Source organism: Agromyces sp. Y575, from assembly GCF_059445445.1.
In genome coordinates this window covers 1076541-1131613 of the sequence record NZ_JCAIUI010000002.1, presented here as the reverse complement: position 1 = coordinate 1131613, position 55073 = coordinate 1076541, and the positions used below count along the sequence as shown (strand labels likewise).

At 69.5% G+C, this 55073-nt stretch carries 54 protein-coding genes (1 of these 54 only partly in view); 24 read left to right on the top strand and 30 right to left on the bottom strand.

Annotated elements, in window-relative coordinates; all coding sequences use genetic code 11:
* Positions 1-178: 178 nt before the first annotated feature.
* Complete coding sequence (locus AC1C2U_RS11410; RefSeq protein ID WP_495361851.1) at positions 179-964, top strand: enoyl-CoA hydratase/isomerase family protein; 786 nt, start codon at positions 179-181, stop codon at positions 962-964.
* Between the two features lie 205 nt (positions 965-1169).
* Here AC1C2U_RS11410 and AC1C2U_RS11405 read toward each other — a convergent pair whose 3' ends face one another.
* The 9 genes from AC1C2U_RS11405 to AC1C2U_RS11365 all read right to left on the bottom strand — a co-directional run bounded on the left by AC1C2U_RS11405 (position 1170) and on the right by AC1C2U_RS11365 (position 11989).
* On the bottom strand, positions 1170-2663 hold the full coding sequence (locus tag AC1C2U_RS11405; protein ID WP_495361850.1) for a CoA-acylating methylmalonate-semialdehyde dehydrogenase: 1494 nt from the start codon (positions 2661-2663) through the stop codon (positions 1170-1172).
* 45 nt (positions 2664-2708) lie between these two features.
* Positions 2709-4052 carry an aspartate aminotransferase family protein gene (locus AC1C2U_RS11400; protein WP_495361849.1) on the bottom strand — a complete coding sequence of 448 codons (1344 nt, stop codon included), beginning with the start codon at positions 4050-4052 and terminating at the stop codon, positions 2709-2711.
* Positions 4053-4246: 194 nt separating this feature from the next.
* Positions 4247-5410, bottom strand: a complete 1164-nt coding sequence (locus AC1C2U_RS11395) for an ABC transporter substrate-binding protein (protein WP_495361848.1) — start codon at positions 5408-5410, stop codon at positions 4247-4249.
* Positions 5411-5514: 104 nt separating this feature from the next.
* Positions 5515-6330 (bottom strand): ABC transporter permease, encoded by an 816-nt coding sequence (locus AC1C2U_RS11390; protein ID WP_495361847.1) that lies wholly within the window; start codon positions 6328-6330, stop codon positions 5515-5517.
* Between the two features lie 112 nt (positions 6331-6442).
* Positions 6443-7447, bottom strand: a complete 1005-nt coding sequence (locus AC1C2U_RS11385) for an ABC transporter ATP-binding protein (RefSeq protein WP_495361846.1) — start codon at positions 7445-7447, stop codon at positions 6443-6445.
* Entirely contained in the window at positions 7444-8424 is a 981-nt protein-coding gene (locus AC1C2U_RS11380) for an ABC transporter permease (protein WP_495361845.1), read from the bottom strand. The genes AC1C2U_RS11385 and AC1C2U_RS11380 overlap by 4 nt, the downstream gene beginning before the upstream one ends.
* A gap of 2 nt (positions 8425-8426) precedes the next feature.
* The gene (locus tag AC1C2U_RS11375; protein WP_495361844.1) at positions 8427-9458 is read right to left on the bottom strand and encodes a TIGR03842 family LLM class F420-dependent oxidoreductase; all 1032 of its coding nucleotides are present in this window, start codon (positions 9456-9458) and stop codon (positions 8427-8429) included.
* A 44-nt stretch (positions 9459-9502) separates the two neighbouring features.
* Positions 9503-10966, bottom strand: coding sequence for a dihydropyrimidinase (gene hydA, locus AC1C2U_RS11370; protein WP_495361843.1), 1464 nt, complete (start codon positions 10964-10966; stop codon positions 9503-9505).
* Between the two features lie 174 nt (positions 10967-11140).
* Positions 11141-11989 carry a nitrilase-related carbon-nitrogen hydrolase gene (locus AC1C2U_RS11365; RefSeq protein WP_495361842.1) on the bottom strand — a complete coding sequence of 283 codons (849 nt, stop codon included), beginning with the start codon at positions 11987-11989 and terminating at the stop codon, positions 11141-11143.
* Positions 11990-12241: 252 nt separating this feature from the next.
* Between AC1C2U_RS11365 and AC1C2U_RS11360 the strand changes: the two genes are divergently transcribed.
* Entirely contained in the window at positions 12242-13708 is a 1467-nt protein-coding gene (locus AC1C2U_RS11360; RefSeq protein ID WP_495361841.1) for an aminotransferase-like domain-containing protein, read from the top strand.
* 49 nt (positions 13709-13757) lie between these two features.
* Here the strand turns inward: AC1C2U_RS11360 and AC1C2U_RS11355 are convergent, their stop codons facing one another.
* Positions 13758-15806 carry an elongation factor G gene (locus AC1C2U_RS11355; protein WP_495361840.1) on the bottom strand — a complete coding sequence of 683 codons (2049 nt, stop codon included), beginning with the start codon at positions 15804-15806 and terminating at the stop codon, positions 13758-13760.
* Between the two features lie 94 nt (positions 15807-15900).
* Between AC1C2U_RS11355 and cofD the strand changes: the two genes are divergently transcribed.
* Positions 15901-16926, top strand: a complete 1026-nt coding sequence (gene cofD / locus AC1C2U_RS11350) for a 2-phospho-L-lactate transferase (RefSeq protein ID WP_495361839.1) — start codon at positions 15901-15903, stop codon at positions 16924-16926.
* Between the two features lie 33 nt (positions 16927-16959).
* On the opposite strand, the gene AC1C2U_RS11345 is transcribed toward cofD, so the two are convergent.
* Together AC1C2U_RS11345 and AC1C2U_RS11340 are read right to left on the bottom strand one after the other, a co-directional pair.
* Entirely contained in the window at positions 16960-17697 is a 738-nt protein-coding gene (locus AC1C2U_RS11345; RefSeq protein ID WP_495361838.1) for an SDR family NAD(P)-dependent oxidoreductase, read from the bottom strand.
* 107 nt (positions 17698-17804) lie between these two features.
* On the bottom strand, positions 17805-18257 hold the full coding sequence (locus AC1C2U_RS11340; RefSeq protein ID WP_495361837.1) for a DUF805 domain-containing protein: 453 nt from the start codon (positions 18255-18257) through the stop codon (positions 17805-17807).
* A gap of 281 nt (positions 18258-18538) precedes the next feature.
* On the opposite strand from AC1C2U_RS11340, the gene AC1C2U_RS11335 reads away from it, so the two are divergent.
* From AC1C2U_RS11335 to AC1C2U_RS11325, 3 genes are read left to right on the top strand one after another with little or no spacing between them, the layout of a single operon-like run.
* Entirely contained in the window at positions 18539-19570 is a 1032-nt protein-coding gene (locus AC1C2U_RS11335; RefSeq protein WP_495361836.1) for a putative F420-0 ABC transporter substrate-binding protein, read from the top strand.
* A complete protein-coding gene (locus AC1C2U_RS11330) occupies positions 19570-20700 on the top strand; it encodes a putative F420-0 ABC transporter permease subunit (RefSeq protein ID WP_495361835.1) in 1131 nt (376 codons plus the stop codon). Before AC1C2U_RS11335 ends, AC1C2U_RS11330 begins: the two co-directional genes overlap by 1 nt.
* Positions 20697-21548, top strand: coding sequence for an ABC transporter ATP-binding protein (locus AC1C2U_RS11325; RefSeq protein WP_495361834.1), 852 nt, complete (start codon positions 20697-20699; stop codon positions 21546-21548). Before AC1C2U_RS11330 ends, AC1C2U_RS11325 begins: the two co-directional genes overlap by 4 nt.
* Here the strand turns inward: AC1C2U_RS11325 and AC1C2U_RS11320 are convergent.
* The 3 genes from AC1C2U_RS11320 to AC1C2U_RS11310 form a co-directional block, all read right to left on the bottom strand.
* A complete protein-coding gene (locus AC1C2U_RS11320) occupies positions 21526-22347 on the bottom strand; it encodes an ABC transporter permease (RefSeq protein WP_495361833.1) in 822 nt (273 codons plus the stop codon). The two genes, AC1C2U_RS11325 and AC1C2U_RS11320, sit on opposite strands and share 23 nt — an antisense overlap.
* A gap of 61 nt (positions 22348-22408) precedes the next feature.
* Positions 22409-23353: an ABC transporter ATP-binding protein gene (locus tag AC1C2U_RS11315; protein ID WP_495361832.1), complete on the bottom strand. Its 945-nt coding sequence runs from the start codon at positions 23351-23353 to the stop codon at positions 22409-22411.
* A gap of 14 nt (positions 23354-23367) precedes the next feature.
* Positions 23368-24618 carry a LolA family protein gene (locus AC1C2U_RS11310; RefSeq protein WP_495361831.1) on the bottom strand — a complete coding sequence of 417 codons (1251 nt, stop codon included), beginning with the start codon at positions 24616-24618 and terminating at the stop codon, positions 23368-23370.
* A 141-nt stretch (positions 24619-24759) separates the two neighbouring features.
* Between AC1C2U_RS11310 and AC1C2U_RS11305 the strand changes: the two genes are divergently transcribed.
* The 3 genes from AC1C2U_RS11305 to AC1C2U_RS11295 all read left to right on the top strand — a co-directional run bounded on the left by AC1C2U_RS11305 (position 24760) and on the right by AC1C2U_RS11295 (position 27819).
* A complete protein-coding gene (locus tag AC1C2U_RS11305) occupies positions 24760-25281 on the top strand; it encodes a VOC family protein (RefSeq protein WP_495361830.1) in 522 nt (173 codons plus the stop codon).
* 104 nt (positions 25282-25385) lie between these two features.
* Entirely contained in the window at positions 25386-27269 is a 1884-nt protein-coding gene (gene ggt, locus AC1C2U_RS11300; protein ID WP_495361829.1) for a gamma-glutamyltransferase, read from the top strand.
* A 25-nt stretch (positions 27270-27294) separates the two neighbouring features.
* The gene (locus AC1C2U_RS11295) at positions 27295-27819 is read left to right on the top strand and encodes a nucleoside/nucleotide kinase family protein (protein WP_495361828.1); all 525 of its coding nucleotides are present in this window, start codon (positions 27295-27297) and stop codon (positions 27817-27819) included.
* Positions 27820-27935: 116 nt separating this feature from the next.
* Here the strand turns inward: AC1C2U_RS11295 and fgd are convergent, their stop codons facing one another.
* The 4 genes from fgd to cofE form a co-directional block, all read right to left on the bottom strand.
* On the bottom strand, positions 27936-28955 hold the full coding sequence (gene fgd / locus AC1C2U_RS11290) for a glucose-6-phosphate dehydrogenase (coenzyme-F420) (RefSeq protein WP_495361827.1): 1020 nt from the start codon (positions 28953-28955) through the stop codon (positions 27936-27938).
* Complete coding sequence (locus tag AC1C2U_RS11285) at positions 28952-29716, bottom strand: CofC family guanylyltransferase (protein ID WP_495361826.1); 765 nt, start codon at positions 29714-29716, stop codon at positions 28952-28954. The genes fgd and AC1C2U_RS11285 overlap by 4 nt, the downstream gene beginning before the upstream one ends.
* Positions 29713-30711, bottom strand: coding sequence for a TIGR03557 family F420-dependent LLM class oxidoreductase (locus tag AC1C2U_RS11280; protein ID WP_495361825.1), 999 nt, complete (start codon positions 30709-30711; stop codon positions 29713-29715). The genes AC1C2U_RS11285 and AC1C2U_RS11280 overlap by 4 nt, the downstream gene beginning before the upstream one ends.
* Before the next feature lie 151 nt (positions 30712-30862).
* Positions 30863-31642: a coenzyme F420-0:L-glutamate ligase gene (gene cofE / locus AC1C2U_RS11275; RefSeq protein ID WP_495361824.1), complete on the bottom strand. Its 780-nt coding sequence runs from the start codon at positions 31640-31642 to the stop codon at positions 30863-30865.
* 90 nt (positions 31643-31732) lie between these two features.
* Between cofE and AC1C2U_RS11270 the strand changes: the two genes are divergently transcribed.
* The 5 genes from AC1C2U_RS11270 (at position 31733) to AC1C2U_RS11250 (ending at position 35846) form a co-directional block, all read left to right on the top strand.
* Entirely contained in the window at positions 31733-32230 is a 498-nt protein-coding gene (locus tag AC1C2U_RS11270) for a DUF6328 family protein (protein WP_495361823.1), read from the top strand.
* A gap of 80 nt (positions 32231-32310) precedes the next feature.
* Positions 32311-33147, top strand: a complete 837-nt coding sequence (locus AC1C2U_RS11265) for an exodeoxyribonuclease III (protein ID WP_495361822.1) — start codon at positions 32311-32313, stop codon at positions 33145-33147.
* A gap of 100 nt (positions 33148-33247) precedes the next feature.
* Positions 33248-34519 carry a serine/threonine-protein kinase gene (locus AC1C2U_RS11260; RefSeq protein WP_495361821.1) on the top strand — a complete coding sequence of 424 codons (1272 nt, stop codon included), beginning with the start codon at positions 33248-33250 and terminating at the stop codon, positions 34517-34519.
* Entirely contained in the window at positions 34516-34968 is a 453-nt protein-coding gene (locus AC1C2U_RS11255; RefSeq protein ID WP_495361820.1) for a hypothetical protein, read from the top strand. The genes AC1C2U_RS11260 and AC1C2U_RS11255 overlap by 4 nt, the downstream gene beginning before the upstream one ends.
* A 59-nt stretch (positions 34969-35027) precedes the next feature.
* Positions 35028-35846, top strand: a complete 819-nt coding sequence (locus tag AC1C2U_RS11250) for an alpha/beta fold hydrolase (RefSeq protein ID WP_495361819.1) — start codon at positions 35028-35030, stop codon at positions 35844-35846.
* 12 nt (positions 35847-35858) lie between these two features.
* Here AC1C2U_RS11250 and AC1C2U_RS11245 read toward each other — a convergent pair whose 3' ends face one another.
* The 4 genes from AC1C2U_RS11245 to AC1C2U_RS11230 all read right to left on the bottom strand — a co-directional run bounded on the left by AC1C2U_RS11245 (position 35859) and on the right by AC1C2U_RS11230 (position 38932).
* Positions 35859-36407 (bottom strand): pyridoxamine 5'-phosphate oxidase family protein, encoded by a 549-nt coding sequence (locus tag AC1C2U_RS11245; RefSeq protein WP_495361818.1) that lies wholly within the window; start codon positions 36405-36407, stop codon positions 35859-35861.
* A gap of 30 nt (positions 36408-36437) precedes the next feature.
* Positions 36438-37331, bottom strand: coding sequence for an alpha/beta fold hydrolase (locus AC1C2U_RS11240; RefSeq protein ID WP_495361985.1), 894 nt, complete (start codon positions 37329-37331; stop codon positions 36438-36440).
* Positions 37316-38017: a TetR/AcrR family transcriptional regulator gene (locus tag AC1C2U_RS11235; protein ID WP_495361817.1), complete on the bottom strand. Its 702-nt coding sequence runs from the start codon at positions 38015-38017 to the stop codon at positions 37316-37318. Before AC1C2U_RS11235 ends, AC1C2U_RS11240 begins: the two co-directional genes overlap by 16 nt.
* A gap of 75 nt (positions 38018-38092) precedes the next feature.
* On the bottom strand, positions 38093-38932 hold the full coding sequence (locus AC1C2U_RS11230; protein WP_495361816.1) for an SDR family oxidoreductase: 840 nt from the start codon (positions 38930-38932) through the stop codon (positions 38093-38095).
* A gap of 169 nt (positions 38933-39101) precedes the next feature.
* On the opposite strand from AC1C2U_RS11230, the gene AC1C2U_RS11225 reads away from it, so the two are divergent.
* The 4 genes from AC1C2U_RS11225 to AC1C2U_RS11210 all read left to right on the top strand — a co-directional run bounded on the left by AC1C2U_RS11225 (position 39102) and on the right by AC1C2U_RS11210 (position 42518).
* The gene (locus AC1C2U_RS11225) at positions 39102-39962 is read left to right on the top strand and encodes an ABC transporter ATP-binding protein (RefSeq protein WP_495361815.1); all 861 of its coding nucleotides are present in this window, start codon (positions 39102-39104) and stop codon (positions 39960-39962) included.
* 43 nt (positions 39963-40005) lie between these two features.
* Positions 40006-41043 (top strand): aliphatic sulfonate ABC transporter substrate-binding protein, encoded by a 1038-nt coding sequence (locus tag AC1C2U_RS11220; RefSeq protein ID WP_495361814.1) that lies wholly within the window; start codon positions 40006-40008, stop codon positions 41041-41043.
* 9 nt (positions 41044-41052) lie between these two features.
* On the top strand, positions 41053-41961 hold the full coding sequence (locus tag AC1C2U_RS11215) for an ABC transporter permease (RefSeq protein ID WP_495361813.1): 909 nt from the start codon (positions 41053-41055) through the stop codon (positions 41959-41961).
* A gap of 92 nt (positions 41962-42053) precedes the next feature.
* The gene (locus tag AC1C2U_RS11210) at positions 42054-42518 is read left to right on the top strand and encodes a GNAT family N-acetyltransferase (protein ID WP_495361812.1); all 465 of its coding nucleotides are present in this window, start codon (positions 42054-42056) and stop codon (positions 42516-42518) included.
* 45 nt (positions 42519-42563) lie between these two features.
* On the opposite strand, the gene AC1C2U_RS11205 is transcribed toward AC1C2U_RS11210, so the two are convergent.
* The gene (locus AC1C2U_RS11205; protein ID WP_495361811.1) at positions 42564-43175 is read right to left on the bottom strand and encodes a TetR/AcrR family transcriptional regulator; all 612 of its coding nucleotides are present in this window, start codon (positions 43173-43175) and stop codon (positions 42564-42566) included.
* A gap of 68 nt (positions 43176-43243) precedes the next feature.
* Here AC1C2U_RS11205 and AC1C2U_RS11200 point away from each other — a divergent pair, with 68 nt between their 5' ends.
* Positions 43244-44737, top strand: coding sequence for a DHA2 family efflux MFS transporter permease subunit (locus AC1C2U_RS11200; RefSeq protein WP_495361810.1), 1494 nt, complete (start codon positions 43244-43246; stop codon positions 44735-44737).
* A 97-nt stretch (positions 44738-44834) separates the two neighbouring features.
* On the opposite strand, the gene AC1C2U_RS11195 is transcribed toward AC1C2U_RS11200, so the two are convergent.
* Positions 44835-45119: a DUF4190 domain-containing protein gene (locus AC1C2U_RS11195; protein ID WP_495361809.1), complete on the bottom strand. Its 285-nt coding sequence runs from the start codon at positions 45117-45119 to the stop codon at positions 44835-44837.
* A 70-nt stretch (positions 45120-45189) separates the two neighbouring features.
* Positions 45190-45339 (bottom strand): hypothetical protein, encoded by a 150-nt coding sequence (locus AC1C2U_RS11190; protein ID WP_495361808.1) that lies wholly within the window; start codon positions 45337-45339, stop codon positions 45190-45192.
* 194 nt (positions 45340-45533) lie between these two features.
* On the opposite strand from AC1C2U_RS11190, the gene AC1C2U_RS11185 reads away from it, so the two are divergent.
* Both AC1C2U_RS11185 and AC1C2U_RS11180 read left to right on the top strand, forming a co-directional pair.
* On the top strand, positions 45534-47156 hold the full coding sequence (locus tag AC1C2U_RS11185; protein WP_495361807.1) for a DUF6421 family protein: 1623 nt from the start codon (positions 45534-45536) through the stop codon (positions 47154-47156).
* A gap of 156 nt (positions 47157-47312) precedes the next feature.
* Complete coding sequence (locus AC1C2U_RS11180) at positions 47313-48011, top strand: SDR family NAD(P)-dependent oxidoreductase (protein WP_495361806.1); 699 nt, start codon at positions 47313-47315, stop codon at positions 48009-48011.
* A gap of 36 nt (positions 48012-48047) precedes the next feature.
* On the opposite strand, the gene AC1C2U_RS11175 is transcribed toward AC1C2U_RS11180, so the two are convergent.
* The 4 genes from AC1C2U_RS11175 to AC1C2U_RS11160 form a co-directional block, all read right to left on the bottom strand.
* Positions 48048-48683 (bottom strand): hypothetical protein, encoded by a 636-nt coding sequence (locus AC1C2U_RS11175; RefSeq protein WP_495361805.1) that lies wholly within the window; start codon positions 48681-48683, stop codon positions 48048-48050.
* A gap of 133 nt (positions 48684-48816) precedes the next feature.
* Entirely contained in the window at positions 48817-50052 is a 1236-nt protein-coding gene (locus AC1C2U_RS11170) for a sugar ABC transporter permease (protein ID WP_495361804.1), read from the bottom strand.
* Positions 50049-50834, bottom strand: coding sequence for an ATP-binding cassette domain-containing protein (locus tag AC1C2U_RS11165; protein ID WP_495361984.1), 786 nt, complete (start codon positions 50832-50834; stop codon positions 50049-50051). Before AC1C2U_RS11165 ends, AC1C2U_RS11170 begins: the two co-directional genes overlap by 4 nt.
* A 224-nt stretch (positions 50835-51058) precedes the next feature.
* Complete coding sequence (locus AC1C2U_RS11160; RefSeq protein ID WP_495361803.1) at positions 51059-52144, bottom strand: ABC transporter substrate-binding protein; 1086 nt, start codon at positions 52142-52144, stop codon at positions 51059-51061.
* A 214-nt stretch (positions 52145-52358) separates the two neighbouring features.
* Between AC1C2U_RS11160 and AC1C2U_RS11155 the strand changes: the two genes are divergently transcribed.
* The 3 genes from AC1C2U_RS11155 to AC1C2U_RS11145 form a co-directional block, all read left to right on the top strand.
* Positions 52359-53162: a DeoR/GlpR family DNA-binding transcription regulator gene (locus tag AC1C2U_RS11155; protein ID WP_495361802.1), complete on the top strand. Its 804-nt coding sequence runs from the start codon at positions 52359-52361 to the stop codon at positions 53160-53162.
* A gap of 111 nt (positions 53163-53273) precedes the next feature.
* Positions 53274-54341: a 2-hydroxyacid dehydrogenase gene (locus tag AC1C2U_RS11150; protein ID WP_495361801.1), complete on the top strand. Its 1068-nt coding sequence runs from the start codon at positions 53274-53276 to the stop codon at positions 54339-54341.
* Positions 54338-55073 carry the beginning of an FGGY family carbohydrate kinase gene (locus tag AC1C2U_RS11145; RefSeq protein ID WP_495361800.1) on the top strand. 776 nt of this gene lie beyond the right edge of the window, so only the first 736 of its 1512 coding nucleotides appear in the window; its start codon is at positions 54338-54340; the stop codon falls past the right edge of the window. The genes AC1C2U_RS11150 and AC1C2U_RS11145 overlap by 4 nt, the downstream gene beginning before the upstream one ends.

Genomic DNA, 55073 nt, shown 5'->3' with positions numbered 1-55073 from the left:
CTCTCCCTCCCGCCCCACCTCACGCATCCCCCGCCCCGCCTCACGCACCCCTCCCCTCACGCACCGTCTCTCCCCTCCCGCGACGCGTTGCGGCGTGGAGTGCATCCGCGGCTCATCCTCCACGCCGCAAAGCGTCGTCGGAGCCGCGATCCGAGGGGGCGAAGTAGACTCCACGTCCATGAGCGATGACGCGATCCTGTTCGATGTGACCGAGGGGCTCGCCCGCATCACCTTGAACCGCCCGGCCCGGTTGAACGCCGTCGACCCCGAGGCGATCGGGCGGTGGCAGTCGCTCGCGCACGAGATCGCCGAGCGCGACGACATCGGTGCCGTGCTCTTCGACGCCAACGGACGCGCGTTCTGCGCGGGCGGCGATGTGCTCGCGATGTCGCAGCTCGCCGCGGGGGAACCCGAGGCGGGCGCCGTCATCACAGACCTCGCCGACCGCATCCACGACGGGCACCGCGCGTTGCGCGAGAGTGCCAAACCGATCGTCGCAGCGGTGCAGGGCCCGGTCGCGGGCGGCGGCCTCGGCTTCATGCTCATCGCCGACCTCATCATCGCCTCTGAGCGTGCGACGTTCGCGAGCCGATATGCGGATGTCGCACTGACCCCCGATTGCGGAGTGAGCACCCTGCTGCCCGAGGCCATCGGCATGCGGCGGGCGCTCGAGCTCACTCTGACGTCGCGCACGCTCTCGGCCGCCGAAGCGCTCGACTGGGGACTCGTCACCGAGGTCGTCCCGGCTGAGGCCCTCGGGTCGCGGGCACGCGAGATCGCGGCCGGTTGGCTCGCCGGCGCCACAGACGCGTTCGGCCAGGCGAAGCGACTCGTGCGATCGGGGCTCGAACGCTCGTTCGCCGACGCCCTCGACGACGAGGCCCGCACGATCGGCACCGCCTTCGAGACGCCCGACGCTCAGGCCGCCGTTGCGGCGTTCGGCAGCCGTTCCGAGCGCGGCTGAAGCCGGCCGCCCGCGCACCCGATCACCGCGCACCCGTTCCGCGCGCGGCTGACGCCGGCCGCCCGCGCACCCGATCACCGCGCACCCGATCACCGCGCGTCCGATCCCCGCGCACCCGAATACCCGATCGGCGGGAGAGTGCGGAAACGGCTCCGTCGCGGGCGCACTCTCGCGCCGATCTGGTACTCCAGCGGCGCACTCCGCCCTACTCGTGCTGCGGGAACCCCAGGTTCAGCCCGCCATGGCTCGGGTCGAGCCAGCGCGAGGTGACCGCCTTCTCCTGCGTGAAGAAGTCGAAGCCGCGCGGGCCGTAGGCCTTGGCGTCGCCGAAGAGCGAGTCCTTCCACCCGCCGAACGAGTGGTACGCGACCGGCACCGGGATCGGCACATTGATGCCGATCATGCCGACCGTCACCTCGCGCTGAAAGCGCCGAGCCGCGCCACCGTCGTTCGTGAAGATCGCCGTGCCGTTGCCGTACGGCGAGGCGTTGATCACGTCGAGCCCCGCTTGATACCCATCGACCCGCACGATCGACAGCACCGGCCCGAAGATCTCGTCACGATACACCGACGACGACAGCGGCACTTTGTCGACGAGTGTCGGGCCGAGCCAGAACCCGTCGGCCTCCCCGTCGATCTCGACCGAACGACCGTCGACGACCACGGTCGCCCCGTCGGATGCGGCGACGTCGAGGTAGCCAACGACCTTGTCGCGATGCTCGCGCGTGATGAGCGGCCCCATGTCGCAGCCTCGGGTGCCGTCGCCGGTCGTGAGCCGCGACATCCGCTCGCCGATCTTCGCGACCAGCTGGTCGGCGACCGAGTCGACCGCGAGCACGACTGAGACGGCCATGCAGCGCTCCCCCGCCGAGCCGAAGCCTGCGTTGACCGCGGCATCGGCGGCGAGGTCGAGGTCGGCGTCGGGCAGCACGAGCATGTGGTTCTTCGCACCGCCGAGGGCTTGCACGCGCTTGCCGTTGGCCGTCGCGGTCGCGTAGATGTACTTCGCGATCGGGGTCGATCCGACGAACGAGATCGAGCGCACGACGGGGTGCTCGAGCAGCGCGTCGACGGCGACCTTGTCACCGTGCACGACGTTCAGCACGCCGTCGGGCAGCCCCGCCTCCTGCAGCAGGCGAGCGAGCCAGATCGCCGCAGACGGGTCCTTCTCCGACGGCTTCAGCACGACCGTGTTGCCCGTCGCGATCGCGAGCGGGAAGAACCACAGCGGCACCATCGCCGGGAAGTTGAAGGGGCTGATGATGCCGACGACGCCCACGGGCTGCTTCGTCGAGTACACGTCGATGCCGGTCGACACGTTCTCGGAGTATTCGCCCTTCGTGTAGCCCGGCATCGCGCAAGCGAGCTCGACGACCTCGAGTCCGCGTGCGATCTCGCCCGCGGCATCCGACAGCACCTTGCCGTGCTCGCTCGTGAGAATGGCGGCGAGCTCACCGCTGCGGGCGTTCAGCAATTCACGGAACGCGAACATCACCTGCTGGCGCTTCGCGATCGAGGTGTCGCGCCAGCCCGGGAAGGCCTGCGCCGCCGCCTGCACGGCGACGTCGACGTCGTCGGTCGATGCGAAGCGCACGCGCTTCTGCTCGGTGCCGAGGGCCGGGTTGTAGACGGGTCCGCTGCGGTCTGAGTCGCCGGCGACGGATGCCCCGTCGATCCAGTGTTCGATCATCTCGGTCATGGTTCCTCCTCGTTGGGGTCTCGATACGCCTCGGCTTCGCCGGCGCTACTCGACCAGCGCAGTCGTGCCGAGCACCTCGTCGTACATCTCCACGGCTTCGGCGACCTCGTCGGCCGTGACCACGCAGGGCGGCACGACATGGATGCGGTTGTCCTGCACGAACGGCAGGAGCCCGCGCGCGACGAGCGCGGACTTGATGCGGCCCATCGCCGCCGCGGGCAGCGGTTCACGGGTCGCCCGGTCGGCGACGAGCTCCATCGCCCAGAACACACCCTCGCCGCGCACCTCGCCGATGACGGTGTGCCGCTCGGCGAGGTCGGCGAGCGCGGGCGCGATGACGGTGTCGCCGATTTCACGGGCGTGGTCGACGATGCCCTCCGACGACATCGCGTCGATCGTCGCGACGATCGAGGCCATCGCGAGCGGATGCCCCGAATACGTGAGCCCGCCCGGGAAGACCCGGTCGTCGAACGTCGCCGCGATGGGCTCGTCGATGACGACGCCGCCCGCGGGGATGTAGCCGGAGTTCACGCCCTTCGCGAAGGTGATGAGATCGGGTCGCACGTCGTAGCCGTCGAAGGCGAACCATCGGCCGGTGCGACCGAACCCGCACATCACCTCGTCGAGGATGAGGAGGATGCCGTGCTGATCGGCGAGCTCCCGCACGCCCGCGAGGTAGCCGGGCGGCGGCAGCATGATGCCCGCCGTGCCAGGGATGGTCTCGAGCAGGATCGCCGCGATCGACGACGGCCCCTCGGCTTCGATGACTCGTCTGAGGTGACGGAGCGCTCGCTCGGACTCCTCTTCGGGCGTCGTCGCCCAGAACTCCGAGCGATACAGGTACGGGCCGAAGAAGTGCACGTGCCCGCGGGCGAACTCGTTCGGAACCCGCCGCCAGTCACCCGTCGCGACCACCGCGGCGCCCGTGTTGCCGTGGTAGGAGCGGTACGTCGAGAGCACCTTGTCGCGCCCCGTGTGGAGCCGCGCCATCCGGATCGCGTTCTCGTTGGCGTCGGCACCGCCGTTCGTGAAGAACACCCGGCGGAATCCGGATGGCGCGTGGGCGACGATGCGTTTGGCCGCCTCGCCACGGGCGAGGTTCACGGTCGACGGCGCGATCGTCGTGAGCAGCTCGGCCTGCTCCCGGATCGCCTGCACGACCGAGGGGTGTTGATGGCCGATGTTGACGTTCACGAGCTGGCTCGAGAAGTCGAGGTACTCGCGGCCGGCGTGATCCCACACCCGGGAGCCGCGGCCGCTCGCGATCACGAGGTTCGACGGCTGCGACTGGGCCGACCAGGAATGGAAGACGTGCTCGCGGTCGAGCTCGCGTGCGAGCTCGTCGAGTCCGTCGGTGAGGCTGCTGCCTTCGGTGTTGTTGGCGGTCATGGCAAGGTGCCCTTTCTGTCCGTTCGCTGATCAAGTAGCGCCGCGCCCCGGCGCGGTGCGTATCGAGATCCCGCAAGTCGGTCTCGATACGCACCCTCCTTCGTCAGGCGCTCCTCGAATAGCGACGCATTGTGAGTTGCCACCCTCGGAAAGTTCGACGCTCTGCCGGACGCTCCTCGAATAGCGACGCATTGTTAGTTGCCGCCTTCGGAGAGTTCGACTTCGATCGGCTCGAAGCTCTCGCCCGTGACGTCGACACCGTCGGCCTTCAGTTCATCGAGAGCCCCCGTGATCCACTCATTCGACCATGCCGACGCCGGCGGCTCCTCGGTGATCGGGCTCGCGCCCGACTCGTTCACCGCTGAGAGAGCCCCGGCGACGGTCTGGTCCCACGCGGCCTCGTCGATCATGCCGATGCCGTCGGGCGCCGGCCAGATGAGCTTGTTCGTCTCGTTGACCATCCAGAGCTCGTGGCTCGGGCCCCAGCCGGATCCCTCGGCGATCGTGATCTCCGATGCCTCCTCTGGGTTCTCGGCCGCGTAGATCCAGCCCTTGATGACCGCCTTGAGGAACGCGACCGTCGTGTCCTGGTATTCCTCATCGCTCTCGAGCCGTTCGGTGTCGGCCCAGATCGCGTCCTGCAGCATGGCGCCGACCGTGTCTTGATAGGAGATGACGTTGAAGTCCTCGGGCTGATAGAGCTCGCCCGTGTCGGGGTTGACCGACTCGAGCAACTGAGCGTACTCGTTGTAGGTCATCGCCTGGGCCGCATCGATGTCGCCCTGCAGGAAGGCGTTCATGTTGAAGTCCTGCGTGATGATCTCGACGGTGGAGGAGTCGAGGCCCTCGGCAGCCATGGCCGCGAAGATCTCCCACTCATTGCCGAAGCCCCATGAGCCGATCTTCTTGCCCTCGAAGTCGGCGACCGAGTCGATGCCCGAGTCGGCCCACGACACCTGCAGGGTGCCCGACTTCTGGAAGATCTGGGCGATGTTCGTGAGGTTCGCGCCCTGCTCGATCGAGCCGAGCACCTTCGGCACCCAGGCGATCGCGTAGTCGACGTCGCCGTTGGCGAGTGCGTCTTGCGGCACGATGTCGCCGCCCGACGGGATGATCTCGACGTCCAGGCCCTCCTCTTCGAAGTAGCCCTGGTCGGCGGCGGCGAAGTACCCGGCGAACTGGCCCTGCGGCAGCCACTGGAGCTGGAGCTTCACCGAGGTGAGGTCGCCGGAGCCCGACGCGTCGTCGGATCCGCCTTCTGACCCGTCGCCGGATCCCGAGCATGCGGTGAGGACGAGCGCCGCCGAGATGGCGAGCGCGCCGCCGATCGTCGCGAAGCGACGTCTGCTGTGGTTCATGTCGGTCCTTTCGTGGTGCGGTGCGGTGGTGATGCGTGGTGATGCGGTGGTGCGGGTGGTGCGTTCCGCCGAGGCGCCGATGACGGCTCCCCGAGGGTCTGGCGTCAGGGGCTGCGCTGCTCCCGCGGTGCGCGACGTTGCAGCAGCCGTTCGAGGGCCAAGCAAGCGAGGTAGAAGAGCAGGCCGAGGGCGATGGATGCCACGACGTACGCCCAGGCCCTGGCGTAGGCGCTCGACGCGGCCGACGTCGAGATGAGCCCGCCGAGTCCGCCGCGAGGTCCGCCGAAGTACTCGGCGACGAGCGCGGAGATCACGGCGAGCGATGAGGCGATGCGGATGCCGGTGAGGATGAACGGTCGCGCGGTCGGCAGGGTCAGTGTGCGCAGCACCTGGCCCGAGCTGGCGGCATAGGCCTTCATGAGGTCGCGGTGCACGGGCGCGGTCTGCCGGAACCCGCGCAGCGTGTTGATGAAGACCGGCACGAACGAGGCCAGCGCGGCGATCGCCTGCCGGCCGAACTGGCTGTCGGCGCCGAACATCGAGTTCAGCACAGGGGCGAGGGCGACGATCGGGATGACCGCGAGCGAAGCGACGACGGGCGCGCTCATCTGGTCGATCGGGCGCCACCTCGCGGCGAGCGCGGCGAGCGCGATGCCGAGGATCGAGCCGACGATGAGACCGAGCAACGCGTTGGTGCCGGTGAGCAGTGTCGCCTGCACGACCGAGGGCCAGTAGGCGATGAGCTCCTCGACGATCGACGCCGGGCTCGGCAACAGGTAGTCGCTGACGCCGACGACGCTCACGAGGAACTGCCACACGCTGAGCACGATGAGCCCGACCGCGATCGGTGAGACGATGCGCAGCGTCGTCTCAGTGCGCGGGCTCATGCCGGCGGCCCTGGTGGCGGTGGCCGTGGTCATCCCACTCCCTCCCCACCCGGTGTTTCCGTTCGCGCGCGGTGTTTCCGACCAAACGGCAACACCGGGCGCGAACGGAAACACTCGGCGAAAGTCCATGGGGCCCGGGCGGTCATCAGCGGTTCTCCAGCCCGCGTGCGCCGGCCGCAACGGGCGAGCCGCCGTGCAGTGCCTCGCGCACCGCCGTGACCATGTCGAAGAAGCCGCGCTCCTCGCGGAGTTCTTCGGTGCGGGCGGCGCGCTGCGCGTCGGCGCCGAGGCGCATCGGCACGATCTCTTGAATGCGCCCGGGCCGCGGCGACATCACGACGACCCGGTCGGAGAGGAACACCGCCTCGGGAATCGAGTGAGTAACGAAGACCACGGCGGCGCCGGTCTCGGCCGAGATGCGCACGAGCTCGGTCTGCATCTTCTCGCGCGTCATCTCGTCGAGCGCGCCGAACGGCTCGTCCATGAGCAGCAATCGCGGCTGTTCGGCGAGTGCCCGGGCGATCGCCACGCGTTGCTGCATGCCGCCCGAGAGCTGGTCGGGGTAGCGGTCGGCGAAGTCCGAGAGCCCCACCATGTCGAGCAACTCGGCCACGCGAGCGGTGCGAGCAACGCCGCTCTGAGTCTGCCGAAGAGACGGCGCGCCGTGCAGTTCGAGCGGCAGCGCGACGTTGCCCGCGACCGTTCGCCACGGCAGCAGCCCCGCCTGCTGGAAGGCGATGCCGTACTCCTGGTCGAGGCGCGCCTGCTTGGCCGACTTGCCGAACACGGCGACCGTGCCCGAACTCGGCTGGTCGAGATCGGCGACGAGGCGCATGAGGGTCGACTTGCCGCATCCGCTCGGGCCGATGAGCGAGACGAACTCACCCGCCGCGACCGTGAGGTCGATCGTGTCGAGCGCCTGCACCTGACCGGTGCGGGTCTCGAACACCTTGTCGACTCCGCTGATCTCGACCGCGGGCTCCGCTGCCGGCCGAGCCTGCCCCGCTGCCGGTCGAGCCTGCCCCCCTGCGGGTTGAGCCTGCTCCCCTGCCGGCCGAGCCTGCCCCCCTGCCGGTCGAGCCTGCCCCTCTGCGGGTCGAGCCTGCCCCCCTGCGGGTTGAGCCTCTCGAAACCCCTCACGATCGCTCATGCCGCTTCCTCCGTTCGTCGGTAGTTCTTGAGGATCACGCCGAGGAGCGCGACCGAGCCGGCAGCTACGAGCCCGAGCACGATCGAGCCGAAGATCGGCCCCCACGCCTTCGCCGGGTCGCCGGAGGCCTGCCCCGCGAACTGGATCAGGATGCGACCGATGCCGCCCTGCAGCCCGGTCGACACCTCGGCGACCACCGCGCCGATCACGGCGTTGGCCGCGCCCAGCCGCAAGGCGGGCAGCAGATACGGCACGGATGCCGGGAAGCGCAGCTTCACGAGAGTCGGCCAGTAGCCCGCCGCATACGTCTGCATGAGCTCGGTGTGGATGCGGTCGGGCGATTGCAGGCCCTTGAGCGCCCCGATCGCGATCGGGAAGAACGCGAGGTAGCTCGCGATGAGGGCGACCGACATCCAGTCCTGCCACTCGAACGCGCCGATCTCGACGCGCGACCCCCAGCTCTTCACGACGGGCGCGAAGGCGATGAGCGGCACGGTCTGGCTCAGCACGATCCACGGCAGCAGGCCCCACTCTGCGATGCGCCAGCGCTGCATCACGAGGGCGAGGCCGATGCCGACGACGACACCCACGAGCCATCCGACTGCCGCGATGCCGAGGGTCGTGAGCGCGGCGAGCGCGACCACGGCCCACAGCGGCAGCGCGTCGTCGGCACGGGTGACCGGCTCGCCGAGCCGACCGAGCATCTCCCAGATGTGCGGCATCGCGAGGTCGGTCGTGCGCGGCAGCACGCGCGTCTCGCCGATGACGACGCCGTCGGCGGGGCCGATCAGTTTGTAACCCTCCCAGATGAGCGCGATGACGAGGATGCCGGTGAGACCCCAGGCCGCAGCGGTGCCCCGTCGGCGTGCACCCGTGGGTTGAGGAGGCGCGCCAGCGCCGTCTCGAAACCCGGTCCTGCCGGCGCGGGGGGTTTCGGTGGCTCCTTCGTCGCTCCTCAACCCGCGGGAGTCGACCATGGTCATGCCTTCGCCGTCAGGTGCTCGGAGAGCGCGGGGATCACGGTCTCGCCGTAGACCCGAAGCGTCTCCTCCTTGTTGTCGTGCTGGAGGTATCCGGCGAACTGGTCGACGCCGAGCGACTTGAGCTGCTCGAGCTTCTCGATGTGCTGCTCGGCCGTGCCGAGCAGGCAGAACCGGTCGACGATCTCATCAGGGACGAATGTCGTGTGCGCGTTGCCCGCGCGCCCGTGCTCGTTGTAGTCGTAGCCCTCGCGGCCCTTGATGTAGTCGGTGAGTGCCTGCGGAACCGCTGCCGCCTGCCCTGAGCTTGTCGAAGGGTACTTCGCGACGATGTCGGCCACGTGGTTGCCGACCATGCCACCGAACCAGCGGCACTGCTCGCGCATGTGCTCCCAATCGTCGCCGATGTACATGGGCGCGGCGACGCAGAAGGTGATCGACATCGGGTCGCGTCCGACGGCCTCGGCGGCATCGCGCACGTGCTTGATCATCCACGCCGCGATGTCGACGTCGGCCAGCTGCAGGATGAAGCCGTCGCCGACTTCGCCCGCGAGCTTCAACGCGAGCGGACCGTAGGCGGCCACCCACATCTCGAGCTCGGAGCCGTGGCTCCACGGGAACTGCAGCGTGGAGCCGTGGTATTCGACGGGCCGGCTGTTCGCGAGCTCGCGGATGACGTGGATCGACTCGCGCAACTCGGCGATGGTCGTGGGCTTGCCGTTGGTGACGCGCACAGCCGAGTCGCCGCGGCCGATGCCGCAGACCGTCCGATTGCCGTACATCTCATTGAGGGTCGCGAAGATCGACGCCGTCACCGTCCAGTCGCGCGTCGCCGGGTTCGTGACGAACGGCCCCACCTTGACCTTGCGGGTCTCGGCGAGGATCTGGCTGTAGATGACGTACGGCTCCTGCCAGAGGATATGCGAGTCGAAGGTCCAGACGTGCGTGAAGCCGTGGTTCTCGGCGAGCTTCGCGAGCTGGACGGTTCGCGATGCCGGCGGGTTGGTCTGCAGGACCGCTCCGAATTCCATCCGTGCTCCCTTTCATTCAGCGGGTTGAGGAGGCCGCTCGGTGTTCAGATGAGGTACTGGCTGAGGCCGCGCTTGAGGAAACGACCGTCGCCCTTGGCGCCGAGGTAGGCGAAGCCGTCGACGATGACCTTTCCGCGCGAGAGCACCGTGTCGACGTGGCCGTCGATCTCGAAGCCCTCCCACGCGGAGTGGTCCATGTTCATGTGATGGGTCCGGCCCGTCGGGTTTCCGGATGCATCGAGCCCGACGCCGATCGTCGTGTGTCCATTCGGGTTGTAGACCACGAGATCGGCGTCGGCGCCTGGTTGGATGACGCCCTTCTGCCCGTACAGGCCGAACATGCGGGCGGGTGTGGTCGAGGTGAGCTCGACCCAGCGTTCGAGGGTGATCTCACCGGTGACCACGCCTTGGTACATGAGATCCATGCGGTGCTCGATCGTGCCGATGCCGTTCGGGATCTTGCGGAAATCACCGCGGCCGAGCTCTTTCTGGTCTTTCATGCAGAACGGGCAGTGGTCGGTCGAGACCATCTGCAGGTCGTTCGTGCGCAGCGCTTGCCACATCGACTCCTGGTGGCCCTCTTCGCGAGAGCGGAGGGGCGTCGAACAGACCCACTTGGCACCTTCGAAGGCGCCCCATTCCTCGCTCTTCGCGCCGAGCTGGTCTTCGAGCGACAGGTAGAGGTACTGCGGGCAGGTCTCGCCGTAGACGTTCTGCCCCTTGTCGCGGGCCCAGGCGAGCTGCTCGACCGCCTGCTTCGCCGACACGTGCACGACATAGAGAGGTGCACCGGTCAGCTTCGCGAGCATGATCGCGCGGTGCGTGGCCTCCTCCTCCATCTCCCAGGCACGTGCGATGCCGTGGTAGAACGGGTCGGTCTTGCCCTGCTCGACGAGCTGCGCGGCGAGCACGTCGATCGCGGGGCCGTTCTCGGCGTGCATCATCGTCAACATGCCCGTGTCACGGGAGACCTGCATGGCCTTGAGGATCTGCGCGTCGTCGGAGTAGAAGACACCCGGGTAGGCCATGAACAGCTTGAAGCTCGTGATGCCCTCGTCGGGCAGTTTCGCGAGCGAGGCGAGGGATGCCTCGTTGACATCGCCCACGATCTGGTGGAAGGCGTAGTCGATCGCGCAGTTGCCGGCCGCCTTCGCATGCCAGGTCGCAAGGCCGTCTTCGATGCGCTGCCCGTAAGTCTGCACCGCGAAGTCGACGATCGAGGTCGTGCCGCCCCACGCGGCCGCGCGGGTGCCGGTCTCGAACGTGTCGATCGCGGCGGTGCCGCCGAACGGCAGCTCCATGTGGGTGTGGGCGTCGATGCCCCCCGGGATCACGTACTTGCCGGTGGCGTCGATCACTCGGTCGACGGATGCCGCGACATCCGTGCCCAGGATATTGCTCCCTGGCTCGAGCACGGCCCGGATCGTCTCGCCGTCGACGAGCACGTCGGCCGCGGCCCGGCCCGTCGCGCTCACGACGGTGCCGCCGGTGATGAGGGTGGTGGTCACTACTGCTCCTTTGCGTTTGCTGATCGAGTAGGGCCGCCAGGCCCGTCTCCATTCGCTGATCGAGTAGGGCCGCCAGGCCCGTCTCCATTCGCTGATCGAGTAGGGCCGCCAGGCCCGTATCGAGATCTCGTCGCGAGGTCTCGATACGCGCTTCGCGCTACTCGACCCACGGGGTCACGGCTTCGGGATGGACGTGTAGGACTCGGGGCGGCGGTCGCGGTAGAACTGCCAGGCATTGCGCACCTGCCGGATCATGTCGAGGTCGAGGTCGCGCACCACGATCTCTTCATCTGTGCCCGAGCCGTACTCGCCGACGATGTTGCCCTGCGGGTCGACGAACTGGCTCTTGCCGTAGAAATTCACGGCGAGGTCGCCGTACTCGTTGTCTTCGAGGCCGACGCGGTTGGCGGCGGCGACGAAGTACCCGTTCGCGGCAGCAGCGGCCGGCTGCTCGATCTCCCACAGTCGGTTCGAGAGCCCGGGCTTCGTGGCATTCGGGTTGAAGACGATCTGCGCGCCGTTCAGGCCGAGTTCGCGCCACCCCTCGGGGAAGTGACGGTCGTAGCAGATGTAGACGCCGATCGGGCCGACGGCGGTGTGGAACACGGGGTAGCCGAGGTTGCCGGGCCGGAAGTAGAACTTCTCCCAGAACTTGTCGAGGTTCGGGATGTGGTGCTTGCGGTACGAGCCGAGGATCGTGCCGTCGGCATCGACGACGACCGCGGTGTTGTAGTAGACGCCCGGCTGCTCCTCTTCGTAGATGGGCAGCACCATCACGAGCCCGAGCTCCTTCGCGAGGGCGGCGAAACGCTGCACGATCGGGCCGTCGGCCGGCTCGGCGTAGTCGTAGTACTTCACGTCTTCGGTGATGCCGAAGTACGGCCCGTAGAAGAGCTCCTGAAAGGAGATGACCTGGGCGCCCTGGGCTTTCGCATCGCGAGCGAACTGCTCGTGCTTGTCGAGCATCGACGCCTTGTCGCCGGTCCAGGTCGTCTGCGTGATGGCCGCTCGGACGATCGTCATTGTGCCTCCTGAGTCGGTCGGCGTCGTTGCCGTGCACTCGATGGGCGTGGAACCTGAGCTGCTCACCGGGTGGTGCTGTGACGCCGAGAGGTTGTGCCACGGACTGCAAGTCCGGAGTTCCCGAACGGGACTCGCGACCCGTTCTGTTATTGTTCGGCGTGAACATTTCTCTTGTGTTTCACACTGTGAGGTTGTGGTTACTCATCCTGTCGCTTGCTTCGTGAGGAGGCAATGGTCGTGTCAGCTTTTGATGTGGCAATTGCTCGTGTGAATGGCGTCGGTGCGGCTGGTGGTGCGGTCGGAGCCGGCGTGGTCGGTGTTCGCGTGACCGGCCCTGCGCTGACCGCGCTCGCCGAATTCCCCGAGACGACCCCCCGCGGCATCGCGGGCGTGATCGCCCGCCTCGTGAACTCCGGCGAGCTCGGGGTCGGCACCCGCCTGCCCACCGTGCGTGAGCTCGCGGGCGAGCTCGGGGTGAGCCCGGCCACGGTGAGCCAGGCCTGGCAGGCGCTCTCACGGGCCGGCCTCATCGAGTCTCGCGGCCGCGCCGGCAGCTTCGTACGGCCCCTTTCGCAGAGCTGGCTCGCCCCCCGAATGCGCGGCATGGCCGCGCCGAACGACCCGGTACGGCTCGACCTCTCACGCGGCACGCCCGACCCGCTGCTGCTGCCGGCTCTCGGCCCCGCGCTCTCCCGCGTCTCGGCCCGCGCCGAGACGGGCAGCTACCAGGCCGAACCCGTGATCCCGGCACTCGCGGCGGCACTCGCGGCATCCTGGCCCTCAGAGGTCGAGACCATCATGGTCGTCGACGGCGCGCTCGACGCGATCTCCCGCACACTCGAGCAGCTCGTGCGCTTCGGCGACCGCGTCGTGGTCGAGAGCCCGGGCTTCCCGCCGTTCCTCGACCTGCTCGACGTGCTCGGAGCCGAGGCCGTGCCCGTGCGACTCGACGAGTACGGCATGGTGCCCGAAGCACTCGCCCGGGCTCTGCACGGGCGGCCGGTCGCGGTGCTCCTGCAACCGCGCGCGCAGAACCCCACCGGTGCCTCGATGAACGCCGACCGGGCCGCGGCGCTCGCCCGAGTCATCCGCTCGGCCGCCGATGTCGACGGCCTCGTCGTCATCGAAGACGACCACTCGGGCCTCATCTCGACCGAGGGCGACGTGACGCTCGGCAGCTCGCTGCCCGGCCGGGTGGTGCACGTGCGGAGTTTCTCGAAGTCGCACGGGCCCGACCTGCGCATCGCCGCGCTCGGCGGCCCCCGTGAGCTCGTCGAGCGCGTGGTCGCCCGGCGCATGCTCGGGCCCGGCTGGACCTCGCGCATGGTGCAGACGATCCTCCTCGACCTCCTGACCGAGCGCGCTTCCATCGACGCCGTCGCCGAGGCTCGACGCCAGTACTACTCCCGGCAGCGCGCGCTCGGCGACGCGCTCCGGGCGCGCGGCGTCGAGGTCGCCGCCGCCGACGGCATCAATCTCTGGATGCCCGTGCTGAGTGAACGATCGGCGCTCGTGCAGCTCGCGGCGGCCGGCATCCGCGTGGCGGCGGGTACGCCGTTCCTAGCGGCATCGGATGTCGCCGAGGCCGCGGGCGGCGCCCGCACCCGGGCGGGCGGTGACTTCGTGCGGGTGACGGTCGGCCTGTTGCGCGAAGGCGCCGACGAGGTCGCGGATGCGCTCGCGTCGGCGGCTCATCACGTGGCGGCCGGCGGGTACTGAGGCGCCGTGTCCTCCCGATGCCCGCGCTGGCGTCGGCCTCACGCCGGCCTCACCTCGTAGAGGCGCCCGGCATTCTCGCGTAGTGGTCGGGCGCGATCGTCAACTCGGCCCGGCCTCCGGTGATCGACCGCAGGTCGAGCACGTAGCGAGCGAGCTCCGCCTCGGGCACGTTCGCCACGATGCGCGCCCGGCCGTCGCCGGCGGCCTCCGTCGCGCTGACCCGCCCGCGGCGGCCGGAGAGATCGGTCAGCACCGTGCCCTGCAGCTCACTCGGAACCGTGACGGTCACGAGCGACACGGGTTCGAGCAGCACCGTGCCCGCCTCGGCGAGCGCCGCCTTCACGCCGATCGACGCCGCCGTGCGGAAGGCCATGTCGGAGGAATCCACCGAGTGGGACTTGCCATCGACCAGCTCGACGCGCACATCGACGACCGGATGCCCCTGCGGCCCGCCTGCGGCGAGGGCGTCGTGCGCGCCCTTCTCGACAGCCGGGATGTACGAGCGCGGAACGGCCCCGCCCACCACCGAGTCGACGAACTCGAACCCGCCACCGAGCGGCATCGGCGAGACCCGCAGTTGCACCACGGCGAACTGGCCGTGCCCGCCGGACTGCTTCTTGAGCCGGCCCTCGACCTCGACCCGGCCCGCGATCACCTCGCGGTACCCGATCGGCGCCGGCGAGGTCGTCACGCGCACGCCGAACACGCGGGCGAGCCGTTCGACGGCGACGTCGACGTGCGTGTCGCCGAGGCCTCGGAGGATCGCCGCGCCGCCCGTGCGATCGACCACGAGCGTCGGATCCTCGGCGACGATGCGGCCGAGCGAACTCATGAGCTTCTCGTCGTCGGACTGCGTCACCGGGGTGAGGCTCACCGCGTACACCGGCTCGCGCCGCGGCAACGGCGCGGGCTCGGCGGTGCCGCTCGCGCGGCTCCACAGCAGGGTTCCCGACGGCGAGCCGGTGAGCTTCGCGACCGCGCCGATCTCGCCGGCGCTCAGCACGTCGGCCGGCAGATGCTCAGCTCCCCGCAACCGGAAGAGCCCGTGCAATCGTTCGTCGGCACCGGTCGTGGCGTTGTGCAGCCGATCGCTCGGCCGCACGACGCCCGAGAGCACCTTGAACATCGACACCTGCCCGACGAACGGGTCGGCCACGGTGCGGAAGACGTGCAGCAGGGTCTCGCCGTCGGGGTTCGGGGCGACGGCTACCTCGGTGCCGCCCATCACGATGCGGCTGTCGTGCTCGAGCGCCGACGGCGCCAGCGTGCACACGAGGTCGGCGACCCGGTCGACGCCGGTGCCGGTCACCGCAGAGCAGACGACCACCGGGATCGCCTCGCCGGTCGCCACTTCGCGGGCGAGGGTGCGCTCCAGCTCGGATGCCGCGGGCTCACGCCCGTCGAGGTACGCCTCGAGCTGCTCGTCGTCATGCGACACGATCTCCTCGGTCACCTCGACGTGCATGCGATGCTCCTCCGCCTCGACCGCGGCCGGGAGCGGTTCGTCATGATGGCGACCGGCATCGTCGTAGACGAGGGCTTGCTCGCTGAGTACGTCGGCGAGCGCGGTGAAATCGTGCTCCTCACCGATCGGCAGCTCGAGCGCCACGAGGCGATCGCCGAACGCGGCGCGCAGTTCCTCGAGCACCCGGCGGAAATCGGCGCGAGCCTTGTCCTCCTGGGTGATCACGACGATGAGCGGCACGCCGGCCGCCTCCGCCGCGGCCCAGGCGGTGCGTGTGCCGGCGGTCACGCCGTCGACCGCGCTCACGACCAGCACCGCGACATCCGCCACCGCCAGTGCCGTGTCGAGACCACCGATGAAATCGGGGTGCCCAGGAGCGTCAGCGAGCGTCAGCGTGTGATCGGTGCCGTCGGGGGAGACCCAGGCCAGGTGGGCGAGCGAGAGCCCGAGCGTCATACCCCTCGCGATCTCCTCGGGCTCGTGGTCGCCGGTCGTCGTGCCCTGCTCGACGCTGCCCATTCTCGGGATCGCGCCGGCGCGCAGCAGCAGCGCGTCGAGCAGCGTCGTCGTGCCGGAACCCGCTCCACCCACGAGGGCGACGGTCCGATGGGTCGAGGTCGAGGTCGAGTTCATGTGGCCTCCCGCGCCGCTGCAGTGCTGTCCCTCCCATCGTGGACCCGGCCGACCTCGACCGCCAGCCCCTGCGTGCGCGCGTAGGGTGGGGCGAGTGCAGATCACGGTGCTCGCGGGCGGTGTCGGGGGCGCGCGCTTCGTGCGCGGCGTGCGCGAGGAGTGCGCTCGGCGCTGGCCCGACGGCCACGGCGGCACCGAGGCATCCGTCACCGTGATCGTGAACACCGGCGACGACCTCTGGCTCGCCGGCGTCCGCCTCATGCCCGACTTCGACTCGCTGCTCTACTCCCTCGCGGGCGTCAACGACACCGAGCGCGGCTGGGGCCGTGCCGGCGAGAGCGAGCGCGTCGCCGCCGAACTGCGCGAGTGGGGCGTGGGCTGGCCGTGGTTCACGCTCGGCGACCTCGACCTCGGCACGCACCTGGCGCGCACAGCCTGGCTTCGCGAGGGCCTCACGCCAAGCGAGGTGGCGCATCGCCTCCAGCAGCGCTGGCCGCTCGGCGTGCGACTGATACCGGCGACCGACTTCGAGGTCGACACCCACGTGCTCGTCGCCGATGCCGACGACCCCACCGGCGAGCGCGAGATGCACTTCCAGGAGTGGTGGACGAGGTACCGCGCCGCCCTGCCCGCGCTCGCTTTCCGGCAGCAGAACCTCGAGACCGCCCGGCCCGCACCGGGTGTCGTCGAGGCGATCGTCGGCGCAGACCTCGTGCTCATCGCGCCGTCGAACCCCGTCGTGTCGATCGGCACGATCGTCGCCATCCCCGGCATGCGCGAGGCCCTCGCCGAGACGCATGCGCCCGTCGTCGGCGTCTCCCCCATCATCGGCGGCAAGGTCGTGCGCGGCATGGCCGACGCGTGCCTCACCGCGATCGGCGTCGAGACGACCGCCGAAGCCGTCGGCCGGCACTACGGCACGAGGGCGGCCGGCGGCCTGCTCGATGCCTGGCTCGTCGACGAAGCGGATGCCGCGGCGACCGCCTCCCTCGAAGAGACCGGGTTGCACGCGGCATCCGCCCCGCTCTGGATGCACGACCTCGATGCCTCCGCCGCCATTGCCGGCGCGGCCATCGCCCTCGGCTCGAGCGTCGGCGCGCGGGCGAACACGCAGCGCTGATCCGACGTCAGCTGACGGAGAACAGGTCGCGGGTCACCACGGCACGGGCCCAGCGCTGCTCATGAACGTTCCCGACGGCGCGTGCTCCGGAAGCGTCGCTGCCGTCACCACGATCTCGGCTGCCTCCTCGGCGCTCGTCGGCGCCTGCTGCCGGTTCCCCGGTGCAAGATCGGTCTGCACCCAGCCTGGGCACACCGACGTGACCTTGACCGACGTGCCGGTCAGTTTCTTGCTGAGGCCGATCGTCATGCTGTTCAGCGCCGCCTTCGACGCCTGGTAGGCCGGAACGATGCTCCCGTAGTAGGGCGACCGTTCATCGGACTGGTCGCTGAGCGACCCCATGGTCGAGGAGACGTTGACGATGCGGCCGGCGTCGCTGCGACGAAGCAGCGGCATGAACGCCTCGATGACGGTCGCTGCACCGACGACGTTCGTCTCGAAGGTGCGCGCGAAGGCGCCGATGTCGACGAAGTCGTAGTCGCCCGTCGCGGTCGCCTCCGGCAGGATCCCGGCGTTGTTCACCAGCACATCGAGCCGTCCGTGGCGACTGGCGATCAGCTCGGCCGCAGCGGCGACCTGCGCGGGTGAGACGACGTCCATCGTCACCGCTTCGGCGTCGAGGCCCTGCGCGACGAGCTCGTCTGCTGCGGCTCGGGCCGCTCGAGCGTCACGCCCGGCGATGATGACGGTGGTTCCCTTGCGAGCGAGGGCAGTGGCTGTGGCGAGTCCGAGTCCGCGGTTTCCGCCGGTGACCAATGCAATGGTGTTCATGGATGAGTACGTCCTTTCATCGACGTCGGAAACGCCGCGTCGTACCTCCACTCTGGACGAAGTCCACGCCATGCACTGGCGGAAATCGGACGCTGCGTCCGCGTCGATCAGCGGTCGAAACGCGCGCCCGCCGGGTCCTCCGGCAGAACCGTGAAGACGAACAGGATGATGCTGCCGACGAAGGGGATGAAGGCGATGAAGTAGAACGCCCCCGAACGATCGGTGTCGTGCAGCCGGCGCCAGACCAGCGCGAGAGTGGGAACGATCGTGCCCAGCTGCCAGATGGCGAGCAGCGCGAAGCCGATGCCGAACATCGGGCCGGGCATCGACGTGCCGTCGGCGTCGACCGTCGCACCGGTCATGCCACCGACGATGAGCACGATGTACAGCACGGTGACGACGATGGCGTGCATCAGCGTCCACCACCAGTACTCGCTCCGGCTGGCGCGACCCGAGAATGTCGCGTACTTGCGGAAGCCCCGTGAGACGGCCTCCCCGAAGCTCGCGCCGTATCGGGGCGCGTCGAGCGCGGTCTGCTGCGGTGCGGTGGCAATGCTCATCGTGAACGGTCTCGCTTCTGTGGGGGCGGTCGGGGCGGTCGGGGATTGGTCGGGGCTTGCGCGAGCGAGCTCGTGCCGATGCATCGAAGTGTCGGGCGAACGGGTTGCGACGGCGGATGCAGCGGCTACACGATACCCACCCCGCCACCCCTCACGCCACCCATCTCGAGGCATAGGATGAATACGACCGCCGGTGTGCTTTCACCGGTCGTGATGGCCCGGGATTGGGCCGTGTGTCGCCGACCTCGTCGGATCCATCCGCACGCACTCCCGGAGGCCTCATGCCCGCCGCACCGATCCGATCCAGCACCCGAAGCCGCCGCGGTCGCCGCTCCGCTGTCCTCGCCGCACCGATCGTCGCCGCCCTGCTCCTCGGGGGGTGCGCGGCCACCTCGACGGTGATTCCCGACGCCGCAGCGCCCGCCGACGACGGCGAGGCGTTCCCGCTCACGATCGACAACTGCGGCACCGAGGTCACGTTCGATGCCGCACCCGAGCGCATCGTCACGATCAAGTCGTCGACGCTCGAGCTGCTCCTCGCCCTCGGAGTCGGCGACCGCGTCATCGGCACTGCATTCAGCGACGGCCCGGTGCCCGAGGAGTTCGAGGGCGCGGCATCCGAGCTCGAGGTGCTCTCCGAAAAGGTGCCCTCGCAAGAGGTCACGCTCACCGCCGAACCCGATCTCGTCTTCGCCGGCTGGGAGTCGAACCTCACCGCCGAGGGTGCCGGCGACCGCGAGATTCTCGCGAAGCTCGGGGTCGCCACCTACGTCGCGCCCGCCGCCTGCAAGGGCGAGGGCTACATGCCCGAACCGCTGACCTTCGACGAGGTCTTCCGCGAGTTCGAGGAGGCCGGGGACATCTTCGGGGTTCCGGATGTCGCGGCTGAACTCGTGGCGTCGCAGCGCGCCGAACTCGACGCAATCGAGCCGAACGACGACGGCCTCACCGCGCTCTGGTACAGCTCGGGCGACGAGACGCCCTTCGTCGGCGCGGGCATCGGCGCCCCGCAGATGATCATGTCGGCCGCCGGACTCGAGAACATCGCGGCAGACGTCGACGACACCTGGACCTCGATGGGCTGGGAGGCGATCGTCGCCGCGAACCCCGACGTGATCGTGCTCGTCGACGCCGCGTGGAACACCGCCGAGCAGAAGATCGCTCACCTCGAGTCGAGCCCGGCGACCGCAGCCCTCCCCGCCGTGCAGCAGCAGCGCTACCTGATCGTCGACTTCCCGGCCTCCGAGGCGGGCGTGCGCAACGTGGGCGCGGTCGCCTCGCTCGTGGAGCAACTCGGGGAGCTGGATCGCTGATGGCCGACCGACCGTGGGTTGAAGAGCGTCCGACGAAGGAGGACGCGTCTCGAAACCCCGACGCTCGCGCGGAGGGGGTTCGAGACGGCGCTGGCGCGCCTCCTCGTCCAGCGGAACGCTCGAGCGGTCGCCGCACCACCGCGTGGGCACTCGGCCTCGCCGTGCTGCTCGTCATCTCGATCGTGGCAGCCGTCACGATCGGGCCGGCGGGCCTCAGCCCAGCCGACGTGTGGGCGAGCGTGCTCGCACACCTCGGCATCGGCGAGCCGACGCTGCCCCCGCTTCGCGACGGCATCGTGTGGGAGCTGCGGATGCCCCGGGTGCTCACCGCTGCGGCGGTCGGCGCCGGTCTCGCGCTCTGCGGCGCGGTCATGCAGGCACTCACCCGCAACCCCCTCGCCGACCCGTACCTGCTCGGACTCTCGTCGGGCGCCTCGGTCGGCGCCGTCGTCGTCATCGTGCTCGGGGTCGGGCTCCTGCTGCCGCTCGCCGCGTTCGCCGGCGCCATCGTGGCGCTCGTCGCGACGCTCGGCCTCGCGCGGGCGGCCGGCGGTCTCTCGCCCACGAAGACCGTGCTCGCCGGGCTCGCCGTGTCGTCGGTGTTCGGCGCCCTCACGAGCCTCGTGATCTTCTGGAGCGCGACCGGCGACAGCTACCGTGAGATTCTCAACTGGCTGCTCGGCTCGCTCGCCGGCACCGACTGGGTGTCCGTCGCGATCGCCGGCGGCGCGGTCGTCGTGATCGGGGTGCCGCTGCTCACGAGCGCGAAGACGCTCGACGCGTTCGCGTTCGGCGACACCGCCGCCGCCGCGCTCGGCGTGCACGTAGCCCGCAGCCGATGGCTGCTGCTCGGCGGCACCGCGATGCTCACCGGTGCGCTCGTCGCCGTGAGCGGCTCGATCGGGTTCGTCGGGCTCGTGCTGCCGCACGCCGTGCGCCTGCTCGTCGGCTCCCGCCACCGCGCGCTCCTGCCGCTCTCGGCACTCGCCGGCGCGATCTTCCTCATCTGGGCCGACACCGGTGCACGCACGCTCTTCGACCCGCGGGAGCTGCCCGTCGGCATCCTCACCGCGCTCATCGGCGGGCCGGTGTTCGCCGTGCTGCTGCTGCGGAACCGGAGCCTGCGATGACCGGCAGGGACGATCGCTCCGGCCCGGGCGACTTCGGCCTCGACGCCGCCGGCGTGCACTTCACACGCACGGGGCGGCTCGTCATCGACGATGTCGACGTCACGGTGCCGGCTGGCCGCCTCGGCGCGCTGCTCGGCCCCAACGGCGCCGGCAAGTCCACGCTGCTGCATCTCATCGCGGGGCTCGAGCGAGCGGATGCCGGTGCGCTCACCTTCGACGGCAACGATCTTGCCGTCCTGCGCCGCCGCGACCGGGCCCGGCTCGTCGCGCTCGCCGAGCAGGAGACCCACGACTCCCCCGAGTTGCGGGTCGACGAGGTCGTCGCCCTCGGCCGCACTCCGCATCTCGGCGCCTGGTCTGGGCTCGGCGACCAGGATCGGGCCGTGGTCGCCGAGTCGCTCGCAGCCCTCGGGCTCGAGGCGATTGCCGAGCGCCCGTTCTCGTCGCTCTCCGGCGGCGAACGCCAGCGGGTGAACCTCGCCCGGGCACTCGCGCAGGAACCCCGACTGCTGCTGCTCGACGAGCCGACCAACCACCTCGACGTGCGAGCGCAGCTCACGAGCCTCGAGCTCTTGCGCTCGCTCGCGTCGAGCGGTCGCACCGTGCTCGCGGCGCTGCACGACCTCGGGCTCGCGGCCGCGTACGCGGATCACGTGATCGTGCTCGAGCGGGGCCGGGTCGTGGCATCCGGAGCCCCAGCCGACGTGCTCCAACCCGGGCTCATCCGCGAGGTCTGGGGCGTCGAGGCCGAAGTGCTCGAACACCCGTCGACCGGCCGACCGCTCATCGCTTACGCGGGTGTCGCACCGCTCACGACGGCGCCGCTCACGACAACACGTCCTTCGTGAGGAACCGGCCGATCGCGAGCGCGCCGAACACCGCGAGGTAGCCGGCCTGCAGCAGCGCGTTGTCGGCGAACGAGTCCCACACCGGCGGCGCGCGCAGCAGGTCGGCGAAGCCGAGCCAGTAGTGGGTGAAGAGCCACGGATGCAGCCACTCGAGCTGCGGCAGCGCGCCCATGATCTGCGCCACCACCGCGAGGATCGCCGTCGCCGCCATTGCACCGACGGGCACGGTCGTCAGCGTCGAGAGGAACAGGCCGATCGCCGACAGGCCGAGGAGCGACACCGTGACGTACGCGGCGATCGCCAGGAACCGGAGGAGTCCGTCACCGACGCTCACCGACGCACCCGAGAGCAGCGTCACCGGCCCGATCGGGAAGAGCGCCCAGCCGATGAGCGTGCCGACCACCACGACCGTGAGGGTCGCCGCCGCGCAGAACACCGCGGCCGCCGCGTACTTGACGAGGAGCAGCCGGATGCGCCCGGCCGGCGCGATGAGCAGGTAGCGCAGAGTGCCGTGGCTCGCCTCGCCCGCGATCGAGTCACCCGCGACCACCCCGATCGTGAGCGGCAGGAACAGCGGAATCGCGACGGTGATCGCGGTGACCCCGACGAAGAGACCGTTGTTCGTGATCTGGTCGAGGAAAGCGGGGCCGCGGCCACTCGGCGAATCGCCCGCGACGCGGATGGCGACGGCGATCAGGATCGGGATGAGTGCGAGCGCGCCGAGCATCGCCCAGGTGCGGCGGCGACGGAACAGGGTCAGGAGTTCGGAGCCGAGGAGGGAGAGCGTCCCGCCGCCCATGGTCGGTCTCGAGACGGCAGCTTCGCGGCCTCCTCGACCAGCGGGGGTGGCCGCCGCCGCGTCACTCGACAACGTCGAACCCCTCGCCGGTGAGATCCATGAACCGCTGCTCGAGGCTCACGCGCTCGAGCTCGAACCCGCGCACGCGCACACCCGCCGCGACGAGCGCGGCAACGATCGACTCGGCAGGGGCCGTCATCGCACCGAGGCGGGCGGCCACGAGCCCATCGCCCGCGGTGTCGCCGTCATCGACGAGCCCAAGTCGCGCCAGCACCTCGCGAGCACCGGCCGCATCCGGCGTACGCACGAGCACCCGCGCCTCGCCGTCACTGCGGAACTCGTCGAGCGTTCCCTGGGCGACGAGACGCCCGGCGCTCATCACCCCGACGTGGGAGCACACCTGCTCCACCTCTGCGAGCAGGTGGCTCGATACGAACACCGTCGTACCGTCGTTCGCGAGGGAGCGGATCAGCGCGCGCACCTCGCGGGTGCCCTGCGGGTCGAGGCCATTGGTGGGCTCGTCGAGCACGAGGAGTTCGCGCCGCATGAGCAGCGCGTTCGCGAGCCCGAGCCGCTGCTTCATGCCGAGGGAGTAGGCGTGCACCTTCTTCTGCGCGGCGTGCGAGAGACCGACGCGATCGAGCGCATCGGCGACACGCGCTGCGCGGGTGCGTCGCGGGGCGTGCCGGTCGGCGGCGTCGAATCGGCGCAGGTTCGCCGCCCCGGAGAGGTAGGGCGAGAACGCCGGCCCCTCGACGAGTGCACCGACGCGAGGCAGCACCGAGTCGACGTGCCGCGGCATGTCTGCCCCGAGCAGGCGGGCATCGCCTGCGGTCGCCGCGACGAGACCGAGGAGCATGCGGATCGTCGTGGTCTTGCCCGAGCCGTTCGGCCCGAGGAACCCGAACACCGCCCCCTGCGGCACCGCGAGGTCGATGCCGTCGACGGCGAGCTGCGAGCGGAAACGCTTGGTGAGGCCGTGCGTCTCGATCGCGAGTTCGGGCACGCGCCTGCTGCCCGTCAGCGACCGGTCGCGGCGGCGTCGAACAGGCGGTCGGCGGTCACCGCGCCGGCGAACACCCGGCCGTCGTCAGTGAAGAGCACGGTCACGAGGGAGGTCGTGAGGATGCGCCCGCCGTCGACGGGTTCGGTGAGCGAGCCGAGCATCGCGGCGGCCTCCTGAGCCTGTCGAAGGGATGCCTCGGCGCCGGGGCCTGCGGCGCCGCCGGCACTCATCGGCAACTCGACCACGGCCGACCAGCCCTCGCCGTGCACGATCGGCTGCGGCATCCGCTCGCCGGTCGTGTCGGACCCCGCCTCGGCCTCTGCCTTCCACTGCTCGAGCTCGGCGGCGGTCGGAATCGGCACGACCTGCTCGGTCACGGTCGCGCCCTCGGGCGGAGTGAACGCGAACACCGAAGCATCCGGCGCATCGAATGAGATGTCGGTGAAGGCGACGCTGAAGGCGGGCTCGTCGGCGCCGCGGGCGGTGATCGATGCGGCGAGCGCGACACCCGTCTCACCGTCGATCGCAACCGCGATCTCGCCGACGAGAGTGTCGGCGTCGCGCGGGGTGAGCACGAGCTCGTAGGCCTCGCGACCGGCGACGCGCGCGTCGGTGCCGACGGAGACCTCGGTGGTCTCGTCGAGTCGTGCAAGCGCCTGATCGAGGAATTGCTCAGGCGTCGGCATCGGTGCTCCGGCCTCTGCTTCGAGGCGGGCCCGAGCCTCGTCGGCGTGGTGCTTCGCCTCGTGGTCGAGCGCCTCGAGGTCGGTGCCCTCTGGGAGTGTGATGCGTGTGGCTGCATTCTCGGCGGAGTCGTAGATCCAGGCGCCCGTGTCAGAGACGTACACGTTGCGCTCGGCGAGTGCGTCGAGCACCTGCAGTCGCGCGTTCGCGTCGTCGAGGTAGACCCGCGCGGTGTGAGTACCCGTGGCGAGCGAGATCAGGTCGTCGAGGTCGGTGGCGGATGTCCCCTCCGCACCGTCGCCCGCGCCTGGCTGCCCGCCCGGGCCGCTCATCGCGCCCGTGAGACCCGACAGGTCGGGCAGCCCGAGCTCGGACGTCTGCTCGACCGTGCCCGAGAATGCATCGACCTCGCTCGACGCGGCGAACTCGAGCAACTCAGCGGGCGACAGATCGGGCAGATCGACAGCAGCATTGGCCGAAAGAGGCACGAGCACGACTCCGACGCCGATCGCGATCGGCACGGCAATGGCGGGAATCCAGCGGCTGAGCCTGCGGGACGCCCCGGTGTCGCGGGGGCGCATGCATTCAGGCTACGCCTGCTCGCGGCATCCGGAGCCGATCTGTGGGCAACACTCAGGATCTCGGACATGCACGGCACGGCATCGAGACCTCGCACTGAAACCGGACAGAAACTGACCACACGCTTCCGTAACGTCGTCCACATGGAAACCGAAGACCTGAACCCTGGAAGCAACCGTTCCGTGCAGACGTGGATCGTCACACCCGACACGACGAGACTGCTCGACTTCGTGAGCGACGTGTTCAGTGCCGTCGAGATCGCCCGAGTTCCCACGGAAGACGGAGGCATCGGGCATGCCGAACTGCGCATCGGCGACACCTGGCTGCTCGCGTTCGACTCGCGGCCCGACTGGCCGTCGACCCCGGCGATGCTCCGCGTGTTCGTCGACGACGTAGCAGCGGTGTTCGAGCGGGGCGTTGCAGCCGGCGCAAAGGTCGTGACCGAACTCGACGACGCCGCGTGGGGCGATCGGGGCGGCCGCCTCCGCGATCCGCTCGGCAACATCTGGTGGGTGGTGCAGCACGTCGAAGATGTCGCACCCGATGAGATGGGCAGGCGATTCTCCGAGGAGCGCTACGTCCGATCCATGCAGCTCGCGCAGGAGACGCTCGATTCGGAATTGAGCGGTCGCAGCAGCGGCTGGTCGAGCCGGCCGGTGGTGTAGCGGGCGTCGGTGTCGGGCGTTCGTGCAGCAGGCGTTGCCGCCCAGCCCGCCCGGGTCTAGCGTGAGGGGGATCGAGCCGTTGTACCCAGTTCAAGGGGGATCTCATGGTCAACGTCGTCGTCCACCGCCACTCCGCACGCCGCAACCTGGCGTTGGCGCTCGCGGGCGCGCTCGCCGTCGGTGTCATCGCCACGGCCGCGCCGGCATCGGCGCAGTCGCTCGCGGCGCCGCCGGCGGCGAACTCCGTCGCGACTGCGGCCCCCGGGTCGACGTCATCGCCGACCCGGTCGACGTCGACGGGATACGGCGGCGCGGTCTCGTCGGTCGACGCCTCGGCGAGCCGGATCGGCGTCGAGGTGCTCCGTCTCGGCGGGAACGCGGCGGATGCCGCGGTCGCGACCGCGGCGGCGCTCGGCGTCACCGAGCCGTACAGCGCCGGCATCGGGGGCGGCGGGTACTTCGTGTACTTCGACGCAGCGACGGGCGAGGTGAGCACGATCGACGGGCGCGAGACGGCGCCGGCCGCCATGCCGAACGACGCGTTCATCGACCCCGCGACCGGCCAGCCGTACCGGTTCACTCCCGAGCTCGTGTCATCCGGTGTCTCGGTCGGCGTTCCCGGCACCCTCGCAACATGGGAGTCCGCGCTCGACCGGTTCGGTACGAAGCCGCTCTCCCTCATGCTCGCCCCCTCGATCCTGCTCGCGGCGACGGGATTCACGGTCGACGAGACCTTCCGCAACCAGACGCTCGACAACAAGGCGCGGTTCGCTGCATTCCCCGACACGGCGAAGCTGTTCCTGCCCGGCGGCGACGCCCCGCAGGTCGGCACGAAGTTCCGCAATCGCGATCTCGCGAAGACGCTCGCGCTCATCGCTGTGCGCGGTACCGACGCGTTCTACTCGGGCCGGCTCGCGGCCGAGATCGCCGACGTCGTGCAGCATCCGCGCAAAGACCCGGCATCGTCGCTGCCGGCGCCGGCCGGCACGCTCACGACCGACGACCTCGCGGCGTACTCCGTCGTGGAGCAGGAGTCGACGCACGTGGAGTACCGCGGGCTCGACGTGTACGGCATGGCGCCGTCGTCGTCGGGCGGCACGACCGTCGGCGAGGCACTGAACATCCTCGAGAACCACGACCTGTCGTCGGCCGAGATCGGCCAGAGCCTTCACCTCTACTTCGAGGCGACAGCCCGGGCGTTCGCCGACCGCGGCGCGTACGTCGGCGACCCGGCGTTCGTCGACGTTCCCACCGAGACGCTGCTCAGCCAGGAGTTCGCCGACGCCCGCGACTGCACGATCGACCCGGCGTTCGCCTCGACGCGGCCGGTGCCCGCCGGCGCACTCGACGGGGTCGGCTGCGAGGCCGTCGCCCTCGAAGAGGCGGCCGACACCGAGAACGTCTCGACGACGCACCTCTCGGTCGTCGACAAGTGGGGCAACGCGGTCGCGTACACGCTCACGATCGAGCAGACCGGCGGCTCGGCGATGACCGTGCCGGGCCGCGGGTTCCTGCTGAACAACGAACTGACCGACTTCAGCACCGTGTACAACGCGTCGGACCCGAACCGCATCGAGCCGGGGAAGCGACCGCGGTCGTCGATGGCACCCACGATCGTGCTCGAAGACGGCGCCGTGCGGTTCGTGCTCGGCTCGCCCGGCGGGGCGACGATCATCACGACTGTGCTGCAGATCCTCATAAACCGTATCGACCTCGGCATGACCCTGCCCGAGGCTGTGGCAGCGCCGCGCGCCTCACAGCGGAACGCCGCGGTCACCCCGGCCGAACCCGAGTTCATCGCCGCGTACCAGGCTGCGCTCGATCCATACGGCCAAGTGCTCGTGCCATCGGGCGACCAGTTCACCTCCGCTGCGCAGATCGGTGCTGCAGCGGCGATCGAAATCGACCCGAACGGGCTGATGACCGCCGCCGCCGAACCGGTCCGCCGAGGCGGCGGCACCGGCCTGGTAGTCAGACCTGTGCGCTGAGCGCTGCCGCGCGTAGCCTGAGGAGATGACGCGAACGGCATACAAGGCGCAGCCCCGCGACGAACTGCTCGCGGGCATCGCCGACGAGTTCCTGCACAATGCGCCGCGCGGGCGCCGGCTCATCGCGGTCGAGGCCGCGGCGACGGCCGATGCCGTGCGCTTCGCCGACGACCTCGCTGAGGTGCTCGCCGCGCGCGGACAGACCGTCGTGCGCGCGTCCGTCGGCGACATCAGCAGAGGCCGCGGCGACGACGGCAGCAGCAGCTCTGTCGGCGAGGCGACGCTGCGTGCAGACACGATCGAGCCGTTCCGGGCGGGCACCCTGCCCGGCGCATCCGACGACGCAGTGCTCGTCGTCGACGGTCGGGGACTGCTCGACGATCGGGTGCGCGGCGCCTGGCACTTCTCGTTGTGGCTGCTCGCGGGCGACGAGTTGCCGCACTCCGGGGCATCCGTCATCGTCGATGTCACCGACGAGTCGTCGCCGACCCGTTTCTTCTACGACTACTGCGCGCTGCCGCCGAGCGTGAACCGGCCCGGCCTGTACTGACTCGGCCGCTCCGCGCCCCTCCCACGACCTTTTGCGCGCGCACGGACGTTTTGCAAGGGTCGTGGCGCGGCAAAGCGTCGTGGGAGATGCGCTGACGCGCGGCGCGGCGCGGCAGCTCAGAGTGCGCGCAAGCGCGGCGCGAGGTCGCGTGCGAAGAGCTCCTGGAAGCGGGCCTGGTCGTGGCCGGGCGCGTGGAAGACGAGGTGGTTGAACCCGGCGTCGACGTAGGCCTTGATCGAGGCGACGACCTCGTCGGGGTCGCTGCCGACGATCCAGCGCTTCGCGATCTGTTCGATCGGCAGCGCGTCGGCCGCCCGCTCCATCTCGACGGGGTCGGTGATGGAGTGCTTCTGCTCGGGCGTGAGCGAGAGCGGTGACCAGAAGCGCGTGTTCTCGAGGGCCGCCGTGGCGTCGGTGTCGTACGAGAGCTTGATCTCGATCATGCGGTCGAGGTCGTCGTACGAGCGACCACCGGCCGCGACACCCTCTTTCACCGCAGGGATGAGCTGCTCGGTGTAGAGCTCCATGCCCTTGCCGGAGGTGCAGATGAATCCGTCGCCCGCGCGCCCCGCGTACTTCGCGACGGTCGGGCCGCCGGCTGCGATGTACACGGGCACGGGAACATCCGGACGGTCGTAGATCGACGCGTCGTGGGTCGAGTAGTACTCGCCCTCGAAGCTCACTTGCTCGTCATCGGTCCAGAGTGCGCGCATGAGTCGCACCGATTCGCGGAGGCGCGCGAACCGCTCCTTGAACGCGGGCCACTCCTGCTCGCCGGCGCCGCGGAACCCCGTCGCGATCTCGTTGAGCGCTTCGCCCGTGCCGAAGCCTGCGATGATGCGCCCAGGGTAGAGGCAGCCGAGGCTCGCGAACGCCTGCGCGAGCACCGCTGGGTTGTAGCGGAACGTCGGCGTCATGACGCTCGTGCCGATTCTGATCGTCGAGGTGCGCTCGCCGACGGCGGCGATCCAGGTGAGCGAGAACGGCGCGTGACCGCCGTCGTGTCGCCACGGCTGGAAGTGGTCGCTCGTGAACACCGATTCGAAGCCGTTGGCTTCGGCCGCGACGGCGATCTCGACGAGCTCGCGCGGGGCGAACTGCTCGGCTGAGGCCTTGTATCCGAGTGTGAGCGTCATGCTGTTCCCTTTCGATCGGACGGGGGTGCATCGGCGAGACGCGCGACGACTTCGGCGGTGTGGTCGCCCACTCCATGGTGCAGCACGGCTTCGAGCCCGTCGACCGTGTCGACGTCACGGGTGAGGCCGGGCGCTGCGGATGCCTCGAGCTCGACGAACCCCGCGGCGGCGTGCCGCGCGGCGGACTCGACACCGAACCGCGGTTCGAACGAGGTGCCTGCCATCGCGGTCGCGAGGGTCGTGCCCGTGCCGTCGGCGTCGCGAACGAAGGCGAGCGGATGCCGCGACGCGGCGCTGAGCGCGGCATCGAGCTCTTGGGGCTTCAACGCAGGCAGGTCGCCGAGCAGCACGGCAATGTTCGTTCCCGGGGCCTGTCGAAGGGAACCCGGCACTACACCCGCTCCCTTCGACAAGCTCAGGGAGCTCGACGGGCTCAGGGAGCTCGACAGGCTCAGGGAGCGAACGTGGGCGATGCCGAACGCGATCGCCGGCGTGAGCCCGCGCGGGCCTTCGGCCGGTTCGGCGAGGAACTCCGCGCCGCCCGCGAGCGACGGGTCATCGCCGACGACGATGACCCGCGCGACGGTTCGCGCGACGAGGGCGGCTGCGATCGTGTCGAGGGCGAAGGCGCGGGCGAGCTCGGCGCGTGCGTGGTCGGGCACGGCTGGCGCAAGTCGCGTCTTCGCGCCCGCGGGCGATTTCACGGGGATCACGACGGTCCACGATGCGGTCGTGGCCGCGGCATCCGATGCGCTCATCACGCCCGGAGCCCCGGAAGCACGTCACGGCCGAAGACCTCGAGGAACTCGGCCTGATTCCGCCCGACATTGTGCAGGTAGATGCGATCGAAGCCGAGGTCGAGGTGGCGCTGGATATCGGCGCGATGCACGTCGGGGTCGGCGGAGACGACCATGCGACCCGCGAAGTCCTCGGGGCGCACCGTGTGGGCGAGCTGCTCGAACTCCCACGGCGAGCGGATATCGCTGCGCGGGAAGCGCATCCCGCCGTTCGGCCATTCGTGCAGCGCGTTCTGCATGGCTGCCTCGTCGGTCGCGGCCCACGAGAGGTGCAGTTGCAGCACCTTGGGCATCGCATCGGGCCGCCGGCCCGCCGCGCGTGCGCCTTCAGCGAAGCGTGTGATGAGCGTCTGCAGCTTGTCGGCGGGCGCGCCGGTCGTGATGAACCCGTCGACGGTGCGGCCGGCGCGAAGCGCGGTGACAGGGCCGGATGCCGCGACGAGGATCTCGGGTGCCACGCTCGGCATTGTCCACAGGCGCGTGGCTTCGAGCTTGAAGTGGGGACCGGCATGGCGCACGTCCCGCCCGGCCATCGAGCCGACGAAGAGCTTCTTGATCACGTCGACCGCCTCGAACATGCGGTTGATGCGCTCGGGGGCCTCCGGCCAGTACGGCCCGACGACGTGCTCGTTCAGCGCCTCGCCCGAGCCGAGTCCGAGCCAGTGCCGCCCCGGATACATCGCACCGAGCGTTGCGCTCGCCTGGGCGACGACGGCCGGATGCATCCGGAACCCCGGTGTCGTCACGCCCGGGCCGAGGTCGCCGCGCGTGCGTTCGCCGATCGCGCCGAGCACGCTCCACACGAACGACGACTCCCCCTGCGCGGGAACCCACGGCTGGAAGTGGTCGCTCGCCATGACCCCCGTGAAGCCGTGGGACTCGGCGAGCGCGCTGAGCGCGACCGCCTCGGCGGGTGGGAAGCGCTCGAGCATCGCGGCGTAGCCGATGTGTGCTGACACCCCTCCATCTTCTCGCGTCGATGAGGAAACGCGCGCCGTGAGGGATGTTCGCTGAGCTCGTCGAGAAGGATGTTCGCTGAGCTCGTCGAAGCGCTCTGGTCGGATATTCGCTTCGACAGGCTCAGCGAACGGGACTACTGGGTGCAGGGGCCTACTGGGCGAGCGGCCCCTCGGCCTGCGACTCGTCGAAGCCGTCGCGATACCCCTCGTTGTACGCCTCGTCGGCGCCGACTCGGAACAGGTCGCGCTCGGCGGGGCGCTGGATCGACCGCGCGCCCGGCAGGTCGAGGTCGCCCACGAAGCGCCCCAGTCCACGCACGACGGCGACCGGCACGCCCGACGACTTGCCCTTCACGAGCTCGGCGGCGCCCGCGATCTCGTCGGCCACGCACGGCATCGTGACCGAGAGCGGCTTGCCCGAGGCATCCGTCGAACCGCGCAGATCGTCGAAGACGTGCACGCCGGCCGCGCCGATCGCGAGGTCGGTCTGGCCCTCGCGCCACGGCCGGCCGAGGGTGTCGGAGAGGATGACGCCGACATGGGCGCCCGTGAGCGCACGGATGCCGGTGGCCAGCGCCCGCGCCGAGGCATCCGGGTCGACCGGCAGCAGCAGCACCGTGCCGTCGGGTGAGTTCGACGCATCGACGCCCGCTGCGGCGCCGATGATGCCCTGACGATTCTCGACGATGCGGGTGACGCCTCCGTCGAAGACGCGGGTCGCGACCACCCGCACGGTCTCGTCGGTGATGGCCTGCTCGCGGTCGGCGGCGGCCACGATGCGCCCCTCGGCCTTCGAGACGATCTTCGAGGTGATGACGAGGATGTCGCCGCCCTCGAGATCGACCGCGTCGGCGATGAGCGCGGCGAGGTCGGCGCCCTTCGTGATCTCGGGCATGCCCTCGACGCCTTCGATGCTGAATTTCACGGCCACCCCCAGGATTCGCGTTGCTCCGATCTTCGCAGCTCCGGGTGCCACGCCGCCAGAAGGGCGCGGCTGTTGACGCTGCGCTACGCTCGCGGCATGTCCAACGATGGCACCGGCTTCTCGCTCGACGACCGCAATGACGGGCGCGCCGAGACTCGCATCGAGCGCCTCGACCGCAACTGGAGCGACATTCTGCAGGAGCTGCGGGCGACGCAGACCGGCACGCAGATCATGACGGGATTCCTGCTCGCCGCGGCGTTCCAGCCCCGCTTCACCGATCTCGACGGCTACCAGCTGTGGCTCTATCTCGTGCTCGTGGCACTCGCGTGCGTCGCGACGCTGCTCGGGCTCGCGCCCGTGATCCTGCATCGCCAGCTGTTCGGGCGACAGCAGAAGGAGCGGATCGTGCGCCGCGGTGACCGGTTGCTGCGGGCCCACCTGCTCGTGGCGTCGCTGCTCGCGGCGGGCGTCGCGGGACTCATCTTCGAGCTGGCGCTCGGCCGAGTCGCGGGCTTCGTCGCACTCGGAGTCGCGCTCGCCGCCGCCGCCCTGCTCTGGATCGTCGTGCCGAGGCTCGCGAGGGAGCGATCGTGAGGGCCGAGGCGCCTGTGAGGGCCGTCTCGCCCTGCGACTTCGGCGCGTGTCGTGTCGCCGCACCCGAATAGGCTTGACGCATGCGCATCGCCACTTGGAACGTCAACTCGATCCGCGCCCGCGTCGGCCGCACCGTCGATTGGATGGTGCGCGAAGACGTCGACGTGCTCGCGATGCAGGAGATCAAGTGCAAGCCCGAGCAGTTCCCGCTCGAGGCCTTCGAGGCGGCCGGCTACGAGGTCGCGATCCACGGGCTGAACCAGTGGAATGGCGTCGCGATCGCGAGCCGATCACCGATCGGCGAGGTCGAGACGTCCTTCCCCGGCATGCCGGGATTCCTCAAGGGACTCGAGGGCCCCGATCAGCCGCAAGAGGCCCGCGCGATCGGCGCGACCGTCGATGGTGTGCGGGTGTGGAGTCTCTACGTTCCGAACGGCCGCTCGCTCGACGACCCGCACTACACCTACAAGCTCGACTGGCTCGCGGCGCTCACCGACTACACGCGCGCCGAGACATCCGCTCGGCCTGAAGTACCGTTCGCGCTTCTGGGCGACTTCAACATCGCTCCGCTCGATGAAGACAATGGCGACCCCGCGGTCATCGAGGGGCAGTCGACCCACGTCTCGCCGGCCGAGCGGCGGGCGTTCTTCACCCTCGAGAACGCCGGGGTCACCGACGTGGTTCGCCCGCGCATCCCCGAGGGCTACACCTACTGGGACTACAAGCAGCTGAAATTCCCGCGCAACGAGGGCATGCGCATCGACTTCATCCTCGGTTCGGCGGCGTTCGCAGAGGCCGTGACGGATGCCTCCATCCACCGCAACGAGCGCAAGGGCGACGCTCCCAGCGACCACGTGCCGGTGCTCGTCGAACTCGCCCTCGGCGAAGACGACGACGATCGGCCCATGATCTTCTAAGTCCCGAGCGATCGTCGCGGGCCGGGTCGATCTTCTCGGGGCGGAGCCGGGCACCCTGATCTCCGCCACGGCTCCCAGCCGCCGCGGTACCCTCGAGTACGTGACCAGCACCCACGACCGAGCTGCGGGAGACCCGTTCACGGGCACCACGTTCGGCGGTCGCTACCGCCTCGGCACCCTCATCGGGCGAGGTGGAATGGCGAGTGTCTATCGCGGTGCCGATCTGAGCCTCGGCCGATCCGTCGCGGTGAAGGTCTTCGCTGAAGCGGCCGAGGGCATCGACGACGACGCCCGGCGTCGATCGGAGACGGCGCTGCTCGCGAGCGTCGAGCACCGCGCGCTCGTGCGACTCTACGACGCGGGTCGCGACGAGGCGAGCGGACGCGAGTACCTCGTGATGGAACTCGTCGACGGACGCGACCTGCGGCAGACTCTGCGCCTCGGCCCGTTGAGCCCAGCGGATGCCGCGGGCCTGGCCGCAGACATCGCCGAGGCCTTGCACGTGATCCACGAGCGCGGCATCGTGCACCGCGATGTGAAGCCCGCGAACATCCTGCTTGCACGGGCGCATCTGCCGACGCGTCGCTGGAATGCCAAGCTCGCCGATTTCGGCATCGCGCGTCTCATCGACGACGCCCGCCTCACCCGCACCGGGGCCTTCGTCGGCACGCCCGGTTACCTCAGCCCCGAGCAGGTGGGCGGCGACGCCCCCGGCACCGCGGCAGACATCTATTCACTCGGACTGCTGCTGCTCGAGGCGCGCACCGGGCAACAGGCGTTCCCGGGCCCGGCGACCGAGTCCACGAGCGCGCGACTCGTGCGCGACCCCGAGATCCCCGATGAGCTCGGCGCCGATTGGGTCGCACTCCTGCGACGCATGACCGCCCGCGATGCCGCAGCACGACCGGCCGCGCTCGAAGTCGCGATGGCAGCGAGCCGTCTCGATGAGTCGCCCTCGACGACGACCGTGCTGCACGAGGCAGCCGAAGACCCCACGCTCGTGCTCCCGACCGCGACGACGACCGTGCTCGCTGGCGCTGGAGCGGAAGTCGCAGCCGGAGCCGCAACCGGAGCCGCAGCTACCGGGGGCGTCGGCTCCGACGATGCCGTCGCCGCTCGCGCTGTCGCCGCCGCGATGCGTCCGGCCCCATCGAGGCCGCGTCGCTGGCGGAATCCCCGGCAACCTCGCTGGTTACGACCGGCGATCGCCATCGTGCTGCTCGCCGTCATCGCCGTCGGCGCGGCCCTGCTCGTGCCGCCTGCGATCGCCGGCCTCACCTCGACGTCGACCACGCCGGCAGAGCCGCTGCCGAGCCTTCCGGGTGAACTCGGCGTGCACCTCGAACTGCTGGATGAGGCGGTCACCCGATGAGCGGTCACCCGATGAGCGGTCACGCGATGATCCGGTTCCGCACGATGCTCCCCACTGCCGCCATCGCGATGACGCTCGCGTTCGGCCTCACCGCTTGCAGCCCGTCGGCCGAGTCGGTCAGCTCCGAGCTGCACGCCTCGGTCGTGCAGGTCGCCGAGCGCGCCGATGCGGGTGACTACATCGGTGCCCTCGCCGAGCTCGCGCTGCTCGATCAGGATGTCTCCGATGCCGTCGACGCAGGCACGATCGGGGCGGAGCAGGCGCAGGAGATCGACGAAGCGCTCACCCTCGTGCGCAACGACCTCGAGGCGGCCGAAGTCGCGACCACTCCGACTCCGACTCCCTCTGACGACGATGATGACGACGGGCCTGGCAACAGCGACAACAAGGGCAACGACGACAAGGGCAACAAGGGCAACAAGGGCAACAAGGGCAACAACGACGACTGACGGATGCCCCGCCTGACTTCCGCATTCCGCGGGCCGCATCCGTCGCATAGTCTCGGGGGATGCCTTCGCTCGCAGTTCCCGGCGCCGATCTGTACTACGAGTCCGCGGGGCGCGCCTCCGCACCCGCGCTGCTCCTCATCCCGGCCGGCATCGCCACCCTGGGCATGTGGGACCCGCAGATCGACGCCCTCGCCGAACACCACTTCGTGGCCCGACTCGACCCCCGCGGTTTCGGCGGCACTCGCCACGACGAGGCCGTTCCGTTCGCGAACCACGCCGACGCCCTCGCGGTGCTCGACCATCTCGGCATCGAAGCGGCGACGGTGATCGGCGCGAGCCGTGGCGGTGAGATCGCCCTCGACACGGCGATCGCCTCGCCCGACCGCGTGCACGGAGTGGTGACGGTCGGCTCGGAGCCGAGCGGCTTCCCCGATCTCCCGCTCACTGACGAGGAACAGCGCCGCTTCGACGAGATCGACAGCCTCGACCCCGCCATCGACGCGGCGCGCATCGTGCGGCTCGAGACCACGCTCTGGGCGGCGGGGCCGCGGCGCTCGGAGGCCGATCTGGATCCTTCGTTCGTCCGCCTCGCGCACGAGCTCAACTCGCCCAACATCGCGCACGCGGCCGATGACGGCACCATGCTGCCACTCGAACCGCCGGCCGCAGATCGGCTCGGCGACATCCGCTCACCGGCGCTCGTCACCGTCGGCGAGTACGACCTCAGCTCGGCGCTCGCGGCGTACGACCACCTGCTCTCGAACCTGCCCGATCCGACGGGCGTTCGCTTCGCCGACACCGCCCATCTGCCGAGCGTCGAACGGCCCGAGGAGTTCACTCGGGTGCTGCTCGAGTGGCTGAGCCGCAACGGGCTCTGACGCACGCGCGTTTCAGGCGGTGATGAGCCCCGGGAGACCGTCGACGCTTCGGGTGTTCTTCTCGACTCGATACTCGGCCATGCCTTCGACGCCCTTCTTCTCGGCTTGCAGGCGCAACAGGTCGCGTTCACCCGTCATCTCCATGATGGGCACGCCCCAACCGCACGAGTCGCTGATCCTGGTCACCTCTACGGTGATGACGGCTCGAGTACTCGGGTGGTCGGGGTGGAGTGCGACGACCTCTTCGAAGGCCGGGTCGCCAGGGAGCCAGACCGACCCGCGGCCGTGCAATCGCACGATGCGCGGGCGGCTGTCGAAGGAGTTGAACATCAGGCAGACTCGCCCGTTCTCCCGCAGATGGGCGATCGTCTCGACGCCGCTGCCCGTGTAGTCGACCCAAGCGACACGGTGATCGTCGAGGACCGAGAACGAGTCGTGTCCACGGGGAGACACATTGACGTGACCGTCCGCGCCGAGCGGGGCGGTCGCGACGAACCACATGGGCTGCGCCTCGATCCATGCCTTCAACTTGTCGTCGATGGAGTTGAAGAGTTTGCCCATGCTCAAAGCCTAGATCGCCGGTGCCCGTGGTCAGACCTGGCGGCGTGCAGACAGGTCGCTGATGAAGCGTGCGATCTCAACGGGCCTCTCTTCGGCCATGAAGTGGCCGGCGTCGATCGGTTCGTACGTCAGGTCGGTTGCCCACGCTCGCCAGAGTGCGGCGGCATCGAAGCCCAACTGGGCGCCCCAGTCTTGGGAGATGACGCCGACGGGCATGGAGAGCGTCTTGCCCGCCTCGCGGTCCTCGAGGTCCATGCTGAGGTCGATGCTCGAGGTGGCGCGGTAGTCCGCGACGATGGAGTCCACGGCATTCACGGAACTGTCGATGTAGTGCTGGCGGACCTCGGGCGTGAAGGTCGAGCCGTCGGTATCCCATGCATCGAGGAATGAGGCGAAGAACTCCGCTGCGACTGCCGTGATCATCTTCTCCGGCAGGCCCGCGGGCTGGGCCATGAGGTACAGGTGCCACGCCACCTTCGCGTTCACGCCCTGCAGGACCTGCCAGGTGTCGAGGGTGGGGAGCACGTCGAGGATCCCCAGATACTGCACCGCGTGCGGGTGGTCGAGGCCGGCACGAACGGCGACCAGCGCACCGCGGTCATGGCCGATCAGTCCGAAGCGCTCGTGGCCGAGTGCCGCGGCCACTTGCATGACGTCCTCGGCCATGGTGCGCTTCGAGTACGTGTCCGGACCGTGCTCCGGCGGCTTCGCGCTTTCGCCGTACCCCCTCAGATCGGGAACGATGACCGTGTGCCGGGCAGCGAGCTCGTGGGCGACGTGGCGCCACATGTAGTGCGTCTGCGGGAAGCCGTGGAGGAGAACGACTGCGGGTCCTGTGCCTCCGACTGCGACGCGCAGGTCCACCCCCTGCTCGCCCTGCAGTGTCTGGTACCGGAATCCGTCGATGGTCAGTGTGCTGATGATGTGTCCTTCACAGGTTGCGGGTCGGTTGCGGGGGATGGACGGCCGGAGAAGATGCCGGCGGGGAAGTCGCGCATCGCCGGCGGTGTCGCCAGCAGCGCCGGTATGAGGATCGAGTCGACGAGCGCTTCGAGGTAGCGGTCGTCGATCTCCAGCCCGTTGAGCCGCCGGAACAAGATCACGGCGCCGGCGACCTCCTCGAAGGGGAACGGGTCCACGCCCTCCGGCAGTTCCCCCCGACGGACGGCTGCGTCCACGACGGAGGCGGGCAATCGAGCTCCGGTGGGGCCGACGGCACGTTCGATCGCCTCGCCCAGCTCCGGATCTTCAAGGCCCGCCTGGAACAGCAGCATGGCGGTCTGGCCATCCGTGGAACGCATCGTCGTGACCAGGCGCTGACAAAGCGCGAGCAGGTCGCCCCTCAGGCTGCCGGTATTGATCTCATCCGGCCCCTCGCGGCGCGCAGGGCCGGCCTTCAGTGCGGCGACGACCATATCCCTCTTGGACTTCCACCGTCGATAGAGGGTTGCCTTCGACGCTCCCGCACGACGCGCGACCTCTTCGAAGGTGACGCCTTCGTAGCCGCGCTCTGCGAGCAGCAGGTTCACGACGCTGAGGATCTCGCCCTCACGCTGGTCGTCGCGAGGACGCCCCCCGCGACGAATCTCCGGCCCGAGCTGACGGCTCATCTCTTCGTTAGGATACGACACGTTCCGTATCCTAACATATATGACACGAATCACGGATCAGCGCTCGACCCGCCTTCAGCGACGCCCGGTGAACCGCTCCATCGAACGGTAGACGCCGAACCCCTCGCCGACGAGGCGGTCGAAGACCCGGGTCGGCAACAGGCCGCGAAGCGCTCGCGAGACGCCGACGCTCCACGGCAGTTCGAGGAGCGGCCTCCCGTCGAGCATCGCCCGCCACACGCGGTCGACGACATACTCGGGCTCGAGCACCGGGGCCAGCACCGGGCCGCGCGCGCCGGCGAACATGCCCGTCGAGATGTAGCTCGGCGTGACGGTGGTGACCTTGACGTTGCCGTTGTTGGCCTGCTCGAGTTCGACTCGCAGCGAGTCGCTCCAGCTGATGAGCGCTGCCTTCGACGCGGCGTAGACCGCCATGCGCGGGTTCGCGAGGGTGCCGGCCGCGCTCGCGATGTTCACGATGCGCGCCGGCCGGTAGGCGCCCGCGATCATGCCGGGCAGGAACTCGCGTGTGATGTACATCGGCGCGAGCGCGTTGACCTGCATGGTCGGGCGGGTGTCCTCGCCGTTGTCGGTCTCCCAGAAGTAGCGGTTGCCCCGTACGATGCCGGCGTTGTTGATGAGCACGTCGGGGTTGCCCACGTCTTTGCGCACCTTCTGGGCGGTCTTCGCGATCGCCCCGGCATCGCTGACGTCGACGACGAACGACTGGATGCGGGTGCGGCCCTGCGAGATCGCACCGAGCTCGTCGACGGTGCGGGCGAGCGTGGCCGCGTCGCGATCCCAGAGGGTGACGGATGCCGCGTGCTCGCTCACGGCCCGCTCGGCGTACATGCGGCCCATGCCACCGGCCGCTCCGGTGATGAGGACCTTCGCGCCGCGCACCGTTCTCGTCATCCCCCCATCTTCGCGCACCCCGGCGTTGCCGTCGGCAGCCGGCAGTCGGCAGTCGGCAGTCGGCAGTCGGCAGTCGGCAGTGTTACGCCGCGGGTCAAACGCGCCTGACAGCCCGGCGGCACGTCGATAGCTTCGAATGGATCCCCCCATTCCGCTCCGAGGAGTCCCAATGCCGACGACATCCGCCCTTCCCCACGAGACGACGGGCTCGGCCGAAGCCGCGCCCGTGTCGTTCCGGGGCATCGGGCGCGCGTTCGACACGGCCGCCGGCACCCGGCAGGTGCTCCGTGACATCGACCTCGAGGTCGAGTCAGGAGAGATCGTCGCGATCCTCGGCCCGAGCGGATGCGGCAAGTCGACGCTGTTGCGCATCGCCGGCGGGCTCGACCGTGCGAGCACGGGCACCGTGACCGTCGACGGCACGGCGGTTCCGCCGTACGACCGGCGCTCGGCCGTCGGCTTTCAGGAACCTCGACTGCTGCCGTGGCGCTCGGTCGCCGGCAACGTCGCGCTCGGGCTTCCGCGCGGCACGCCGAAGGCCGCCGGACGTGACCAGGTCGCGCGGCTCATCGAACTCGTCGGTCTCGCGGACTTCGCGGGCCACCGCCCCCGCGAGATCTCGGGCGGCATGGCGCAGCGCACCTCGCTCGCCCGTGCCCTCGCTCGCAACCCGGGCGTGCTGCTGCTCGACGAGCCCTTCGGTGCGCTCGACGCGCTCACTCGCCTGAAGATGCAAGACCTCCTGCTCGACGTACACGCGGCCGCCCCCACGACCGTGCTGCTCGTCACGCACGACGTCGACGAAGCCCTGCAGCTGGCCGATCGGGTGATCCTGCTCGGCAGCGACGGCGAGACGCCGGGTGCCGACATCCGCCAGATCGTCGTCGTGCCCGGTACCCGCCCCCGCGATCGCGGATCTGCCGAGCTCGCCGAGCTGCGCGGCCGCCTCCTCGACGGCCTCGGCATCGACCGGCACGGTGCCGCCCGCGGCATCGAGACCACCACGACCATCCCGCACTTCCCGTTCTGACCGGCGCCCACATCAAGCGCCACCACCCCTGAAGGAGTCCCACGTGTCCCGCACCCCGTTCCTCCGTACCGCGCTCGTCGCGGGCGCCGCAGCGGCGGCGCTGCTGCTCTCCGGTTGCGTCGCCGGCGAAGGCCAGGCCGCCGAGCCCGAGCCCGCCGAGAGCGGCGAAGCCGTCTCACTCGAAGGTCAGACCCTCAACATCGACTTCGCGACCTACAACCCCCTGAGCCTCATCATCAAAGACCAGGGCTGGCTCGAAGACGCCGGCCTCACGGTGAACTGGGTGCAGTCGGCCGGCTCGAACAAGGCCAATGAGGCGCTCCGTGCCGGCGCGGTCGACGTCGGCTCGACCGCCGGTTCGGCTGCGCTGCTCGCTCGCTCGAACGGCTCGCCGATCCAGGTCATCTCCCTCTACTCGCAGCCCGAGTGGGCGGCGCTCGTCGCGCCTGACGGCTCGGCCATCACTTCCATCGAAGACCTGAAGGGCAAGCAGGTCGCCGCAACCAAGGGCACCGACCCGTACTTCTTCCTGCTGCAGTCGCTCGAAGCCGAGGGGCTCGAGGCATCCGACATCACTGTGCAGAACCTGCAGCACGCCGACGGCTGGGCCGCGCTGCAGAACGGCTCGGTCGACGCGTGGTCGGGTCTCGACCCGATCATGGCCGGTGCCGAAGAGGAGGGCGCGACCCTCTTCTACCGCAACGTGGACTTCAACAGCTACGGGTTCCTGAACGCGACCGAGACGTTCCTCGCGGAGAAGCCCGAGGTCGCACAAGCCGTCGTCGACGCCTACGAGCAGGCCCGTGCCTGGGCCGCTGAGAACCCCGCGGAGACGGCGCAGATTCTCGCCGACGTCGCGGGACTCGACCTCGCCGTCGCGACGAAGGTCATCGAGGAGCGCTCGAACCTCGACATCGACCCCGTGCCGGGCGACACCCAGGTCAAGGTGCTCGAGAAGATCGGCCCGATCTTCGTCGAGCTCGGCGACGTGCAGACGCAGGAGCAGGTCGACGAGGCCCTCGACACGATCGTCAACGACGCCTTCATCACGAAGGCCGACGCGGCCCGCTTCGAGGAGTAGGCGACCACGATGACGGATGCCTCGGGCGCGACGCTCGCCACCGGCGCGGCGATCCACGACGGCGACGACGTGCGGGTCGCCGTGAACGGTGGCGTGACGTCGGTGGCGGCCGGCCGCGAGGCATCCGCTGCTCCCGAGGTGCCGAGCGGCAGGCGCGACCTCGTCGATCGCCGCTGGTTCCGCATCGTCGGCGGCGCGATCATCCCGCTGGCGCTGCTGGGCCTGTGGCAGTGGGTGTCGACCTCCGGGCTGGTACCCGTGTCGCAGTTGCCCTCGCCCGAGATGGTGTGGCTCGCTGCGGTCGACCTCGCCGAGCGCGGGCTGCTCGGCCTCTACATCGCGATTTCGACGCAGCGCGTCTTCCTCGGCTTCGCCTTCGGTGCGGCGATCGGGCTCGCGCTCGGCGCGGTCGTCGGGCTTTCCAAGCTCGGCGACATCCTGCTCGCGCCGACGCTCGGTGCGATCCGTGCCGTGCCGTCGCTCGCGTGGATTCCGCTGCTGATCCTCTGGTTCGGCATAGCGGAAGAGTCCAAGGTCATCCTCATCGCGATCGGCGCCTTCTTCCCCGTCTACACGATCGTCTCGGCGGCCCTGCGGCACGTCGACCGCCAGCTCATCGAAGCCGGCCGCGCGTTCGGGCTGCACGGGGTGCCGCTCTTCGCTGCGGTGCAGCTGCCGGCCGTCGTGCCCTCGGTGCTCTCGGCCCTGCGGCTCGCGCTCGCGCAGTCGTGGCTGTTCCTCGTCGCAGCCGAGCTCATCGCGTCGTCGATGGGCCTCGGGTTCCTGCTGAACGACTCGGGCCAGAACGGACGCATCGACCGCATCTTCCTCGCGATCATCCTGCTCGCCGTGCTCGGCAAGCTCACCGACTCGGTCGTCGCGATCGTCGAGAGGTGGGCGGTGCGCCGCTGGGCGTGACGCCTCCCCGGCGCGCGGATGACATCATGGGGCGATGACCGTGCACCGCTGGGCGTGACGCCTCCCCGGCGCGCGGATGGCATCATGGGGCGATGACCGACGACGTGCGCCTCAGGCCGAAGACCGATGCCGAGACCGCTGCATGGCTGCCGATCGCGATGGCGGCGTATGAGCAGGCGCGGCGGAATGCCGGCGACACGGCCGAGCAGGCGACCGCCGCGCGCCGGGCATCGCAGGAGCAGTCCTTCCCCGACGGTCGCCTCATCGACGGTCATCTGCTCTTCACCGTCGAGGCAGGTGACGAGGATGCCGGGTGGCTCTGGATCGGCCCGATGAGCGACCCGGCCAACTGGTACATCTGGGATGTCGCCATCCACGACACGCACCGGCGCCGCGGGCTCGGCCGGCGGGCGATGCTGCTCGCCGAGGAGGTCGCGCGCGAACACGGTGCCGTGTACCTGCGCCTGAACGTGTTCGCCTACAACGAGCCGGCGATCCGGCTCTACGAGCACCTCGGTTATGCGACCGCGGCGATGTCCATGCAGAAGGCGCTCTGACGGGCGAGCGGATGCCGCGGCATCCGCTCGCTCACAGGTTGGTGTTCACCAGGGTTCGTCGATCGCCGGCATGAGCGCCCGCATCTTCGCCACACCGTCGGGGAAGCACGCGTCGAAGATCTCGGTCGCCGAGAGCTCGTCGCCGTAGTCACCGGTCAGGCGGAGCCCGACGATCGCGTTGATGAGCATGCCGGTGGCCATGAACTGGCGAGTGTGCTCCTCCGAGAATCCCGCCTCTTCGCGCACGAAGCGCCAGATCTCGCTGAAGCCCCTGCGTGCGACCCGCCCGATCACGGGCTCGCCGCCGAGGGCCGTTGAGCCCGCGATGACGGGCAGCATGCCGCGTTCGGCGAGCAGGCTCGTGTACGCCGTGCCCATGCGTTCGGCGCGACCTTCGACCGACCCCGGGAGCACCGCGCGGAACTCGGCGACCAGGCGGGCGTAGGCCCGCTCGATCACCTCGATGAAGAGCTTCTCCTTCGTACCGAAGAGCCGCACGACGTAGGGCTGGCTGACGCCCGCTGCGCGCGCCACCTCGTCGGTCGTGGTGCCCACGTAGGTCTTGGCGCCGAAGACCGCGGTCGCAGCGATGAGGATCTGCTCACGACGATCGGCGGCCTTCATGCGCGGGGCGGGACTGATTTCTTCGGCCGACATGCTTGACATGTTATCAGTCGATTACTACAGTCCAAGTAATCATCCGATTACAACTTTGGAGCCACGCCGTGTCATCCACAACCGTCGACCCAGCCACGACGCCCCCCGCAGCGCCGCTGCGCACCCGCCGCTCGATTCCGATCTGGCTCGTCCTCATCGCCACAGCCCTGCCGATGTTCATGGCGACGCTCGACAACCTCGTCATGACCAACGCCCTCCCCGTGCTGCACTCGGAGTTCGGGGCATCCGTCGAAGAGCTGCAGTGGTTCATGAACGCCTACACCCTCGCCTTCGCGAGCACGATCCTCATGGCGGTCGCGCTCGGCGACCGGTTCGGGCGCCGCACCGTCTTCGTGATCGGCATCGTCGTGTTCACGCTGGGCTCGGCGCTCGCCGCTCTCGCCACCGATCCGAGCCAACTCATCGCGGCACGCGCCGCACAGGGCTTCGGGGCTGCGGCCATCATGCCCCTCTCACTCACGCTGCTCGCCGGCGCCGTGCCGCTCGCGCGCCGCCCGCTGGCCATCGGCATCTGGGGCGGCGTCGCCGGTCTCGGTGTGGCAACCGGGCCGCTCATCGGCGGCACCGTGATCGAGGGCTGGGCCTGGCAGGCGATCTTCTGGATCAACGTTCCCGTCGGCGTCGTCTCGGTCGCGCTCGCGCTCGCCGCCCTGCCGAACAGCTTCGGTGCGCGCCTTCGCGCCGACCTCGTCGGCCTCGTGCTCTCTGGTCTCGGCCTGCTCGGCCTCGTCTACGGCATCGTACGAGGCAACGACGCGGGCTGGTCGACCTTCGAGGTGCTCGGCAGCCTCATCGCGGGCGGCGTGCTGCTCCTCGCGTTCGTGGCGTGGGAGTCGCGCACCTCGGCGCCGCTCCTGCCGCTGCGCCTCTTCCGCGACCGCAGCTTCACCGTGGCGAACCTCGCGGGCTTCGGGTTCAGCTTCGGCGCCTTCGGGTCGATCTTCATCCTCATCCAGTTCCTGCAGGTCGTGCAGGGCGCGAGCCCGCTCGAAGCCGCACTCCAGACCTCGCCGTGGACTCTCGCGCCCATGATCGTGGCACCGCTCGCCGGCGTGTTCGCCGGGCGTATCGGTACGCGCGCACTCATCGTCGCCGGGTTCCTCGCGCTCTCGGGCGCGCTGTTCTGGCTGACGCAGCTGCTGGAGCCGGGCACCGAGTACTCGGCCTTCGTCGCGCCGTTCATCGTCGCGGGCATCGGCATGGGACTCGTATTCGCACCATCGGCGACGGCCGTACTCGCGACGATGGCGCCCGTCGACCACGCCAAGGCGAGCGGCACCAACTCGATGCTGCGAGAGATCGGTGTCGCCCTCGGCATCGCCGTCTCCACCGCGGTGTTCACGGGCGCGGGCGGCGCGCTCACGCCCGCAGAGTACGGCGCGGGTGCCCAGCCGGCCGTCGTCGTCGGCGCGGCCGTGCTGCTCGTCTCGGCGCTGCTCGCACTGCTGCTGCCGGCCGGGCGGGCGACGCCGGTCGTCGCATCCGCCGACGCAGGCTCTCGGGGCGCCTCGCCCGAGCCGCAGCCCGAGTTGGTGCACTGACGACGGCTCCCGCTGAAACGGCTCCCTGAAACGGCTCCCGCTGAAACGACGAAGTCCCCGCCCGGCTGAGCCGGGCGGGGACAAGCGAGTTACTGGCCTAGTACGTCGAGAGCGACGCGGTCGTCGCGGCGAGCGCGACCGACGCGATGATGACGATGACCCAGACCACGATCGATGCGAAACCGATGATGATCGCGGCGATGGCGAGGCCACGGCCACGCTCACCGGTCTTCTTCACCTGGTTGAGCCCGATGAAGCCGAGCACGACCGCGATGACGTTGAAACTGAGCAGCGACAGCACGAAGCCGACGATGGAGAGGACGTTCCACTTCTCAGCGGGCGCCGTCTGCGCGGGTACGGTGACGGGAGCGGGAGCGGTCATGTGAGAGTTCCTTGCTATAAGGGATCGACGGGTTGCCGACCCGCAGCCTGACAGTGCAGATGAGCAACTGTCAATGGACAGTGCTCCCCATGGCGTCACGGATCGACGCGCGGCGACCGCATTCACCGTCGCGCACGATACGCGACGAGATCCCGGTTGCTGACGCGAGCGTCGCCGCGGTCTGCTCGCTCGCGGCCGAAACACCGGCTGAGGCCGCCATGCCCGCACTCTATCGACAACGACGATTGCGTGAATCGGCGATCTGCACCGTGGAATCTTGCGTTCACACAAGATTCCTGCGCCGGGGCACAACCAATCGCAGCGGCTCGCCTCATAGCCTTGAGGGAGCCGGCGAATCTCGCCGCGCCATCACGCGCACCCCGCGCACCCCCTCACTGAGGAACGGAGGTTCACATGTCGAGCAACACAACGATCGACGCCATCATCGGCGAACCCGAGGTTCTCGAAGACGAGGTGACCGCCGCCGACCTCGCACTGGCCGAGGGCGTCGAGACGGATGCCGCGTGGCTCCGCCTCAAGGAGTCGGCGACCGCGTTGCAGGCGCTGCAGGTGAAGGACGGCTCGGTGCCCGAGGCATCCGACCCTTCGACAGGCTCAGGGAACAGGGAACAGGGCTCAGGGAACAGAGAGCAGGGCTCAGGGAACTCCGACCCTTCGACAGGCTCAGGGAACAGAGAAGGCTCAGGGAACAGAGAGGGCTCAGGGAACAGAGAGCAGGGCTCAGGGAGCAAAGACGAGGCGTCCGCTCTCGTCGACGCGATCGTCGAGTCGATCGAGGCCCTCGCACCGCGGTTCCCGCACGAGGCCGAGTACCTCGCGGCGTCCGTCGTCGATTTCCGCCGCTGGCAGGCCGAGGGCTTCGGCGTGCCCGACTTCCTCGACTCGCTTGTGGCATTCCAGCCGCAGCGGCACCGCATCGACGGCATTCGTCACCTCGTGATCTTCCCGATGTACACGCAGAACGGTTCGACCGAGCGGCACGTCGAAGCGCTCGTGGTCGAGACGATCTGGCCCGAGTTCATCGCGGCGCTCGAGGCGGGCGACTACGGCAACAAGCTCTTCGTGAGCCTGCGGCTCGTCGACTTCACGCCCGGGTACGACACGAACTCGGCCGTGCTGTTTCCCGAGACGGTCGCCATGCGCGAGATCCCGTCGTTCACGTGGGGCGCGATCTTCCAAGACCGGGAGGCGGCCCGCTACCGCAAGGTCGTGCGCGCGGCATCCGAGATCACGAAGCTCGAACTGCCCGACGATGCGGTGGCCCTGCTCGACGACCAGGAGCTCGCCGAGCGCACGTTCGTGATGTGGGACATCATCCACGACCGCACGCACATGCGCGGCGACCTGCCGTTCGACCCGTTCATGATCAAGCAGCGCATGCCGTTCTTCCTCTACTCGCTCGAGGAACTGCGGTGCGACCTCACCGCGTTCCGCGAGTCGGTGAAGATCGAACGCGGCCTTCGGGCACGAGCGACTGAGCATTCGGAGGGCGGCGGCGAGCCGCTCACCGACATCGAGCAGCAGTTGCTCGAGCACGGCAAGCTCGTGCAGTACGCGGTGATCTTCGATCGCATCTTCCGGTTCGCGATCACGGGCTCCCGTGTGCGCAACTACGACGGGCTCGGCGGCCAGCTGCTGTTCGCGTGGCTGCACCAGAAGCACGTGCTCGACTGGACGGATGTCTCGCTGAGCTTCGACTGGGACGCCGTGCCCGATGCGGTCGTCGAGCTCGGCGACGCGATCGACGAGCTGTACTGGAAGTCGATCGACCGCCCGAAGACGGTGCACTGGCTCGCCGCATACGAGCTCGTGACGAGCGTCGTCACGCCGAACCCGGCGTCGGTGTGGGCCGAGGGTCTGCCCCGCGAGGTGCTCGCCGGCCCGCCCAAGGGCTACACCGACCTCGTGATGGACGACGAGTTCCCACTGTCGATGTTCTACGAGGCCCTCGACAAGAAGATGAAGTCCGTCATCGAGTCGACGGTCGGCATCACTGCCCACTCGCCGGTCGAGTAGCGACTCGCCGGTCGAGTAGCGACTCGCCGGTCGAGTAGCGAAGCGTATCGAGACCACCCGCCGGTCGAATAGCGGAGCGTATCGAGACCTCACACCTGGTCTCGATACGCTCCTTCGTCACTACTCGACCGGCCTGCGCAAGAGGAGAATGACTACATGACCGATCTCGCGAACCGCACCGTGCTCATCGCGGGAGCGACGAGTACCTCCGGCCGGGCGGTCGCCCGCGCGCTGCTCGACGCCGGAGCCCGAGTGATCGCCGTCGGCAGCGACGAGGGCCGCATCGAGGCCCTCGAGGCCGAGTTGCCCGGCGTGATCGGCGAGCGCGCCGACCTCACCGACGGCGACGACGTGCTCGAACTCGCCATGCGAGTGCACGCGCGGGTCGGCGACGTCGACGGTGTCGTGCACCTCGTCGGCGGCTGGCGCGGCGGAGGCGGCATCCCCGGCCAGACCGAAGAGGACTACCGGGTGCTCGAGCGCTCGTTCACCGCGCTGCGCTACATCAGCCGAGCCTTCTGGGACGACCTCGTCGCCTCCCCGGCCGGGCGCATCGCGATCGTCTCATCGACCACCGTCGAGCGACCGACCGCGGGCGGCGCCAACTACACCGCTGTCAAGGCTGCGAGCGAATCGTGGATGCGCTCCCTCGCGCAGGGCTTCGCCTCCCTTCGACGGCCTCAGGGAGCGGGAGTAGTCGACGAAGGAGGCGTATCGAGACCCACCGCAGCGGCCATCACGTTCCGCGTGAAGTCACTCGCGGGCCTCGAAGACCGGCTCGCGGCATCCGTCGTCGACCTCTGGGACACGGATGCCTCAGAGCTGAACGGTACCGTCATCGAACTCACCGCCTGAGGGCGGGGTCGCAGCCGCGAGCCACTGGCGCGACGGTCAGTCTGCGCGTGGCGCTTCAGTCTCGACGGGCGGAGGCGCAGACGCCGCGGGCGGAGCGGGCGGCTTCTGCTGATCGGCGCGCACCGCTTCGCCCATGCATCCACCATCGTCACCGTCGGTGCCCTCGAGGGCGAGTCGCCACGCGGCCTCCTGCTCGGCGGTGAACCCATCGGGCATCGCTGGAGCGGTCGACGTCGGATCGCGCGGCTCGGTGTACCACCACTCCCATGAGCGGTACTCCTGGCCGGCCTCGGTCATGCACTCGCGAACGAGCTGCTGGAAGCCGAGCCAGGCCTGCTGCTCCTCGAGCGTGGGCATCGGATCGGGCGGTGTCGTCGGTGCGGGCGTCGGAGTCGGAGCCGGGCTCGGCGCCGGCCCTGGCTGCGATGCAGTCGGCGGCGCAGGCAGCGGCTCGTCGTCATTCGCCTCGGCTCCGTCGGCCGGAACCTGGGAGTCGCTCCCCTGCGCCTCGCCCGCCTCGACCCCGAAACCGCCGTCGGTGGTCACGACGGGTTGCGGCGAGCGCGCGTCGTAGAGCACGGGTGCACCGGTCGTCGCCACGGCGACGCCGACGAAGATCGAGCCGACGAACAGGGCCGCGATGGCGGCACTGAAGATGATGGTTCTCCGCATCGGGCACCTCCGGCCGCGATTCGGGAACGACCGCGCGGCCGTTCTGGCGAGTCCGCTCCATGCTACACGCCCCCCGAATGGGGTTACGTAGCCGAGTACGGCAGCACCCGCCGGTGCGCGGCGCGGTGTCTCGTCAGGCTCGGCCGTGCGAACTGCGCGAACGTCGGGCGACCGCGTCGAGGGCGACCGCGATGAGCACGACCGCACCCGTCACCATGTAACGGATCGACGAATCGAGGTTGAGCAGCGTCAGGCCGCTGGAGATCGACTGGATGACGAGAATGCCGAGCAAGGCGGCGAAGGCCGAGCCGCGGCCACCGAACAGGCTCGTGCCGCCGATCACGGCGGCCGCGATCGCATTCAGGTTGATGTCGCCGCCGCCGCTCGACTGGGCCGCCGAGGCGAGGCGCCCTGCGGCGAGTAGGCCGCCGACGGCGGCGAGCGTCGTGCAGGCGATGAATGCCGAGGTGTAGATCGCCGTGATGCGGATGCCGGAGCGCCGGGCAGCCTCCCGATTGCCGCCCACAGCGAAGAGCGAGCGGCCCCAACTCGTGCGCGTGAGCGCGTAGTTCGCGAGCAGCACCAGGGCGACGAAGAACACGAACATCCAGCCGACGCCGCGTGCCTGATAGAGATACCAGACCCCGAAGCCCAGCAGCACGACGAGGAGGCCGGTTCTGATGAGGATCAGGCTGAGCGCCGGCGCAGAGAGCCCGGCGTTGCGGCGGGCGCGCGCACGAAGCATCCCGCCGACCAGCACTGCCACCGCCACGAGCGCGACGAGCGTGTACGCGAGCCACTGCGGAACGAACGCGAGTTGCCCGAAGTACACGAGGGGTGAATCGAACGGCAGGTTGATCGTGCCCTTCGGCCCGAGCACGAAGAGCTGCAGCCCGAGGAACCCGAGGAGTCCGGCGAGGGTGATCACGAACGACGGCACGCCGATGCGGTTGTAGATGAAGCCGTACGCGAATCCGATCACGACGGCGGCGGCGACGGCCGCCGCGATCGCGAGCGGCAGCGGCCAGCGGTTGTCGATGAAGTTGATCGCCATGATCGCGGCGGCGAGGCCGCTCACGGATCCGACGGAGAGGTCGATCTCGCCGACGAGCAGCACGAACACGATGCCGAGTGCGATGACGCCCACGGGGGCCGATTCCATCAGCAGGTTCGTGAGATTGCTGCTCGAGAGGAAGTAGGGGTTCAGGATCTGGAAGATGGTCCAGATGATCGCGAGCCCGGCGATGACGGGCAGGAATCCGAGGTCGCCACCGCGAATGCGATCGAAGGAGGCGCGGATGCTCGCTCCGACACCGGTGTCGACGCGGATGCGCTCGTCTTGCAGGTCGGTGGGGGTCGTCGTGGTCATCGTGCCTCGTCCTCCGTGCTGGGCCGGCTGGTCGAGGTTCCCGCGTCGCTGCGGGAGCGGCGCCGCGTGACCGCGTTGTCGGTAGCGCCGGTGATGGCGGCGATGATGTCTTCGCTCGAGACGTCGCTCACGCGGAATTCGCCGTTGTTGCGACCGAGCCGGAGCACGACGACGCGATCGGCGACGGCCTTCACGTCCTCCATGTTGTGGCTGATCAGGATGACCCCGTGCCCGCGTTCCCGCAGCCGTTCGACGAGGTTCAGCACTTCGGCCGTCTGGGCCACCCCGAGCGCGGCGGTGGGCTCGTCGAGGATGATGAGCTTCGGGTCACCGAGCAGCGAACGGGCGATCGCGACGGTCTGGCGCTGGCCGCCCGAGAGCGATGCGATCGGAATGCGAACCGAGGGGATCTTCGCCGAGAGCTGGCGCAGCAGCTCCCAGGCGCGTACCTCCATGCCGACCTCGTCGAGCCGGAACCGGCGGCGCTCGCGACCGAGGAACAGGTTCTGCACGACGTCGAGGTTGTCGCAGAGGGCCAGGTCCTGGAAGACCGTGGCGATGCCGCGGTCGAGCGCGGCCATCGGCGTGGGCAGGGTGACCCGCTCTCCGCCGAAGTCGATCGTGCCGGAGTCGGGCGCGTGCACCCCCGAGAGCACCTTGACGAGCGTGGACTTGCCTGCGCCGTTGTCGCCGACGATCGCGACGACCTCGCTCGAGTCGACGTCGAGGTCGATGTCGGTCAGCGCGGCAACGGCTCCGAAGCTCTTCGAGATCCCCCGCATCGAGAGCACGGTGTGGATGTTCGGGCGGACGCCGTGCGGCGTGGCAGCGGGGTCGGTCGCAGGGAGTGCGTTCACGGGTGACCTCTTCGTCGTGCGGTGGATTTCGTCGTGCGGTGGATGTTCGTCGTGAAATGCAATGCGTCGCACGAGCGCGGGGCCGCTCGTGCGTCGGCGGCGGAGACCGGGATGCCGCCCGCCCACTCGGGCAGGCGGCATCCGCTCGCTCAACTGATGCCGAGTGCCTCGCAGGCCGCGGCGTACTCGTCGGTGCAGACCTCGTCGACGCTGTAGATCTCGCCGTCGAAGATGATCTCCTTGACGTTGTCCTGTGTCACGACCTCGGGCGTGAACAGCTGCGACGGGGTGTCGAAGAGCGTCGTCTCCCCCTCGGGCGGGTTGCCCGAGAGGAAGGCGAAGGCGACCTCGGCCGCGGCTTCGGCGACGATGCGGATGGGCTTGGAAATGGTGTTGAACTGGTCGCCGGCGATGATGCGCTGGATCGCGGCGATCTCGGCGTCGTTGCCCGTGACGGGCGGCGTCGGCGTGAGGCCGGCCGCCTTGAACGCGGCGATCGAGCCGCCGCCCGTGCCGTCGTTGGCCGCGACGACGCCGACGATCTGCGGGCCGAACTGCGTGATCTGGCCCGAGACCCAGTCCTGCGCCTTCTGCGGTTCCCAGCCGGGGGTGTCGAACTCGGCGAGCACTTCGAATCCGCTCGCGTCGATGCCTGTGTGGATGCCCTTCTTGATGAGCTGGGCTGCGTCGTCTGTCGGCGAACCGTTGACGATGAGCACGCCACCGGTGGCGCCGGCCGCCGTGAGGCCTTCGACGAGCGAGGTGCTGATGAGCTCGCCGATGCCCTCGTTGTCGAACGACACGTAGTAGTCGGCCGGCGTGTCGACGATGGGCCGGTCGTAGGTGATGACCGGGATGCTCTGCGATTGGGCGTTCACGACGATGGATGCCGCGGCCTTCGTGTCGACGGCATCGAGCACGATGACCTTCACGCCCTGCGCGATCGCCGAGTCGGCCTGCTGTTGCTGCTTCGCGGGGTCGGAGTCGGCGTTCTGGTAGATGACCTCGCAGTCGGGGCAGAGTTCCGCCACCTTCGCGGTGAAGAGGGGGCTGTCCTGCTGCTCGTACCTGGTCGACGCGAGGTCGGGCATGAGGAACGCGATCTTGCCGGATGCCGCTCCATCACCTTCGCCGGCTCCGCCGGTTCCGGTTCCGCCATCCGAACACGCCGCGAGGGCGGTGACGAGTGCGATGGAGCCGAAGACGGCTGCGAGTCGCACATGGGATTTCTTCATTGAATCTCCTTGGTGAGTCCCCGGTGCGGGGAAGTGTCGGTGCCGGGGCGGCCGGCAGCGTCGCGACGCACTCCACCCGACCGTTGCCGGGAACTATACCAACATTCACGTTATAAACGTCAAGTCCGTTGATAACTCTTCGATCAAACCTGGCGAATTGCTGGTCCATATCGCGATTGTCTTGATAAAGTTCGGCAGGCTCGAAGGAGGATCCATGAGTTCGACCAGCCCCGGTCCGTCTTCGCGCAGCGCCAGGCAACGGATGATCCTCGACCACGTGCTCGCGGCGGGCTCTGCCACCGCGGCCGAGCTGGCAGAGCTCACCGGGCGCAGCCTGATGACCGTGCACCGCGATCTCGAGGAGCTCGCAGCGCGACAACTCGTGCGGAAGTTCCACGGGGGCGTCTCCGCTCTGCCGACGAGCGTGTTCGAGTCGAGCTCGGAGTTTCGGCTGCACCGGCGCGCCGAAGAGAAGGCCGCGCTCGCCCGCGTCGCCCAGACCTTCGTCGAACCCGGCATGTCGGTGATGCTCGATGACTCTACGACGGTGCTCGCGCTCGCCGGCCTGCTGCAGGAGAAGGCCCCGCTGACCGTCGTCTCCAACTACCGGCAGGTGCTCGAGACGCTCCGCGAGGCAGCCGACGTGCATGTCATCATGATCGGCGGCGCGTACTCGCGCACCCACGACTCCTTCGTCGGGCCGCCCGATCAGACGAACCTCGAGGCCTACGCGGTCGACCTCGCGTTCCAGTCGACCTCGACCATGGACGAACGGATGACCTACCACCAGGAGCAGGACATCGTGAGCATGAAGCGCGTGATGCTGCAGACCGGACGGCGCCGGGTGCTCATGATGGACGGCTCCAAGGTCGGCCACACCTCGCTGCATCGCTTCGTGCCGATCGCCGAGTTCACCGATGTGATCCTCACGGACGACGTCGACCCGGCGATGGCGGAGCGCATCGCCGACCACGCGACGGTGCATCTCGCGCCGATCCCGTCGCGCACCACTCGCTGAGCGGCCCTCCCCTTCCACAGACCTGTTGGTATTAATAACATTCTGCATGTTACGCTCGCTCGATTCGACCGATGCACCAGCACGGTCTACTGCTCTGCAGGAAGGCGCGCAATGACGCACATCTTGGTCGCGGGCGACCATTTCGTCACCCCACGACTGTTCCGCGACGCGCTCGACCGCGAGCTGCCGGGCATCGAACCCCGACCGCAGTACCGCGAACTCACCCTCCCGTGGCCGCACGAGCCCTTCGGCGACGTCGCGAGCGTGCACGAGGCGAGCGGCACCGTCGACCAGACGATCGCCGCACTCGAGGGCATCGACATCGCCGTGACCCAGATGGCCCCGTTCACCGCCGAGGTGTTCACCGCGAGCCCCGCGTTGCGCTACATCGGCGTGTGCCGCGGCGGCCCGATCAACGTCGACCTCGACGCCGCCACCGCCGCGGGAGTGCTCGTGACCTTCGCCCCGGGCCGGAACGCACAGGCCGCCGCTGAGTTCACGATCGGCCTGATCCTCGCAGCCATGCGCCGCATCCCGACGACGGACGCCGCGCTGAAGCAGGGCGAGTGGCGCGGCGACTACTACGCGTGGGAGAACGTCGGCGGCGAGCTCGGCGACGCCACCGTCGGTCTCGTCGGCTACGGCGCGATCGGCCGCATCGTCGCCCGCATCCTCCGCTCGTTCGGGGCGCGCGTGCTCGCGTTCGACCCCTATGCCGACCCGACGGTGCTCGCGTCCGATGGAGTCGTGTCCGTCGACCTCGACGACCTCCTCCGGCAGAGTTCGGTGGTGAGCCTGCACGCGCGGCTCACCGACGAGACGCGCCACCTCATCGATCGCCGCGCCCTCGAACTCCTGCCGGCGGGGGCCGTGCTCGTGAACTCCGCCCGCGGCGGCTTGCTCGACTACGAACCGCTGCCCGAACTGCTGCGCTCCGGCCGCCTCGGGGCGCTCGCGCTCGACGTCTACGACATCGAGCCGCCGCCTCCGGAATGGCCCCTCTTCAGCGCACCCAACGTCGTGGTCTCGCCGCACCTCGCCGGCGCCACCCGCCAGACCGCCCTGCGCGCCGCCGACATCGTCGCCCGCGACGTCGCCGACTTCGTCGCCGGGCGCACGCCCGCTCATGTCGCCAATCCCGCGGTGCTCGAACGGTCGCGTTCCGGAGTCGCCCGATGAACACGGCAGCGACGGCAACGACCGCGACGCTGTGCGTCGACGCCGGCACGACGCTCATCAAGGCCGTCGTCTTCGACGATGCCGGCAGCGAGCTCGTCGTCACCCGGCGCACCACGGCGATCAGCTCGCCGCATCCCGGCTGGTCGGAACAGGACATGCACGAGGTGCTCGATGCCGTGCTCGGGTGCGTGGCCGAGGCCGCAGAGGCGTCACCGCTGCCGATCTCCGCGCTCGCGCTCACAGCACAGGGCGACGGCGCCTGGATGCTCGACGCCGAGGGGCGGCCCACGGGCAACGCCGTGCTGTGGAACGACGCCCGAGCCTACGAGGTCGTCGACCGCTGGACTCGCGACGGGCTCCTCGACGCAGCCTTCCGTGTCAACGGATCCCTGGGCAACCTCGGCCTGCCGCACGCGATCCTCGCGTGGACGCTCGAGAACGCGCCGGCCGAGCTCACCAACGTCGCCGAGGTCACGACGTGCGGCGGTTGGATCTTCGGCGCGCTCACCGGCACGCGAGGACTGCACCCCTCCGAGGCATCCGCCCCCTGGCTCGACATCGCGAGCGGAACGATCTCCGACGAGCTCATCGCGCGCTACGGGCTCAGCGAGCTGCGATCGCTCGTGCCGCCGGTACTCGGCGACGACGAGCTCACCAGCCCCCTCCGGGCCGAGCTCGCAGAGCGACTCGGCCTGCCCGCCGGCATCCCGGTCACGCTGGCTGCCTACGACG

Bases quoted from the DNA above. Each gene is read 5' to 3' on its own strand.
- AC1C2U_RS11390 (WP_495361847.1), bottom strand. From the start codon at position 6,330: ATGACCACGGCCACCGCCACCAGGGCCGCCGGCATGAGCCCGCGCACT.
- AC1C2U_RS11170 (WP_495361804.1), bottom strand. From the start codon at position 50,052: ATGACCACGACGACCCCCACCGACCTGCAAGACGAGCGCATCCGCGTC.
- AC1C2U_RS11410 (WP_495361851.1), top strand. From the start codon at position 179: ATGAGCGATGACGCGATCCTGTTCGATGTGACCGAGGGGCTCGCCCGC.
- AC1C2U_RS11250 (WP_495361819.1), top strand. From the start codon at position 35,028: ATGCCTTCGCTCGCAGTTCCCGGCGCCGATCTGTACTACGAGTCCGCG.
- AC1C2U_RS11255 (WP_495361820.1), top strand. From the start codon at position 34,516: ATGAGCGGTCACCCGATGAGCGGTCACGCGATGATCCGGTTCCGCACG.
- AC1C2U_RS11405 (WP_495361850.1), bottom strand. From the start codon at position 2,663: ATGACCGAGATGATCGAACACTGGATCGACGGGGCATCCGTCGCCGGC.
- AC1C2U_RS11295 (WP_495361828.1), top strand. From the start codon at position 27,295: ATGACGCGAACGGCATACAAGGCGCAGCCCCGCGACGAACTGCTCGCG.
- AC1C2U_RS11235 (WP_495361817.1), bottom strand. From the start codon at position 38,017: ATGAGCCGTCAGCTCGGGCCGGAGATTCGTCGCGGGGGGCGTCCTCGC.
- AC1C2U_RS11325 (WP_495361834.1), top strand. From the start codon at position 20,697: ATGACCGGCAGGGACGATCGCTCCGGCCCGGGCGACTTCGGCCTCGAC.
- ggt (WP_495361829.1), top strand. From the start codon at position 25,386: ATGGTCAACGTCGTCGTCCACCGCCACTCCGCACGCCGCAACCTGGCG.
- AC1C2U_RS11190 (WP_495361808.1), bottom strand. From the start codon at position 45,339: ATGGCGGCCTCAGCCGGTGTTTCGGCCGCGAGCGAGCAGACCGCGGCG.
- AC1C2U_RS11310 (WP_495361831.1), bottom strand. From the start codon at position 24,618: ATGCGCCCCCGCGACACCGGGGCGTCCCGCAGGCTCAGCCGCTGGATT.
- AC1C2U_RS11195 (WP_495361809.1), bottom strand. From the start codon at position 45,119: ATGACCGCTCCCGCTCCCGTCACCGTACCCGCGCAGACGGCGCCCGCT.
- AC1C2U_RS11385 (WP_495361846.1), bottom strand. From the start codon at position 7,447: ATGAGCGATCGTGAGGGGTTTCGAGAGGCTCAACCCGCAGGGGGGCAG.
- AC1C2U_RS11180 (WP_495361806.1), top strand. From the start codon at position 47,313: ATGACCGATCTCGCGAACCGCACCGTGCTCATCGCGGGAGCGACGAGT.
- AC1C2U_RS11345 (WP_495361838.1), bottom strand. From the start codon at position 17,697: ATGAACACCATTGCATTGGTCACCGGCGGAAACCGCGGACTCGGACTC.
- AC1C2U_RS11155 (WP_495361802.1), top strand. From the start codon at position 52,359: ATGAGTTCGACCAGCCCCGGTCCGTCTTCGCGCAGCGCCAGGCAACGG.
- AC1C2U_RS11245 (WP_495361818.1), bottom strand. From the start codon at position 36,407: ATGGGCAAACTCTTCAACTCCATCGACGACAAGTTGAAGGCATGGATC.
- AC1C2U_RS11225 (WP_495361815.1), top strand. From the start codon at position 39,102: ATGCCGACGACATCCGCCCTTCCCCACGAGACGACGGGCTCGGCCGAA.
- AC1C2U_RS11265 (WP_495361822.1), top strand. From the start codon at position 32,311: ATGCGCATCGCCACTTGGAACGTCAACTCGATCCGCGCCCGCGTCGGC.
- AC1C2U_RS11150 (WP_495361801.1), top strand. From the start codon at position 53,274: ATGACGCACATCTTGGTCGCGGGCGACCATTTCGTCACCCCACGACTG.
- AC1C2U_RS11160 (WP_495361803.1), bottom strand. From the start codon at position 52,144: ATGAAGAAATCCCATGTGCGACTCGCAGCCGTCTTCGGCTCCATCGCA.
- AC1C2U_RS11375 (WP_495361844.1), bottom strand. From the start codon at position 9,458: ATGGAATTCGGAGCGGTCCTGCAGACCAACCCGCCGGCATCGCGAACC.
- AC1C2U_RS11355 (WP_495361840.1), bottom strand. From the start codon at position 15,806: ATGAACTCGACCTCGACCTCGACCCATCGGACCGTCGCCCTCGTGGGT.
- AC1C2U_RS11305 (WP_495361830.1), top strand. From the start codon at position 24,760: ATGGAAACCGAAGACCTGAACCCTGGAAGCAACCGTTCCGTGCAGACG.
- AC1C2U_RS11320 (WP_495361833.1), bottom strand. From the start codon at position 22,347: ATGGGCGGCGGGACGCTCTCCCTCCTCGGCTCCGAACTCCTGACCCTG.
- AC1C2U_RS11205 (WP_495361811.1), bottom strand. From the start codon at position 43,175: ATGTCGGCCGAAGAAATCAGTCCCGCCCCGCGCATGAAGGCCGCCGAT.
- fgd (WP_495361827.1), bottom strand. From the start codon at position 28,955: ATGACGCTCACACTCGGATACAAGGCCTCAGCCGAGCAGTTCGCCCCG.
- AC1C2U_RS11185 (WP_495361807.1), top strand. From the start codon at position 45,534: ATGTCGAGCAACACAACGATCGACGCCATCATCGGCGAACCCGAGGTT.
- AC1C2U_RS11365 (WP_495361842.1), bottom strand. From the start codon at position 11,989: ATGACGATCGTCCGAGCGGCCATCACGCAGACGACCTGGACCGGCGAC.
- AC1C2U_RS11335 (WP_495361836.1), top strand. From the start codon at position 18,539: ATGCCCGCCGCACCGATCCGATCCAGCACCCGAAGCCGCCGCGGTCGC.
- AC1C2U_RS11215 (WP_495361813.1), top strand. From the start codon at position 41,053: ATGACGGATGCCTCGGGCGCGACGCTCGCCACCGGCGCGGCGATCCAC.
- AC1C2U_RS11175 (WP_495361805.1), bottom strand. From the start codon at position 48,683: ATGCGGAGAACCATCATCTTCAGTGCCGCCATCGCGGCCCTGTTCGTC.
- AC1C2U_RS11395 (WP_495361848.1), bottom strand. From the start codon at position 5,410: ATGAACCACAGCAGACGTCGCTTCGCGACGATCGGCGGCGCGCTCGCC.
- AC1C2U_RS11165 (WP_495361984.1), bottom strand. From the start codon at position 50,834: ATGCGGGGGATCTCGAAGAGCTTCGGAGCCGTTGCCGCGCTGACCGAC.
- AC1C2U_RS11210 (WP_495361812.1), top strand. From the start codon at position 42,054: ATGACCGACGACGTGCGCCTCAGGCCGAAGACCGATGCCGAGACCGCT.
- AC1C2U_RS11270 (WP_495361823.1), top strand. From the start codon at position 31,733: ATGTCCAACGATGGCACCGGCTTCTCGCTCGACGACCGCAATGACGGG.
- AC1C2U_RS11330 (WP_495361835.1), top strand. From the start codon at position 19,570: ATGGCCGACCGACCGTGGGTTGAAGAGCGTCCGACGAAGGAGGACGCG.
- AC1C2U_RS11400 (WP_495361849.1), bottom strand. From the start codon at position 4,052: ATGACCGCCAACAACACCGAAGGCAGCAGCCTCACCGACGGACTCGAC.
- AC1C2U_RS11380 (WP_495361845.1), bottom strand. From the start codon at position 8,424: ATGGTCGACTCCCGCGGGTTGAGGAGCGACGAAGGAGCCACCGAAACC.
- AC1C2U_RS11340 (WP_495361837.1), bottom strand. From the start codon at position 18,257: ATGAGCATTGCCACCGCACCGCAGCAGACCGCGCTCGACGCGCCCCGA.
- AC1C2U_RS11230 (WP_495361816.1), bottom strand. From the start codon at position 38,932: ATGACGAGAACGGTGCGCGGCGCGAAGGTCCTCATCACCGGAGCGGCC.